Annotated in this window: 52 protein-coding genes and 3 pseudogenes (1 of these 55 cut by a window edge); 26 read left to right on the top strand and 29 right to left on the bottom strand. The window is 60.9% G+C overall.

Translation table 11 applies throughout. The features are described 5' to 3' along the window. The 6 genes and pseudogenes from AC07UK_RS18590 to AC07UK_RS18565 all read left to right on the top strand — a co-directional run. Positions 1–589: the 3' portion of a GGDEF domain-containing protein gene (locus tag AC07UK_RS18590; protein WP_494686106.1), read on the top strand. It extends 128 nt beyond the left edge of the window; the window shows 589 of its 717 coding nt (coding positions 129–717); its start codon lies beyond the left edge, outside the window; the stop codon is at positions 587–589. A 649-nt stretch (positions 590–1,238) separates the two neighbouring features. Next, on the top strand, positions 1,239–4,670 hold the full coding sequence (locus tag AC07UK_RS18585; RefSeq protein WP_494686105.1) for an adenylate/guanylate cyclase domain-containing protein: 3,432 nt from the start codon (positions 1,239–1,241) through the stop codon (positions 4,668–4,670). Between the two features lie 67 nt (positions 4,671–4,737). Continuing rightward, positions 4,738–4,845, top strand: a pseudogene (locus tag AC07UK_RS18580) (MFS transporter); the annotation flags it as partial. A 464-nt stretch (positions 4,846–5,309) separates the two neighbouring features. Further along, positions 5,310–6,314: a DnaJ C-terminal domain-containing protein gene (locus AC07UK_RS18575; protein ID WP_494686104.1), complete on the top strand. Its 1,005-nt coding sequence runs from the start codon at positions 5,310–5,312 to the stop codon at positions 6,312–6,314. Positions 6,315–6,395: 81 nt separating this feature from the next. Then, on the top strand, positions 6,396–6,833 hold the full coding sequence (locus tag AC07UK_RS18570; RefSeq protein ID WP_494686103.1) for an IS607 family transposase: 438 nt from the start codon (positions 6,396–6,398) through the stop codon (positions 6,831–6,833). Beyond that, positions 6,833–8,446, top strand: coding sequence for an IS200/IS605 family accessory protein TnpB-related protein (locus AC07UK_RS18565; protein ID WP_494686102.1), 1,614 nt, complete (start codon positions 6,833–6,835; stop codon positions 8,444–8,446). The genes AC07UK_RS18570 and AC07UK_RS18565 overlap by 1 nt, the downstream gene beginning before the upstream one ends. A 174-nt stretch (positions 8,447–8,620) precedes the next feature. On the opposite strand, the gene AC07UK_RS18560 is transcribed toward AC07UK_RS18565, so the two are convergent. Continuing rightward, positions 8,621–9,361: a GntR family transcriptional regulator gene (locus tag AC07UK_RS18560; RefSeq protein WP_494686101.1), complete on the bottom strand. Its 741-nt coding sequence runs from the start codon at positions 9,359–9,361 to the stop codon at positions 8,621–8,623. 151 nt (positions 9,362–9,512) lie between these two features. Here AC07UK_RS18560 and AC07UK_RS18555 point away from each other — a divergent pair, with 151 nt between their 5' ends. Further along, positions 9,513–11,054, top strand: a complete 1,542-nt coding sequence (locus AC07UK_RS18555; protein WP_494686100.1) for an SLC13 family permease — start codon at positions 9,513–9,515, stop codon at positions 11,052–11,054. Positions 11,055–11,112: 58 nt separating this feature from the next. Beyond that, entirely contained in the window at positions 11,113–13,542 is a 2,430-nt protein-coding gene (locus AC07UK_RS18550) for a hypothetical protein (protein ID WP_494686099.1), read from the top strand. Positions 13,543–13,634: 92 nt separating this feature from the next. On the opposite strand, the gene AC07UK_RS18545 is transcribed toward AC07UK_RS18550, so the two are convergent. The 8 genes from AC07UK_RS18545 to AC07UK_RS18510 form a co-directional block, all read right to left on the bottom strand. Continuing rightward, positions 13,635–13,865, bottom strand: a complete 231-nt coding sequence (locus AC07UK_RS18545) for a MerR family DNA-binding transcriptional regulator (protein ID WP_494686098.1) — start codon at positions 13,863–13,865, stop codon at positions 13,635–13,637. Positions 13,866–13,947: 82 nt separating this feature from the next. After that, positions 13,948–14,673: an alpha/beta fold hydrolase gene (locus AC07UK_RS18540; RefSeq protein ID WP_494686097.1), complete on the bottom strand. Its 726-nt coding sequence runs from the start codon at positions 14,671–14,673 to the stop codon at positions 13,948–13,950. A 184-nt stretch (positions 14,674–14,857) separates the two neighbouring features. Then, complete coding sequence (locus AC07UK_RS18535) at positions 14,858–15,874, bottom strand: carbon-nitrogen hydrolase family protein (RefSeq protein WP_494686096.1); 1,017 nt, start codon at positions 15,872–15,874, stop codon at positions 14,858–14,860. Positions 15,875–15,939: 65 nt separating this feature from the next. Continuing rightward, on the bottom strand, positions 15,940–16,950 hold the full coding sequence (locus AC07UK_RS18530; RefSeq protein ID WP_494686095.1) for a branched-chain amino acid ABC transporter permease: 1,011 nt from the start codon (positions 16,948–16,950) through the stop codon (positions 15,940–15,942). Positions 16,951–16,958: 8 nt separating this feature from the next. After that, complete coding sequence (locus tag AC07UK_RS18525) at positions 16,959–17,825, bottom strand: branched-chain amino acid ABC transporter permease (RefSeq protein ID WP_494686094.1); 867 nt, start codon at positions 17,823–17,825, stop codon at positions 16,959–16,961. A gap of 4 nt (positions 17,826–17,829) precedes the next feature. Then, positions 17,830–18,522 (bottom strand): ABC transporter ATP-binding protein, encoded by a 693-nt coding sequence (locus AC07UK_RS18520; RefSeq protein ID WP_494686093.1) that lies wholly within the window; start codon positions 18,520–18,522, stop codon positions 17,830–17,832. Next, positions 18,509–19,258: an ABC transporter ATP-binding protein gene (locus AC07UK_RS18515; RefSeq protein ID WP_494686092.1), complete on the bottom strand. Its 750-nt coding sequence runs from the start codon at positions 19,256–19,258 to the stop codon at positions 18,509–18,511. The genes AC07UK_RS18520 and AC07UK_RS18515 overlap by 14 nt, the downstream gene beginning before the upstream one ends. 14 nt (positions 19,259–19,272) lie before the next feature. Then, positions 19,273–19,410 carry a hypothetical protein gene (locus AC07UK_RS18510; protein WP_494686091.1) on the bottom strand — a complete coding sequence of 46 codons (138 nt, stop codon included), beginning with the start codon at positions 19,408–19,410 and terminating at the stop codon, positions 19,273–19,275. Between the two features lie 246 nt (positions 19,411–19,656). On the opposite strand from AC07UK_RS18510, the gene AC07UK_RS18505 reads away from it, so the two are divergent. After that, the gene (locus AC07UK_RS18505) at positions 19,657–20,685 is read left to right on the top strand and encodes an AraC-like ligand-binding domain-containing protein (protein WP_494686090.1); all 1,029 of its coding nucleotides are present in this window, start codon (positions 19,657–19,659) and stop codon (positions 20,683–20,685) included. Positions 20,686–20,872: 187 nt separating this feature from the next. On the opposite strand, the gene AC07UK_RS18500 is transcribed toward AC07UK_RS18505, so the two are convergent. The 5 genes from AC07UK_RS18500 to AC07UK_RS18480 form a co-directional block, all read right to left on the bottom strand. Next, a complete protein-coding gene (locus tag AC07UK_RS18500; RefSeq protein ID WP_494686089.1) occupies positions 20,873–21,925 on the bottom strand; it encodes a porin in 1,053 nt (350 codons plus the stop codon). Positions 21,926–22,250: 325 nt separating this feature from the next. Then, positions 22,251–23,411 (bottom strand): RNA-guided endonuclease InsQ/TnpB family protein, encoded by a 1,161-nt coding sequence (locus AC07UK_RS18495; RefSeq protein WP_494686088.1) that lies wholly within the window; start codon positions 23,409–23,411, stop codon positions 22,251–22,253. A 180-nt stretch (positions 23,412–23,591) separates the two neighbouring features. Next, positions 23,592–24,650, bottom strand: a complete 1,059-nt coding sequence (locus tag AC07UK_RS18490; RefSeq protein ID WP_494686087.1) for a phenylacetaldoxime dehydratase family protein — start codon at positions 24,648–24,650, stop codon at positions 23,592–23,594. Between the two features lie 38 nt (positions 24,651–24,688). Beyond that, positions 24,689–25,132 carry a GFA family protein gene (locus tag AC07UK_RS18485; protein ID WP_494686086.1) on the bottom strand — a complete coding sequence of 148 codons (444 nt, stop codon included), beginning with the start codon at positions 25,130–25,132 and terminating at the stop codon, positions 24,689–24,691. 19 nt (positions 25,133–25,151) lie between these two features. Further along, positions 25,152–25,937, bottom strand: coding sequence for an SDR family NAD(P)-dependent oxidoreductase (locus AC07UK_RS18480; protein ID WP_494686198.1), 786 nt, complete (start codon positions 25,935–25,937; stop codon positions 25,152–25,154). A 204-nt stretch (positions 25,938–26,141) separates the two neighbouring features. Between AC07UK_RS18480 and AC07UK_RS18475 the strand changes: the two genes are divergently transcribed. Next, positions 26,142–27,071, top strand: a complete 930-nt coding sequence (locus AC07UK_RS18475) for a ketopantoate reductase family protein (RefSeq protein ID WP_494686197.1) — start codon at positions 26,142–26,144, stop codon at positions 27,069–27,071. Between the two features lie 22 nt (positions 27,072–27,093). Here AC07UK_RS18475 and AC07UK_RS18470 read toward each other — a convergent pair whose 3' ends face one another. The 3 genes from AC07UK_RS18470 to AC07UK_RS18460 all read right to left on the bottom strand — a co-directional run bounded on the left by AC07UK_RS18470 (position 27,094) and on the right by AC07UK_RS18460 (position 30,494). Next, on the bottom strand, positions 27,094–28,401 hold the full coding sequence (locus tag AC07UK_RS18470; protein WP_494686085.1) for an ABC transporter substrate-binding protein: 1,308 nt from the start codon (positions 28,399–28,401) through the stop codon (positions 27,094–27,096). Positions 28,402–28,548: 147 nt separating this feature from the next. Further along, a complete protein-coding gene (locus tag AC07UK_RS18465; protein WP_494686084.1) occupies positions 28,549–30,162 on the bottom strand; it encodes a transposase in 1,614 nt (537 codons plus the stop codon). Continuing rightward, complete coding sequence (locus AC07UK_RS18460; RefSeq protein ID WP_494686083.1) at positions 30,162–30,494, bottom strand: MerR family DNA-binding transcriptional regulator; 333 nt, start codon at positions 30,492–30,494, stop codon at positions 30,162–30,164. Before AC07UK_RS18460 ends, AC07UK_RS18465 begins: the two co-directional genes overlap by 1 nt. Before the next feature lie 614 nt (positions 30,495–31,108). Here AC07UK_RS18460 and AC07UK_RS18455 point away from each other — a divergent pair. After that, positions 31,109–31,318, top strand: a complete 210-nt coding sequence (locus tag AC07UK_RS18455; protein ID WP_494686082.1) for a hypothetical protein — start codon at positions 31,109–31,111, stop codon at positions 31,316–31,318. A gap of 50 nt (positions 31,319–31,368) precedes the next feature. Here AC07UK_RS18455 and AC07UK_RS18450 read toward each other — a convergent pair. Then, positions 31,369–31,818, bottom strand: a pseudogene (locus AC07UK_RS18450) (IS607 family transposase); the annotation flags it as partial. 270 nt (positions 31,819–32,088) lie between these two features. Between AC07UK_RS18450 and AC07UK_RS18445 the strand changes: the two are divergent. The 4 genes from AC07UK_RS18445 (at position 32,089) to AC07UK_RS18430 (ending at position 34,830) form a co-directional block, all read left to right on the top strand. Next, entirely contained in the window at positions 32,089–32,949 is an 861-nt protein-coding gene (locus tag AC07UK_RS18445; RefSeq protein WP_494686081.1) for a DNA adenine methylase, read from the top strand. A 261-nt stretch (positions 32,950–33,210) separates the two neighbouring features. Further along, positions 33,211–33,921 (top strand): hypothetical protein, encoded by a 711-nt coding sequence (locus tag AC07UK_RS18440; protein ID WP_494686080.1) that lies wholly within the window; start codon positions 33,211–33,213, stop codon positions 33,919–33,921. A gap of 306 nt (positions 33,922–34,227) precedes the next feature. Then, on the top strand, positions 34,228–34,431 hold the full coding sequence (locus AC07UK_RS18435) for a hypothetical protein (protein ID WP_494686079.1): 204 nt from the start codon (positions 34,228–34,230) through the stop codon (positions 34,429–34,431). Between the two features lie 198 nt (positions 34,432–34,629). Further along, positions 34,630–34,830: a hypothetical protein gene (locus tag AC07UK_RS18430; protein WP_494686078.1), complete on the top strand. Its 201-nt coding sequence runs from the start codon at positions 34,630–34,632 to the stop codon at positions 34,828–34,830. A 458-nt stretch (positions 34,831–35,288) separates the two neighbouring features. Here AC07UK_RS18430 and pcaD read toward each other — a convergent pair whose 3' ends face one another. The 3 genes from pcaD to AC07UK_RS18415 form a co-directional block, all read right to left on the bottom strand. After that, positions 35,289–36,071: a 3-oxoadipate enol-lactonase gene (gene pcaD, locus AC07UK_RS18425; RefSeq protein WP_494686077.1), complete on the bottom strand. Its 783-nt coding sequence runs from the start codon at positions 36,069–36,071 to the stop codon at positions 35,289–35,291. A 206-nt stretch (positions 36,072–36,277) separates the two neighbouring features. Further along, positions 36,278–36,556, bottom strand: coding sequence for a muconolactone Delta-isomerase (gene catC, locus AC07UK_RS18420; RefSeq protein WP_494686076.1), 279 nt, complete (start codon positions 36,554–36,556; stop codon positions 36,278–36,280). 33 nt (positions 36,557–36,589) lie between these two features. Further along, positions 36,590–37,714 (bottom strand): muconate/chloromuconate family cycloisomerase, encoded by a 1,125-nt coding sequence (locus AC07UK_RS18415; protein ID WP_494686196.1) that lies wholly within the window; start codon positions 37,712–37,714, stop codon positions 36,590–36,592. Positions 37,715–37,831: 117 nt separating this feature from the next. On the opposite strand from AC07UK_RS18415, the gene AC07UK_RS18410 reads away from it, so the two are divergent. After that, positions 37,832–38,728, top strand: a complete 897-nt coding sequence (locus AC07UK_RS18410; RefSeq protein ID WP_494686075.1) for a LysR family transcriptional regulator — start codon at positions 37,832–37,834, stop codon at positions 38,726–38,728. Here the strand turns inward: AC07UK_RS18410 and AC07UK_RS18405 are convergent. Continuing rightward, positions 38,725–38,910: pseudogene (locus AC07UK_RS18405) on the bottom strand (LysR family transcriptional regulator); the annotation flags it as partial. The gene AC07UK_RS18410 and the pseudogene AC07UK_RS18405 overlap by 4 nt on opposite strands. Before the next feature lie 206 nt (positions 38,911–39,116). Then, positions 39,117–40,040: a LysR family transcriptional regulator gene (locus AC07UK_RS18400; protein ID WP_494686074.1), complete on the bottom strand. Its 924-nt coding sequence runs from the start codon at positions 40,038–40,040 to the stop codon at positions 39,117–39,119. A 175-nt stretch (positions 40,041–40,215) separates the two neighbouring features. Between AC07UK_RS18400 and catA the strand changes: the two genes are divergently transcribed. The 7 genes from catA to AC07UK_RS18365 all read left to right on the top strand — a co-directional run bounded on the left by catA (position 40,216) and on the right by AC07UK_RS18365 (position 47,141). Next, complete coding sequence (catA, locus tag AC07UK_RS18395) at positions 40,216–41,151, top strand: catechol 1,2-dioxygenase (RefSeq protein ID WP_494686073.1); 936 nt, start codon at positions 40,216–40,218, stop codon at positions 41,149–41,151. Between the two features lie 99 nt (positions 41,152–41,250). Then, entirely contained in the window at positions 41,251–42,606 is a 1,356-nt protein-coding gene (locus tag AC07UK_RS18390; RefSeq protein ID WP_494686072.1) for an SRPBCC family protein, read from the top strand. After that, positions 42,603–43,091 carry a benzoate 1,2-dioxygenase small subunit gene (gene benB, locus AC07UK_RS18385; RefSeq protein WP_494686071.1) on the top strand — a complete coding sequence of 163 codons (489 nt, stop codon included), beginning with the start codon at positions 42,603–42,605 and terminating at the stop codon, positions 43,089–43,091. The genes AC07UK_RS18390 and benB overlap by 4 nt, the downstream gene beginning before the upstream one ends. 38 nt (positions 43,092–43,129) lie before the next feature. Then, positions 43,130–44,152 (top strand): benzoate 1,2-dioxygenase electron transfer component BenC, encoded by a 1,023-nt coding sequence (gene benC / locus AC07UK_RS18380; protein ID WP_494686070.1) that lies wholly within the window; start codon positions 43,130–43,132, stop codon positions 44,150–44,152. Beyond that, positions 44,149–44,925, top strand: coding sequence for a benzoate diol dehydrogenase BenD (gene benD / locus AC07UK_RS18375; protein ID WP_494686069.1), 777 nt, complete (start codon positions 44,149–44,151; stop codon positions 44,923–44,925). Before benC ends, benD begins: the two co-directional genes overlap by 4 nt. A gap of 36 nt (positions 44,926–44,961) precedes the next feature. Beyond that, positions 44,962–45,360, top strand: coding sequence for a RidA family protein (locus tag AC07UK_RS18370; protein ID WP_494686068.1), 399 nt, complete (start codon positions 44,962–44,964; stop codon positions 45,358–45,360). Between the two features lie 395 nt (positions 45,361–45,755). Further along, on the top strand, positions 45,756–47,141 hold the full coding sequence (locus tag AC07UK_RS18365; protein WP_494686067.1) for an MFS transporter: 1,386 nt from the start codon (positions 45,756–45,758) through the stop codon (positions 47,139–47,141). 556 nt (positions 47,142–47,697) lie between these two features. On the opposite strand, the gene AC07UK_RS18360 is transcribed toward AC07UK_RS18365, so the two are convergent. From AC07UK_RS18360 to AC07UK_RS18350, 3 genes are read right to left on the bottom strand one after another with little or no spacing between them, the layout of a single operon-like run. After that, positions 47,698–48,213, bottom strand: coding sequence for a prolyl-tRNA synthetase associated domain-containing protein (locus AC07UK_RS18360; protein WP_494686066.1), 516 nt, complete (start codon positions 48,211–48,213; stop codon positions 47,698–47,700). A 29-nt stretch (positions 48,214–48,242) separates the two neighbouring features. Further along, positions 48,243–49,646: an aspartate ammonia-lyase gene (locus AC07UK_RS18355; RefSeq protein WP_494686065.1), complete on the bottom strand. Its 1,404-nt coding sequence runs from the start codon at positions 49,644–49,646 to the stop codon at positions 48,243–48,245. Beyond that, entirely contained in the window at positions 49,639–50,619 is a 981-nt protein-coding gene (locus AC07UK_RS18350; protein ID WP_494686064.1) for a LysR family transcriptional regulator, read from the bottom strand. The genes AC07UK_RS18355 and AC07UK_RS18350 overlap by 8 nt, the downstream gene beginning before the upstream one ends. 458 nt (positions 50,620–51,077) lie before the next feature. Between AC07UK_RS18350 and AC07UK_RS18345 the strand changes: the two genes are divergently transcribed. Further along, positions 51,078–52,166 carry a type II asparaginase gene (locus AC07UK_RS18345; RefSeq protein WP_494686063.1) on the top strand — a complete coding sequence of 363 codons (1,089 nt, stop codon included), beginning with the start codon at positions 51,078–51,080 and terminating at the stop codon, positions 52,164–52,166. A 212-nt stretch (positions 52,167–52,378) separates the two neighbouring features. On the opposite strand, the gene AC07UK_RS18340 is transcribed toward AC07UK_RS18345, so the two are convergent. Beyond that, positions 52,379–52,573, bottom strand: a complete 195-nt coding sequence (locus tag AC07UK_RS18340) for a zinc ribbon domain-containing protein (RefSeq protein WP_494686062.1) — start codon at positions 52,571–52,573, stop codon at positions 52,379–52,381. A 78-nt stretch (positions 52,574–52,651) separates the two neighbouring features. Further along, positions 52,652–53,563: a transcriptional regulator GcvA gene (gcvA, locus tag AC07UK_RS18335; protein WP_494686061.1), complete on the bottom strand. Its 912-nt coding sequence runs from the start codon at positions 53,561–53,563 to the stop codon at positions 52,652–52,654. A gap of 321 nt (positions 53,564–53,884) precedes the next feature. Here gcvA and AC07UK_RS18330 point away from each other — a divergent pair, with 321 nt between their 5' ends. Together AC07UK_RS18330 and AC07UK_RS18325 are read left to right on the top strand one after the other, a co-directional pair. Then, positions 53,885–54,658: an SDR family NAD(P)-dependent oxidoreductase gene (locus AC07UK_RS18330; protein WP_494686060.1), complete on the top strand. Its 774-nt coding sequence runs from the start codon at positions 53,885–53,887 to the stop codon at positions 54,656–54,658. A 264-nt stretch (positions 54,659–54,922) separates the two neighbouring features. Beyond that, a complete protein-coding gene (locus tag AC07UK_RS18325; RefSeq protein ID WP_494686059.1) occupies positions 54,923–56,239 on the top strand; it encodes an MFS transporter in 1,317 nt (438 codons plus the stop codon). A 533-nt stretch (positions 56,240–56,772) separates the two neighbouring features. Here AC07UK_RS18325 and AC07UK_RS18320 read toward each other — a convergent pair. Beyond that, positions 56,773–57,076, bottom strand: a 304-nt coding sequence (locus AC07UK_RS18320) for a hypothetical protein (protein WP_494686058.1), incomplete at its 5' end; no start/stop codon positions are given.

The following is a 57,076-nucleotide window of genomic DNA, read 5'->3' as shown; positions in this document are numbered from 1 at the left end:
ACGACTGATGCGCGAGACGCGCCGGCTTATCCAGCGCAGCGACCGGGAGGAGCTGGAAATGAACCGGCTCAACCATCGGCTAAAGGAACTGGCACAGGAACTTGAGTACCGAGCCACGCACGATACGCTGACCGGTGCATTAAATCGAGCAGCAGTGATCGACCGCGCCACGGAGGTGCTGGCACATGGCAACCTAGCGCTTATCGTCCTGGATATCGACCACTTCAAACATTTGAACGATGATTTCGGTCACCCTGTTGGTGACACTGTGATCTGCGAAGTCACCGCCTGCCTGAGCGACAGCGTCGGGACCGAAGGCACCATCGGTCGCTTGGGCGGCGAAGAGTTCGCAGCACTGGTACCAGGCCTCACGATCGACGACGCAATCGGCCTCGCTGAACGGATACGCTGCGCAATCGCCTGTCACTGCTTCCCCTCCCCCGTCAACCGCCAGGTCACAGCCAGCTTCGGGGTAAGCTGGTCACCACAGGGACGCACATTTGAGCATGCTTACGTTCATGCCGACGCTGCGCTGTACGAGGCGAAGCGTAGTGGGCGAAATCGAGTGCTGCATGCGCTCACAGGTTGACCGTCACTTTAAAGATGTGCAAATCTGGACATTCAGAATGGCGCAAGGCGGACGGTGGTCCTTGCTGGAGGGCGAAGCCAGAGGGCTTCGGCCAACGTTGCTGACGCTTAGCCGCGCAGACGCGCGACCGGCTGCGAGCCATGGCTCGCGCACCAGACTCCTGTACGCTGTGTGAACCTCTCCCCAGGCACCTTGTCGCGATCTGCGGTCTTTCCTCACACGTAACCGCAGGACTTCATAGCGCCCTCGCACCGGAACACGGACATCCGTGCCGGCGCGCGGCAATTACGCATGAGGACTGGATCAAGGCCGCTCGCAACTTGCTGGTAAACCGGAATGTGGACGCGGTACGGGGGAAATGCTGTCAAAGGACCTTGTCGTCACGCAGCAGCCTCGTTGCGCCGGACTCGAGCTTCCGGCGCAACAGGTCGTCGGAATCCTTGAAATACCAGTAGAGCCGCACCGCGCCTCTGCTTCTCGTAGGCATTCACAGCGACGTGGGCATCACTTTGCCCGCCACCGCCTGGCGACGTAGGCATCACTTCGTCCGCCGCAGGCTGGCGACGATCCCGCCCATCCGACGGCTCCTTCCCACACTGATATAAGATTTATTCGTTAGGTTTTGCAGGCCCTCAAAAGGTCTAGCGTTATGCGCTGCGCAAGCTGCGGCTTCGAGAATCCGGCAAGTGCCAAGTTCTGCGAGGAATGTGGCGCCGGGCTTTTGCGCATTTGCCCCGCATGCGGGCAAGAAGCTTGGCCGGGCGCCAAATTCTGCAGCGAATGCGGCGCGCCGTTGAGCGCGGCGCCGCCTGTCACGGCCTCTGCACCGACCGCCCCCGTTGACTACACCCCCCCATATCTTGCCGAGCGGATCCGCGCGGCACAGGCGGAGATGGAAGCCCGCGGCACGGTGGTCGGCGAGCGCAAGACGGTCACCGCACTGTTCGCCGACATGGCTGGCTCGACCGCGCTAATCCATGACCTCGATCCCGAAGACGCACGCCGCCTGATTGACCCGGTGCTAGCGCTGATGATGGAAGCCGTGCATCACTATGAAGGCTATGTGGCGAAGTCGATGGGCGATGGCATCCTGGCGCTGTTCGGCGCACCAATCGCGAATGAAGACCATCCACAGCGCGCTTTACTGGCGGCGCTGCGCATGCAGGAAGCGATGCGCCAGTACGCCGACACGGTGCGTCTCGCCCAAGGGATCGCACTGCCGATCCGCATCGGCATCAATACCGGCGAAGTGGTGGTGCGGATGATCCGTATCACTGATTTGCACACCGACTATGACCCCATTGGTAATACCATCCACATTGCTTCGCGCATGGAGAGCATCGCCATGCCTGGCTCGATCGTTGCAAGCGCACATACCTACAACCTGACCGAAGGCTATTTCGCGTTCAAGCCGCTCGGCGCGACGCCGATCAAGGGGGTACCTGAGCCGCTTGCAGTCTTCGAAGTCCTCGGTCTTGGCCCGCTGCGCACCCGTCTACAGGTGTCAGCCAGTCGCGGGCTGGCGCGCTTTGTGGGCCGCGACCGTGAGCTCGAGCAACTGCGCGAAGCGCGCGTGCGGGCGCACGCCGGACATGGCCAAATCGTCGGCGTGGTTGGCGATCCTGGAGTTGGCAAGTCGCGGCTTTTCCATGAATTCAAGCTGCTCGCGCCGCGCAATTGCCTAGTGCTGGAAACCTTCTCCGTTTCGCACGGCAAGGCCTATTCGTATCTGCCACTGATCGAGCTGCTGCGCAACTACTGCCAGATGACGGCGCACGACGATGAACGCAGGCGGCGCGAGAAGCTTACCGGCAAGGTCCTGACGTTGGACCGAGCGCTGGAAGACAGTCTGCCTTATCTGTTCCACCTCGTAGGGGCCGCTGAGCCGAACTCGGCGCTCGCGCAGATGGATGCTCAGATTCGCCAGCAGCGCACCTTCGATGCAATCACGCGGCTGCTGATACGCGAGAGCCAGGCCCAACCGCTGGAGCTGATCATCGAGGATCTGCAGTGGCTCGACAGTGAAACCGAGGCCTTCCTGGACTTTATTGGAAAGAGCATCGCCGGCACCCGGATACTGCTGCTGGTCAATTTCCGGCCCGAGTACCGGCTTGAACTGGGCCCCCAGAGCTACTATACGCAGCTGCGCCTGGACCCTCTTGGCACAGCCGAAGCCCGGGGACTGCTTCACTCGCTGCTGGGCGATGACGCCGGAGTTGCCCAGCTCGAGTACTTGATCCTTGAGCAGACCCAAGGCAATCCATTCTTCATCGAGGAGGTGGTACAGGCGCTCTTCGAGGGGCAGGTGCTGCGCGGGGAGCGCGGGCATTACCGTCTCGAGCAGGTCCCAAGCAAGCTGCATATCCCGACCACCGTGCAGGGAGTGCTCGCAGCCCGTATCGACCGCCTGCAGCCTGCAGAGAAAGCGCTGCTTCAGACCCTGTCGGTGATCGGCAAGGTATTCCCCTGGAGCCTGCTCATTCGCGTCGTCGAGCAGCCCGAGGACACGACAAAGATTCTGCTGGCGCGGCTGCAAGCCGGGGAATTCCTCTACGAGCAGCCGGCGTTTCCGGAGGTCGAGTACAGCTTCAAGCATGCGCTGACCCAGGAGGTAACCTACGGCTCGCTGCTAAGCGAGCGACGACGTGCGCTGCATGAGCGCACGGCCGAGGCAATTGAGGCGATGTTTGGCGCTCAGCGCGAGGAGCACTGCGGCGAGCTGGCGTACCACTTCAGCCGCAGCGGCAACACGCTGAAAGCGGTGGAATACCTGCACTGTGCCGGGCGCCAGGCCGTGCAACGCTCCGCCGATGCTGAAGCAGTGACCCATCTCACCATGGCCCTGTCCATGCTCGCAAAACTGCCTGACAGTCCCGAGCGGGCACGACAGGAACTTGACCTCCAAATTACTCTCGGTCCAGCGTTGATGGCAATCAAGGGCTTCGCTGCCACGGAAGTGGAGGCGACTTACGCACGCGCCATGGTGCTGTCTCGACAGCTCGGAGAGGCAGTCCAGCTCTTCCCCGCCCTGCTGGGACTGCACACGTTTTACATTGTCCGTGCCGAACTACCGCGCTCGCGCGAGTTGGCGGAGCAACTGCTTGCGCTGGCCGAAAAGGCAAAAGATCCCGCATTGCTTGTACAAGCACATCGGGCGCTAGGGAGCAGCTTGCTCAGCTGTGGCGAGCTGAACCCCTCCCGCGAGCAGTTAGAGCATGCCCTACTTCTCTATGACTCGCGGAAACACCAGTCGCATTCCTTCCTTTATGGCGTGGAACCCGGCGTGCATGGGTTGGCCCTCTTAGCCTTTGACATGTGGCTCCTCGGCTATCCTGATCAAGCCCGTGACCGCAGTCGCGAGGCGATAGCCTTGGCCCAGACACCGGCCAACCCCCCGGACTCGGCTGATGCCCTACTCTTCTCTGCCGTGCTCTGTCAGTTCCGCCGCGAAGTGCAGCAGGTAAGCGATCTGGCGCAAGCTCTCCTCGCCCTCGCAACCGAATATGGCTTACCGTTCGGGTTGACGAGTGGAACTATGCTCTCGGGCTGGGTCCTGACTGAGCAGGGACGCGTACCAGAGGGCATAGAGATGATTCAACGGGGTTTGAACGCCTACCACGCCACAGGGGCAGAACTTTGGCAGACCTATTTCTTGGCGCTGTTAGCTGATGCCTGCGCAAGAGCGGGGCAAGCTAAACGAGGGCTTGCAGCGCTGACTGAAGCATTCGCCGCAGCGGATCGGACCGAGGAGCGCTTTTACACAGCTGAATTGCACCGACTAAAGGGGAAACTGACGCTGCTGGAGCCGAGCGACGCGAGTGAGAGCGTTGGGGGGGATGCGGGGGACAACTGCCAGCACGAAGCAGAAGCCTCTTTCCTCCAGGCAATCACGATCGCTCGCCGCCAGGGCGCCCGGTCTCTGGAAATGCGCGCGGTGGTGGCTTTGAGCCGGCTCTGGCAGCACCATGGCAGGCATTCTGAGGCTCGCCAAATTCTAGCCGAAATCTATGGCTGGTTCAGCGAAGGCTTCGACACACTGGACCTGCAGGAAGCTAGGGCGCTGCTCGCCGAACTCGGCTGAAGAAACAGAGCCATTACGCAGCGTCTGCAGTTTATCGGTACGGCGCTAGTATTGTTCGCACTACCTCATCACGCTGCCTGGGTACAAAATGCCGACCGAAGCGCTGTTCTTCGTGGTCGCGCTCGCCGGAGCCTCCACTATCGGAACTCAAATTGTGACGTACCCATATGCTGGAGCTCTACCAGCTACTGTCCTCCGTCTTCGCTATAGGGACTTGCTGGATTATATATAAGGAAAGACTGAATTCTGAAAGTTTTCGCATCAGCGGGGATACAGTACGATCCAAGTCCTGGTTTAAAATCTTTCTTAATTTAAAGCAGCCAACGCCGTAAACCCTCAGATAGAGGTGTAAATTTGGATTCAAAGTGGTTCGTCTGCCAGGAAAATTTCGTCTCCCGAAAACAGAAAGAATAAGAGCGGCTGTGCATGACGCTGTCTTCTGGACCGGGATCGCCATAGGTGTCATTCTTCTGTCCGCTCTATATGAGTGGCTAGATAAAACGGGGATAATCTCCGGCCACCCAAGTATCCAGTACTCGGATGCGAGGCCTCCGTCACGGTGTACAGACTAGATGCGAGTTGGGGCATGCTCTAACAAGCAGGAAGTCGAATTCGTCAGAGTAAGACCACTGGACCGGGATGGATCGCGACTACTACCACGTACTCGGCCTTAGCAGCAGCGCGTCGCAGGCGGACATCCGGCACGCATATCGGCGCCTGGCCATGAAGTGGCATCCGGACCGCAATCTGGAAGCGGCCAGCCAAGCGGAGGAAGTATTTAAGTCCGTGCAGCAGGCATATGGGGTCCTTAAAGACCCTGTAACGCGGGCTGCCTATGATGCGGAGCGTGCTCAGCAAACCCAGGCTAACCGCAGCCACACGAGTACCGGCCGTCCTGCCCCAGATCCGGCACCGCGCACCGGTACGCGCGGTGCCGATTACGTCTGTGAAGCGACCGTCCCGCTTGAAACTGCGGTCCTGGGCGGCATTGCTGTGACAAGAGTCGACATGAAGCCACTCTGTGGGCGATGCGCTGGGGGCGGCCAGCTACGGGCAGTATGCGATAGCTGCCAGGGTCAGGGTACTCTTTCCCGTGGCTTCATTGGCAAGCAGAATTGCTGCGATCCATGCCATGGCATTGGCTGGCATTCGCACCGGTGCGACGCCTGCCGGGGGGCCGGGCATACCCGCGTGACCAAGATACTGCGTGTGAAAATTCCGCCTCACACTTTGGACGGCATCACCCTCCGCGGCACTGGCTTAGGCGGGAAATCCATCGACGGTGGTCCGCCGGGAGACCTACTTTGCAAGGTCGCGATTCGGGCAGACCGTGTGTTCAGCATCAGTGGACTAAATCTGGCGCGCGAGTTGAAGATCGATTTTGTGCTAGCAAGCTTGGGGGGAAAGACTACGATTACGTGCTTTCGTAAACCGGTAGTCGTAGAGATTCCACCGATGACCTATAGCGGCGCAGTCATTCGGATCCCGAAGCAGGGACTACACAATCCTTCCCAAGGTCGCACGGGGAATCTCGTACTGAAAGTTGCAATCGATCTACCGCCCAGAATGCGCATGCCGGACGAACGACAGCGTGAAGTACTGCGCGAGCTAGCGCGAGGCTATCGGGGCGACTCCGGCTCGTAAGACGGAGGGGTTTCCAGCAGTATGTGTTTAGGCTGCGCGAACCTGATCATGCGCGTTTAAAACGCGCGCCTATACCCGGTTATGAACAAACCGGGAACACAACTTCTATCCATCGGCGAAGCGGCAGCCGCACTTGGCGTGGCTGTCGCGACTTTGCGGCGCTGGCATCGCCAGGGCCGCCTGCTGCCGGCTCTCCGCACTTTGGGCGGTCATCGGCGCTATGCATCAGAGGCGATCCGGAGTGCATCGGGTGCGCAGAGACCTGCCGCCGGCAAGACCATCTACGCCCGGGTCTCTTCTCATGACCAGTGCGAGCAGCTACCGGCGCAAGCCGTCCACCTGGAGCGGCATTGTCATGAGGCAGGAATTGCCCCCGTCGAGGTCGTAGTGCTCGATGCAACTGCAGGGATTTCCCGCGAGCAGCAGCCCAACGAGCATCTGGTCGAGATTCTGACCGTCTTCTCGTCGCGGCTCTACGGCTCGCGCAGCCGGAAGAACCTCAAGGCGGTGGCGGGCTGATGCAGGCGACCACCCAGACCCGCCTGCGCCTGAGCGAAGAGGTGGAGACTATCCTCCAGCGCTACGGCGACCTCTACGGCACGCTCAAGCGCAAGCTGTACGCTCGCGTGGCCGCTGGCGGGGGCAAGGCAATAGCGTATAAGACCGAGTTCTGTCGCACGTACGCCATTCCCGCGCGGTTGTTTAATGCCTTAGCATGCGACGTTCAGGGGCAAATAGACGGGAGGCGGGAACTGCTCAAGGAGCGACGCAAGGACCTGAACAAGGCGCTGGCGCGCCAGAAGAAGCAACTGACCACGCGTCGGGAGCGGCTGGCAGAAGTCGCCAAAGATCGGCTCCGCCTGGCGCCGGCGCGTCTGCACAAGCTCAAACGGCAAGCTCACGCCAATACTGTCGCTCTCGCTCGCCTGGAGTCGAAGATCCGCGCAGTGGAAGCCCACCTTGCCGCGAAGGTGCCCGGCATCTGCTTTGGCACCGGCAAGCTGTTCCGGCAGCAGTTCCACCTGGAGTTGACCTCGCACGCCGACAAGCATGCTTGGCAGGCGGCGTGGCGCCACGCCCGCTCGCATCAGGTGTTCTTCCTGGGCTCCAAGGGCGAGACATCGGGCAACCAGCTCTGCCAACTACTGCAGGCCGAGAATGGTCAGTTTCGCCTCAAGATACGCTTGCCCGATTGCTTGCTCGCCGATGGCGGATCCAAGTATCTGGTCATCGAGAACGTGGACTTCGCCTATGACCGGCCGGCCATCGAGCGCGCGCTCGCCGAGAACGTTGCCCTGAGCTGGCGGCTGCACCGGGACGAGCGCGGCTGGCGGGCGTTTGTCGCCTTCAGCCACCCAGCGGCGGAGCGCTCCACGCTGGCGGTCGAGCACGGCGCCATCGGTGTCGACTTCAACGTCGATCACCTGGCCGTGACCGAGACCGACCTGTACGGCAACATGCTCCGAACCCTGCGCTTGCCGCTGCTGCGCGAGAATGCCACCTCGGGGCAACGCGAGGCCGCACTGTCTGATGCATTGAGTCAGGCCGTCCGTCTGGCCCGGGATGCCAGAAAACCGCTGGTGGCGGAGGACCTGGACTTCAGCGCCAAGAAGAAGGCACTGGGCCAGCTCAGCGCCAAGGGCGCCCGCATGCTCTCGGGCCTGCTTTATGCCAAATACCGACAACAGCTCGCCGCCAAGTGCCACCGGGCCGGCGTCGAACTGATTCTGATCAATCCAGCCTACACGTCGACCATCGGGGCAGTAAAGTACGCCGTGCGACGGGGCTGGAGCGTGCATGCTGCCGCAGCGGGCGTGATTGCCCGCCGCGGGCAGAAGTTGTCTGAACAATTGCCGCGCGCCGGCACGGATGTCCGTGTCCCGGTGCGAGGGCGCCATGAAGTCCTGCGGTTACCTGTAAGGAAAGACCGCAGATCGCGACAAGGTGCCTGGGGCGAGGTTCACACAGCGTACAGGAGTCTGGTGCGCGAGCAGTGGCTCGCAGCCGGTCGCGTGTCTGCGCGGCCAGGCGTCAGCACCGTTGGCCGAAGCCCTCCGGTTTCGCCCTCCAGCAAGGACCACCGTTCGCCTTGCGCCATTCTGAATGTTCAGATTTGCACATCTTTAAAGTAACGGTCTAGGCGGGAAATCTATTGACGGTGGTCCGCCGGGAGACCTGCTTTGCAAAGTCGCGATTCCGGCAGACCGGATGGCCATTCGCTAACAAAGCTACTCCCCCAAAGAATGGTACCCAACGAGATATTCTCTTATCGGGATACTTTGTGGATCTGTTTTTCCACAATACTCTTAATCCTCCGGCGTCCTCCGCACTCCGCTGTTCACCACAAACTCATATCGTTCCGGCCGAATATGGAACACTGTTCCCTCGCAGGTACGGCCGTCTTCGAGTCGTGAAGTGCGGCGCATCAGCAGCAGCGGTGTTCCCTCGCCCACGTCGAGCCACCGGGCAACGTTTGCCGGCGCGCCAACTGCAGTTACCGACAAATCGGCGTCGGCAATCCGCCATCCTGGCAACAACTCGATCATCTCGTAGGAAGGGAGCGTCGCCGCCTGCTCGCGCGAGATCATCCGTGCTTCGGGCAGCATCCACGTCTGCGCCAGCGCCACCGGCTCACCGTCGACGCGATGCAGCCGTTCGATATAGACACAGCTGACGACGTCAGGGGAGAACGCTTTGCGCAGCGATTGTGGCACCTCACTTTCGTCGAACCGCAGCAATTCCATCTGTACCGATACTCCCTGGCGCGTGAGCGAATCGTAAAAGCCACGCAGAACATCGAGCCGATGACGCATTCGGCGCCGCGTAGCAAACGTGCCCTTTCCTTGCTTACGCTCGACAAGCCCCTCCTCAGCCAAACAGCCGATTGCAAGGCGTACCGTCACACGACTCACGCTGAAACGCTCGCCGAGTTCGGATTCGGACGGCAGGCGCCCGGTTGGCTCATAGACGCCGCGTTCCATTTCGTCGCGCAGTTTCGCTGCGATCTGCACATACAACGATGTCGCATCTTCTCGAACCAAGGTCATCGGTAGGTCTGCTCCGTGTCGTCCATTTCAATTGAACCGATATCGATATGAAAAGTGATTCTATAGCCAGCTTGTATTGAAACGTATTATTCCAATCCGAGCGACCGGTTTTAGACCGGCGCATTACAGCGTGACAAACGGGAGAAAGCAAGTGGCTCACGACAGAATCGGGCTGGCGCTACAGGACGCGATGGCCGCGCCGTCCGCGCAGCCTAGCGGCCCTCATGCGGAAGCGGCCGTTCACGGCATGAACGTCCGCTCGCGGCTCGGCTTTGCGGCGGCTTGGATTGCATTCTTCGCGATTGGGTGGCTGATGTCGCCGCTGCCTGGCCTGTCAGCTAGCGGTCAAGCCACGCTCGCAGTCGTTGCATGGGTCGCGATCGTCTGGGTTGTCGAGGCAATTCCGGTCGGCATCACCGGCATCCTGCTGCCGATGCTGCTCGTGCTCTCGCACGCGGCACCAAATTTTTCGAAGGCGGCAAGCGGATTTGCGGCGCCCGTCGTGTTCCTGTGTGTTGCCGCGTTCCTATTCTCCGCGATCATGCAGGCCTGCGGGCTCGACCGCCGAATTGCGCTGCTGCTCCTCGACCGGCTACGCGTACGCACCGCGAACGGCGTAATCTGGGCGATGTTCGCCGTCAACTTCACGCTGTCGCTCGTCGTACCGGCCGCGAACGCGCGCGCGGCGACCCTGCTGCCGGTTGTGAACGGCATCGCCCGGTTATTCGGCGACTCGCCGCGTGAACGCGATGCGCGCAAGGCAATCGTGATCCAGACAATCGTCTATGGCGCCATGATCAGCGGGATGTGCATCCTGACCGCGCATCTGCCGAATATGGTCGTTTCTGGCCTACTCGAGAAGGAGCTTGGCATCCGCATCTCATATTTCACGTGGTTCAAGCTGCAGTGGCCGTACCTCGGAATGTTTGTACTCACGCAATGGTGGGTGCAGACGTATTTCCGGTCGCGGGCCGTGCCGATTCCTGGCGGTCGTGCGGCGCTCTTGGCAATGCGCGGAGCCCTGCCGCCCGCGAAGCTCCGTGACTGGCACGTGCTTGGGATGCTCGCGCTCGTCGCGATCGCGTGGGCGGCCGAACCGCTGCACCACCTGCCCTCCGAAATCGTCGCGCTGATCGCGCTCGCGCTGTTGTTTGCCCCGGGCGTGCTCGGCGGCATCGACTGGCACGACATCGAGCGGCGGACGATGTGGGGCACACTGTTCCTGCTTGGCGGCGCGCTGTCGCTGTCCTCGGCGATTAGCTCGTCTGGCCTCGCGGAATGGGCGGCCGCGCATCTCGGCTCCGCCGCGCACGGCTACGGCTGGTGGGTCGCGATTGGAATCGTGATGGTTGGCACGCACGTGATCCGAATCGGGATGCTCTCGAACGTCGCTGCCGTCACGATGATCGCTCCGATTGCTCTCGCACTCTCGACGCAGCTCGGTCTACATCCAGTCGCATTCACGCTGCTGGTCTGCGATACCGATAGCTTCGCTTACCTACTGCCAACACAGATTACCGCCGGCGTGATCGCGTACGGCAGCGGCGCATTCTCGACCGCGGACTACGCCAAAGTCGGCGCTGGCTCGGTGTTGATCGCAATCCTGTATGGGCTCTGTGTGATGGCGCCGTGGTACGCGTATCTCGGCATCCCCGTCTGGAATCCCACGGCGCCCTGGCCGTTCACGCATTGATTGCAGATTCCATATACCGCACACCCTACACCCCGACCAAACTGTTGACACGTTTCCGATGACCGATTTCCATCTCCCCTCCGACGATACCGTCGCCGACGACGGCATTGATGCGCGCGCCGCGGCATTGCGCGAACGCCTTGGACCGCACACTGCGCCGGCCGGCCTTTACGAACGCCACAAGCAGTTGCCATTCGCTGGCCGCGTGCGCTGCAATGTCGACCGTCTCGAAGCAGGTAGTTGGGGTGAGATCGTGCTCGACTACGAAGTCGGTTCGTCCGGCATCGCCGACGGCGGCTGGCTCAAAGCAACGTTCAAGTTCTATTCGGACTGGGCATTGTTCCAGACGACTGACCCGACCGCCGCGAACTACATAAGCGCAGAGTATCACGCGGCGCCGCTGGTGGGCGGCCAGAGCCCAGCGTCCGTGCAGTCCCTAAACGTCCGCTTCGACCAGAAGGGACACGAGCGGCCGTTCCAGAAGGCGGTGATCGTCGACATCGTCGACGGTTACGTGAATGCCGGCGACCGAATCGTGGTCCGGCTTGGCGACCGGCGGCAAGGGCCCGGCACCCGCGTGCAGACTTTCGTCGAGGATGATTTCCGGTTCCGGCTGTACGTGGACCCGCTCGGCACGTCGCGCTTCGTCGCGGTTCCGGGCGACATCTCGATCGACGTGCATGCGGGCGCGCCGGCGGCCGTGCAGCTGAACGGCCCGCGCTTCGTGCATCCAGGGCAGCCGGCAACTTTCCGGCTTTCGCTGCAGGACCGCTGGGGCAACGCGTGCCGCGACGTCGACGCGTCTGCGCGCGTGACCGCGTATGACGAACGCGACACGGTCGTCTACCGGCGCGACCATCCGCTGCCCGCGTCGGGCTGGGCAACCTGCGCGATCGACGGTCTGCCAGCGCGCACTGGTGCGCTGCGGATCGTCGCCGATGTGCCAGGCCGGCCCAACGTGCACGCCGCGCAGGCGCGACTGACCGTCGACGCAGCGCTGCCCGCGCCGCGCGCATGGTACGCGGACCTGCACGTGCATGCGCACGACACGGTCGGCACGAACAGCCCTAGCTACAACGCCGCGTATGCCCGCGACATCGGCGGAATCGACGTGCTCGGCTATACCGCGAACGATTTCCAGATCACCGATACGAACTGGCAGGCCGGCGTCGATGCCGTCGAGCGGTTCAACGAGCCGGGCCGCTTCGTGGTCTATCCGGTGCAGGAATGGTGCGGCAGCTCGACGGCGGGCGGGGACCACAACGTCGTTTTTCTCGGCGACGAACGCCCTGGTTTCCCGTACAACGCGCGCGGCGAGCATAACCGGACGCTTGTCTGGAACGAGGACATGAAGGGGAACGCTGTCGAAATCGGCCGCTGGCCGGTCGAGGAGCTGTGGGATGCATACGCGGGAGACGCCGCCCGGCATCTGGTGATGCCGCATGTCGGGGGCCGCCGCTATATTCCAGACTGGCATCATCCGGAACTGGAGCGCCTAGTCGAGATTGCATCGACTTGGGGGCATTTCGGCTGGCTGTATCAGGACGTGATCGAGCGCGGCTACCGGCTCGGCGTCGCGGCAAGCGGCGATGAGCATCGTGGCCGCCCCGGCGGCGGCGCCCCCGGCGTGCAGGTGTTCGGCGTGCGCGGCGGGCTAACTGGCGTGCTGTCGGATGGGCTCGATCGACACAGTATCGGCAAGGCGCTGCGTGCGCGGCATACGTGGGCGACCACCGGCGAGCATAGCGCAATTCTCGTCAATTGCGGCACGCACCGGCAAGGCGACGCGTTTCGCCATCGCGGCTCGGCAACACTCGACTATCGGTTGCTCGGCGAGACCGGCTGGGAATATGTCGCGGCCTACGACCATACCGGCAAAATTTGGGAGCGGGACCTGCACTCGGAACTCGGTTACGCAGATCGATTGATCCGCATCCGCTGGGGTGGTGCACGAATCCGCGACCGCTACCGTTGGGCCACGTGGCGCGGCGTTATCCGGGTCATCAACGGCACGATTCACAACTTCGGATCGAACGGCTTCGAGCACCTTGAAGAAGCTGCTTGGCGCACCGGTACGACCGATATCGAATTCCGCAGCGATACATACGGCGATGCGGATAGCGTCGATATCGACGTCAGCGGCCTTGCCGATGCCACTATCGTAATCGAGGGAACCATCGACGGCTTCAAAAAGGTCGGCGATTCGCTGCAGCGAAACCCGTTCGTGCATGCTCCGTCGTTCCGCTGGGAAATCCGCGGCGCGGACCTTCTCGCGAACGGCTCGGCCAAGTACACACTCGGTGGCACCGAGCTTTTCGTCGCAATCGAGAGACTGACCGACCGCGCGCTGCCTCACGACCTCTCCGGCAACATCGAAATTGCGCCGGGCAATGCCTCATTTGGCTTCCGACCGGTCTATTTCTTCGGGCGGCAACGCGACGACGCGAAGGTGTGGTCGTCGGCGCAGTTCATCACGTTCGAGGAATAACGAGAAGGCAGAGTATGGATGGTAGACCGACCAACATTGATGAATCCAGCCTCGTGACAATGTCGTTCAAGACGGGCGGCTTGCTTCAGTAGCTACTCGCGCTGGTCCTGAGAGGAGACGCGGGCGCAGCAGATGGTCTTGCCGGCTGCGGGCCTCTGCGCCCCCGATGCACTGCCGATGCCGCCTAATGTGCGCAATCCAGGCGGCAGATGGCCCTGGCGATTCCAGCGCCTCAAAGTCGCGACAGCCACGCCAAGCGCGACCGACGCTTCGCCGACGGATAGAAGGTGCGTTCCCGGTTTTTCATAACCGGCTATAGGCACGCGTCTTAAACTCGCAGGATTAGGATTGTTAAGGCTATCCGCATACGCTACATACCTACGAGGGATTGCAGAACGGCGCGCCTTATTGGCTGCTGACCAGGTCGTCGATTGCCTCAGCGAGTGCGCCCGGGCTTGAGAAGAATGGACAGTGATCTGTATCGAGGGTCACGACGGCGCGGCAGGGAAGATGCGATTGCATGCTTCTCTGCAGCGCAATCGGCACAGCGTTGTCGTGCAGACATTCGACATAGGCTCGCGGGACTTTGCCGAAGCGGTCTTCGGACAGTCGAAGTGGCGTCCCGAACACCACCATGGGCTCGGCACCCATGGCCGCCTCGGCCCGGCGAACGAGTTCCTCGGGTGTGGTGTTGTAGAGAACCTTGCCGATCGCTTCCTTGGTCACTGTCGTGGTCGTTCCATCAGACCCTGGGTCAAGAAACGACGACTTGGACTCCCCGGTGGCTTGTGCAATCGTGCCTCCCAGCGTCTCGCCATCACGCAACAGAAAAGCCGAAAGATAAATGAGGAGGCCAATCGAATTCGGGACGCGTTGAGCCACCTCGCTGACGACGATGCCGCCTCGGCTGTGTCCGAGCAGCGCCACTGGTTCGTCCTGCGTTTGCACGATCTCCGCGATTTGATCGGCCCAACGAGCAAGACTGACTTCGCTCAGCGGGGTTTTGTCGTCGCCCATGCCGAGCAGATCAGGCGCTATGACCTTGTGGCCTTTCCCCTCCAACAGCGGGACAAGTTCAGACCAGCACCAGCTTGCGTGCCACGCTCCAGAGACAAGTACGATTGTCGACAAGACTGTATCCTTTCTTTGACTAGAGCAGCACGCTCCAGCCTACGGTGTTCTCAATTGATTTCGGCTCACTGAGCCGGCGACACGCATTTGCACTGTCGCTTGCCAAAACCCGAGCTTGGGCAGCCGCGCCCGCGCCCACAACGCCGCCTGCCATCCGGCGACGTTGTGGGCGCCGGCCAATGGCTTACGCGGCTGCGCTGCCCTCCTGCGGCTGCGGCTCCACCATGTCCGCTGGCAAGGCGAAGTTCTCCACGCACCGCGTGGGCCGGTTATTCAGCAGCAGACGCGTCACGTCCGGGCGCGAATAATGGCCCACCGGGTCCATCGCATTCTTGGCGACACCAATCATGCCCAAATCCAGCTCCGCGATAAGCAGGCCCTCGGCGTCCTCGGCCATCTTTTCGGCCAACGGGCTACCGTCCGGACCGTAGATTACTGAGTGGCCACCTCCTGTGTGCGTGAGCGCGTGCTTCTCTGGCGTGTCGCACAGTTCGTCCACCATCTCCTGGGAGATCAAGGCGCACGGCGCGATGACGAAGCAGCTTCCCTCCACGGCGTAGACCTTGCTCACCGCGTTATTCACCTCCCAACCCAGAGCATGGGCGAACGGTTCATAGGTGGCGAAGCTCGGCCAGCACGCGACGTGCACCTGCTCGTGCTGCGAGTACATTGCGTACTTGTTGAGTGAGAGGATGTTTTCCCAGCAGCACAGCGCGCCCAGCCGACCGAGCGGGGTATCGTGTACGGCCAGATCGCTGCCATCGCCTTCGCCGAATACCGTGCGTTCCGCGTGCGTGGGACGCAGCTTGCGGCGCTTGCCGATCGTCTCGCCGTCCGGGCCGATGGTCCATTGCGCTATGTAAAGGCTACCGCCGCTGCGTTCGGACAAGCCGAGCACCGCCGTAATTCCGGCGCGCTTGACCGCCTGCCGCAGCTTTTCAGCTTGCGGGCTGTCATAGGAAAGCGAGTTGTCGAAGTAGCGCTGCACGAAGCCGCGCGCGATGGCCCAAGCGGGAGCCCCCAGCCAGATGTGCCAGGGATAGCCGGGAATGAAGGTTTCGGGAAAGGCAATCAACTCGCAGCCCTTCTCGCGCGCCTCCTCGATGAAGCGAATGCACTTGTCGACCGTCGCGTCGAGGTCGAGCCAGACTGGCGCCGCCTGTACGGCAGCGACCTTGTATTTTGGATGTGTGATACCCATGGAACTGCTCCTTCGTGGTTGATGCTCGGAAGTGGGATGGAATACGCGGTAGTCGGAGTGCAGTCTCACGGCATCGAACGGCGGATCCGGAAGGGATCCAGGCGGGGCCAGCGGCGCAACACGAGACTCCAGGTGCCGCCTGGGGCGGCCACCATAACGGTGATCGCCAACAGGCCCATGGCGATGAAGTACCAAGCTCCGAAGCCGGCTGCGAACTCACGCAGCGTGAAATAGATGAGCGCGCCGACAATCGGACCTTCGATGCGACCGATGCCGCCCAGTACCGCGATGAAGATCGCCGTGGCGGTCCAGGACATGCCGAAGCTCGCGTCCGGGCTAACCTGCAGGGTGTTCATGTAGGCGACCGCACCCGCAGCCCCGGTGATCGCGGCGGCGGCAGTCCACAGCGCGAGCTTGGCGCGCGCGACCGAGACGCCGCACGCCCGCGCCGCTGCTTCGCCGTCGCGCACGCTCGCCAACGCCAGGCCCAGGCGACTGCGCAGCAGCAGGCGGGCGGCAACCAGCGTCAACGCGCCGATGGCTAGCGCAGCCCAGTACACGCCGGCATTGCGCTCGACGCGTGAGAGCTCGCGCAGGCCCATCAAGGGCATGCCGCCGCCGGCTCCGAAGACTTCGCTGTTGAGCGCGATGATGCGCATCAGTTCCGCCAGCACCCAGGTGCCCACGGCGAAATGGGCACCGGCCAGCCGGAACATAGGCCATGCCGTCGCCAGGGCAAACAACACCGCTGCCGCAGTGGCGAGAGGCAATGTCCACCAGGGGCTCAGGCCGAAGGTGTTGGCAATGTAGAAGAGTGCGTAGGCTCCGACGCCAACGAACGCATGCTGTCCTACCACCACCATGCCGCCGAACCCCGCAAGTAGGTTCCAAGCCATGGCAATGGCGAACACGGTGAACACTTCCACCAGCAGGCGCTGAGTGGCGAAGCCGGCGAACCAGGGAATGGCAGCCAGCGCGGCGACGACCAGTGCGGCGACTGCCCAGCCGTATGGAAAGCTGAGTACGGGCCGGGCTTCTGACGGGGCCATTACGGCGGGCACTTTATTGGACGGCATGACTGTACTCATTCGGAGCGGACGCGCACCAGGCCTTGCGGGCGCACGAGCAATGCGAGGAGGAAAACGAGGTGGCCGAAGAAGGCGCCGAGGCCGGGGTGGATCTGAGCCCCCAGCACCTGAGCCAGTCCGATGACCAACCCACCGGCGAAGCTACCCCACAGGCTGCCTAGGCCGCCGAGGACGACAGCCTCGAAAGCAAAGAGCAGGCGTTCCGGCCCGGCCGAGGGCGCAAAGGGCGTACGGATGCCATAGAGCACCGCGGCCAGGCCGGTGATGGCCATGACGAAACCGGCCATCAGTGCAAAGAAACGTTTATCGTGCACGCCGACGAGCCGTGCCGTTGCCGGGTCATCCGCCACGGCGCGCGCCTGGCGCCCCCAGTGCGTACGCGCGACCACCGCATGCGTCAGGGCATACAGGCCCACGCTCACGGCGGTGATCAGCATCGGCAGCACGCCGATTGATAGGTCGCCAAGCTGTATGCCGAGCAGACCCAGCTGGCCCGAAGGCAGGCTGCGCGTGTCGGCAGTGAAGAGCTCCAGCAGCAGGTTCTGAATCACCACGGACAGGCCGAAGGTCACTAGCAGGGGTGACAACTCCTGCGCACCCACCACCCGGTTGAGCAATCCCGCTTGCAGCAACCAGCCGATTGCGAACATAGCTGGCAGGACAATCGCAAGGACGGCGAGAGCGGACCAGCCAGTCGCCGCCATCGTCGCGCCCGCAAGATAAGCGCCCAGGACGATCAGGTCGCCATGGGCCAGGTTGATCATGCGCATCACGCCCAGGCTCAGGCTCAACCCCAGTGCGAACAACGCGTACAAGGAACCGAGCATGAGCCCGTTGAGAACGATCTCGATCAGAGAGGCCATTCGTTCAGACTCCGAAATAGGCTTGCGCTACGGCATGCCGGTCCGCATTGGCGGAGATACCTTCGAAAACCACGCGCCCCTTCTGCAGGCAGATGAAACGGTCGGAGCCCACCAGCGCGCGCTGCACGTTCTGCTCGACCAGCAGGATGGCCATGCCGTCGCGGCGCGCCATGGCTAGCAATCGGTAGACCTCCTCCACGGCTAGCGGCGACAGGCCCAGCGATACCTCGTCGCACAGCAGGTAAGAAGGGTTGCACACCAGCGCCCGCGCAATCGCTACGAGCTGTTGCTGGCCGCCCGACAGCGCGGTAGCGGGGCGCCCCAACAACTCCCCCAGCACGGGCAAGCACTGCAGCACGCGCGCCATCGTCCACGGGCCGCTTCGTCCGTTGCGTGCCGCCAGTTGCAGGTTTTCCTCCACAGTAAGGCTGGGGAATAGGCGCCGGCCTTCGGGCACCAGTGCGATGCCGCGGGCGAGCTGGCGCCGCTCGGGATCCCCGCCGATTGGCTCGCCTTCGAGGCGCACGCTGGTCGGGCGCACGGCCTGCGCACCCGCCAGAGACCGCAGCAACGTTGTCTTGCCGGCGCCGTTAGCACCGATGAGAGCGACCGTTTCGCCCGGTGCCACGTCGAATGAAACACCGAACAATGCCTGGAACAGGCCATAGTGTGCATCCAGCGCCTCAATGTGAAGCATGGGACACCTCCGCTTCCATCTCGAGCTCGGCGCCCAAGTAGGTCTCACGCACAATGCGGCTGTTGATCACATCTCGAGGCGTGCCATCAGCAAGCACGGCTCCTTCGGCCAGGACGACCAGTCGGCGCGCAGCCGAAACGAGCGCGTGCACCTGGTGCTCGATCCACAAGACCGTGACACCCTGCGCATGAATCTCCCGCACTAGGTCCACCAGTTGGTGAACCTCCGCGTCGGTGAGTCCTCCACCCACTTCGTCCAGCAGCAGCAGGCGCGGCCCGGTGGCGAGCGCGCGTGCCAGTTCGAGGCGTTTGCGTTGTAGGAGCGAGAGTGACGCCGCCGACCGGTTGCCCACATCCGAGAGTCCACAGCGCCCCAATGCGACACAGGCGGCTGCATCCGCATGCCCGCCATGCAACCCGGCGCCGAATGTAGCGGCCACCAGCACGTTCTCATACACTGTGAGGCCGCCGAACGGCTGCGGGATCTGGAAGGTACGACCGATGCCAGCGCGGCAGCGCGCGTCGGCGCCCAGGGCGGTGACTTCGCTGCCGGCCAGCCACACACTGCCGGTGTCGCACGCCAAGTGACCCGCAATGAGCCCGAACGCCGTCGTCTTGCCGGCACCATTGGGTCCGATGACGCCGACGAATTCACCCTCGTCCACCGCGAGGTCGAGACCTCGGATGATCGGCGTCTTACCGTATGACTTGCGGACCTGCCGAAGCTCTAGTAGCACACGTGACTCCCGTCTCAAGCCTTGAGCAGTTCGAACTTGCACTGCACCACGGTCTGGAGCGCGGTGCAGCTGGACTTCAGCGCGGCCACGCCTGCCTCCGCGAACCGGCGGCAGGCCGAGGGTGCGGTTTGTCGTGATCGGGGACGGTGCATGAGCGCTCCTCTTCAGTGCGTACTAGGTAGAGGTAAGCGTATGTCGCGGTTCCTGGTCGAGCTTGGCTGCTGCCGACCTATCACTTGATCAGCGGCGTACTTTGGACTGGTTCCGACAACCGCCTTGTTTAGCGCCGACATGCGACGTTGGGGATTGACCCTAGGGCATTTTTGCGCCTTCCGACTATGCTTGATCGACCTGTCGGGCCCGGAATTTGCGTCGCGACCGCAGCCCTGGAGATACCGATGTCCGCACCCGTCTATCAGCCACTTGGCACGTTGCGCCCCACCGAGTTGTCACCGCACCGCAAACGCCTGAGCACCGGTGGGGTTCCAGCGGTCGAGCGCTTCTCGTACTGGGTCGACATGATCTGCGCGATATACGCGCAACTGGAATGCGAGCGCCCTACGGACGTCGATGTTTTCGGCGAAATCGAGTTTAGCCAGCTGGGGCCGCTCGACTTCACGCACCTGAGGTCCAATGTGCCCCGCGTCTGGCGTACGGACAGCATGATTCGCCACAACGAACAGGACCGCTGCCTGGTGCAGATTCAACGTGCCGGCCGCTCTGTCGTGTGCCAGGACGGCCGCGAAGCCATGCTGGTACCGGGGGACTTCGTCATCTATGACACGACACGCCCCTACACACTGCACTTCGAAGACGACTTCCACGATCTCGTCGTGGTGCGGCTGCCGCGCGCAGCGCTGGCGTCGCATGTAGCAAATCTGGAGGAGCTCACCGCAATGACGGTGCCCGGCACGTGCGCGGCCGGCAACCTGCTTCTGTCGATGGTGGACACGCTGCAGCGCGACCTCGACCGCTTGCACCCATCATCGGCAATAGGCGTCTCCGAAGGCATCACAAGCATCATCGCGGCCGGCCTGCGCAGCCTGCCGGGCGCCAACACGCGCCGTGCTTCGAGCCTGAGTTCCTATCATGTGACGCGCGTCAAAACCTACGTGATGGAGCAGCTGCGCGATCCGAACTTATCCATCGCCAGCATCGCCACCGCAATGCGGCTGTCGCCCGATCACCTCAGCAGGCTGTTCCGGGGCGAACCTGTTCCTCTGTCGCGCATGATCTGGCACCAGCGACTGGAAGCGTGCCGCAGGGAGCTGTCAGACCCGCGGCAGGCGCGACGCGGCGTGAGCGACATCGCTTTTTCCTGGGGCTTCAACGACGCAGCTCATTTCAGCCGAAGCTTCAAGGAGCAGTATGGGGCAACGCCGCGGGAGTGGCGCCAGCAGGTGCTTGGGCAGGATTGTGGGTGCTAGCGGGATGTAGGGCGGACGCCTGGAGGGCAAAGCCCGAGGGCTTCGGCCAACAGTGCGGGCGCCTAGCCGCGCAGACGCACGACCGGCTGCGAGTCCTTGCTCGCGCACCAGACTCCTGGACGCTGCATGAACCTCGCCCCAAGGCACCTTGTCGCCGTCTGCGCTCCTTGCCGCTCTCCCGGCGCGCTCAGAATTTGTGGCGCAGGCCCACGCCAAAGGTATTGCCGGGGTTCAAGTCGCTCACCTTGTCATAGCGCCAGGCGGCGTAGACGTCGGTGCGCTTGGAGAACGGGTAGTCATAGGCCATGGTGGTGGTATCGCGGCGCTTTGAGATGACCGCCTCATTGCCGCCCTGCCAGGTGCGTACTAACTCAACCATCAGCAAGCCTGGACCCAGCGGCGCGCTGGCGCCCACCTGCACGGTCTTGTCGCGCTGGCGGCTTAGGGAGCTGAAGCTGTTGTCGGACTGCGCATATTGCCCGAACAGTTTCACCACCTTGAAGTCATAGGAAACGCCTGCCAGGTAAGCCATCTGGTAGTTCGCACCGAAAGCTGCTAACTCGGGCGCGTTCACACCCACACGCTGCACGGCCAGCGTGGCGCCGAAGTTCCCGTTGAAGTAGGTCGCATTGCCACCAAAGTTCTGCTTGCCCTGATGGCCTGCCACCTCGCCGGTCGAATAGATGGCGTTGAAGCGCAAACCGCCGAAGCCGGGGCTCTGGTACAGCACCGAATTGTCCCACGCGGTGTCGCTGGCCACCGAACTGCTCACCGGCGAGCCGGGCGGCGTGCTGTAGGTGTGCAGGAACATGGGGGAGAACACGGCCGAATCCGCCAGCGGGTTGAACAGCGACATCGACACGAACAAAGGCGTGGTATTGCGGCCGAGCTTGACGGCACCGAAGCTGCCGTTCAGCCCCACGTAGGCATTGCGCCTGAACATGACGTCGCCGTCAAAGCGGCCGGCCTTCCCGGTATCGGTGCGGAAAAAGCTCTCGAGCGTGAATTCGGCGTTCAAGCCGTTGCCCAATGCTTCCTGGCCGCCGATACCCCAATAGGAGGTGGTCAGACCGGAGCTCTCTACTGCGGCCGTGCTATGAGCATTGCCGCTGGTGCGCACCGAGCCTACAAAGGCATCCACCGCGCCATACAGTTGCATATTGCTCTGGGCGCTGGCCGCGCCGGCGCCAAGGCTGCCTGCGACCGCCACGGCGGCCAGCATCTTGCGTTGAGACTTCATTGCTTTCCTCCTCTCTCTTGCGGATGTTGTCTGGTGTTCAGCCGGCCACTAGTGCGAACACGCGCGGCGGCTGCCCGAGCCGTTCTGGATCTTCAGCGGCACCGCCACGATCACCAACCCTGTCGGCGGCAACTGATCCCGGGTTCCTAAGCCACTGCAGTCCGTACCTGTTCGCCCCATTCATTAGCGTGCGGCACCGGGGAATCCGCTCATTCGCCATTTTTCGACCCGCCGGGAGGGCGCAGCCAGCATGCGTCCAGACGGCAGACGAGCTCAGGTAAAAATGATTGGCCCGGTAGCACCGGCCTCCTGTTTGATTTACGCATTACGCTACGCGACATCCTGCGCATGGGCCTATCGAGAATGGAAGAAGCTTTTTCCGCAGCGGCCGGTCAAGCCGCCGTGAATAAGGCCTCGTCAGAGGCCGGGGGCGGACGTGCCCCTCTTGCAGAAGGTTTCTTGCAGCATTGACGTCTCGGTCGTGTCTTGTTTGGCACACCGAACAGGTCCAGTCTCGCAGGCTTAATCCTGCGAGACCTAACGGACCGGTCCGCGACGTGCAGCACGAACAGGTCTGAGTGGAATAGCGTTCATCGACTTCCTCGAACCACACGCCCGCGCTATCGCACTTGTACTGGAGCATGGTGCGGAACTCACTCCAGCCCGCATCCAACACAGATTTGGCCATGTTGGTCTGGGCGAGCGCGGAGGCGTTCACATTGCCGATGAAGATGGCACCGTACTGCCGTACGAGTGCCGAGGATTGCTTGTGCAGAAAGTCATTTCTGCAGTTTCTGACTTTGGCATGAAGTGCCGCGACCCGCTTCTTCTTGCGCGCCCGCTGAGCGTTGCCGAGCGCCGCTTCATACCGACGGTAGAACCGTTTGGCTTCGATCACTTGTCCGTCGCTTGTTGCCGCGAAGTCCTTCAGTCCCAAGTCGATGCCGACCGACGCCCCACCTTCCGAGCGCGCCGCGACTGGCACCTTGACGGTCACGTTCAGATACCAGCGCCCGCGTGCGTCCTCACTGAAGTTGCCGGCCCGCAAGTCGTATCCCGCCAAGCCGTAACTATCCCAGAGGGACAACCACCGGCCATTAAAGCGCACCTGGCCGTGCCCGTACTTCAGGGCCCCGGTTTTGAACGGAACCCAGCCCAGGCTGCGGCGCGCGCCGCCGCTGGCGCGCCAACGCAGCTTGACCTTCTTGAATTGCTTTCGCCGGCGGCAATACTCCTGCCCGATCTCCTGCACCGTGTGACTATGCAGGGCCAGACCCGCCTTAGTCGCGCCGTCTGTGTACTTCTGCAACTCGTAGGCCCCGATAAAGCGCCGCTCACGCTCGAACACGCGCGTCGAGAGTTCATTGACGAAATTCCACACGAAGTTCACCTCCCGCGCCTGAGTACGAAGCCAGGCGGCGTGTTTGTCCTTGATGCGCAAACGCAGGACACGAGTGACGGTCGAAGTATGAGAGGTGCCTAACATACCGAGTCTAAGACTCGGTTTTAGCCTTCCTACAACACACCCCTGCGCCGCTTACCCCGCCCTGAAGAGACGGGGCTTGCGCGACGGTTCTATTGGGTCATTAATGTCAGATCGCGCCACAATGTAATTGCGCGCGACCTAATTCCGCTGCTGGGGGAAGCGAAGGCCTCCCAGCAGCCGTTAACCGGCCGCCGTCGCGAACCGCAGCAGGCCGGTGTCAGGGTGGCAGTTGATGTATTCGAAACGCTGATCCTCGGCGCGCAGTACCGTCACCTCGTGGTACAGCTGCAGTTCGAGGGAGAAGTTCATCTTGTTCACCATGCGCATGAAAGTGGCGAAGATCGCCACGTGGGTCGGGTGGCTCTCGGACCAACGCTCCATGAGCTCCAGGCTGCGCCACCAGCTGAGGCCGTAGCTTTGCTCCAGGGGATTGAAGGATTCGTCCACCAACGTAAGATAGCGGTTGGACAAGCAGCCCACTTCGCCGCCTTGGTCGCGCAGGAAGTCCATGCCCTCGCGAAACGTCGGTTCCACCTGCTGCAGGTACAGGTCCCGTTCACTGCCGCGCGTGCGTGACCAGTCCTGGCCGGAGCGGATGAGCGCCAGATTTTCCACGCCGGTGACGTGCACGCGGCGTCCCGACTGCGGCTGTGCCTGCGGCAAAGCCGGCGCGCCGCGCAAGGCGTCCGTCTGTCCGATGGCGAAGCGGTCGCGCATGCTGCCCCAGTACCCGTGCTCGATCACCTCACCGCTAGTTGCTTCGGCCAGCCGTGCCACGCCCTCCAACCCGTTTGGGGTGGAGAATAGGGTTTCAAAGCGCTCGACGCCCGGACTGGCGACCTCGCGGAACCATCCGCACTCTTCCTGCAGGCGCTCGTCACTCTTCCACCAAGCGTCAATCTCCGGCTCGGCGATCCAGCGGGCAAAGGCCTGAGGATCCCTCCAGTAGCCGACCCATACCAGCGTCTCGTAGCCAGCCTGGTCGACCATGAAGGAGGTGTCGTAGTGGCCGGGTGCGTCTGCGCCGTGTGCCGCCTGACGCAGCCGGCCAATACCCTCTCGAGCTGCCCTTCGGCCCCCTTCGGTACTGTACTGGACGCCGATGTAGGCCATGACGACCTGTTTCACGCCGGTACCCATACGCGCCACGTAGGCCGGGTTAGGCGGCGTATAGTCCGGCGAGGCCCGGGCATCGCGGGTCCGCGGGCAGCGCATGTGAGCAGGGATCGCTGATTCCATCGTAAATCTCCAGGGATAGGTAAGAGAAGGGCCGCCTCTCAGGAATTTTTGCTGGCAAGCGGAGGCACCGGGTTCCGCTCGAACAGTTCCGTCGATCGGTCGACATGAGCCCACGGCTGAGCCGAGACCGTCCATGCCGTGGCATCCACCTGGAGTCCACTTGCATCATCGAGCGTGCCCGCCTTGACAAGGCGAATGTCTGGCTCCAATTGCAGCGCCTCGAACATGGGCGTGCCACAGATTGAGCAGAACTGGCGCGTCACGTCGTTCCCGGAATCCGAGATGCTCTTGAAAGAACGGAGCGACTCTTCACCAGCCACTATTTCCAGACCCTCGCGTGGAACGACCAGCACGTGCGCCGGCGCGCCCCCGGAGGCATATTGACAATCCCGACAATGACAGACGACAAATGGCGTTGACGGCGCCGTCACCGTGAAGCGCACCGCACGGCAAAAACAACCGCCCGAGAATTCTCGAGTCATGGATACAGCCTCGCTTTCTTCAGTCGTGCTCGAAGATAATGGTGGGCAGGTCCACGGCGGCAGCGCCACCATCGACCATCAATGAACTGCCGGAGATCATCGCAGCGAGCGGCGAGGCGAGGAACAAGACGGCGTTCGCCACGTCCTCAGGGTTGGCAGCACGGCCGATCGGCACGTCGCGCGTGACGAGGTCGTAGGCCGCTGCATTGTCGGCCAGGTTGTACTTTTCGGCGAGCATCTGCATCTGCTCGTCGGCCATTTCGGTGCGCACCCACCCTGGGCAGACTGCGTTCACGCGCACGCCCTGCTTGCCATAGTCGCGCGCCAGCGAACGCACGAGGCCGATTAGGGCATGCTTCATCGTCACGTAGCCGACGACGCGCGGCGCCGCGAAGTAGCCTGCGATCGAGGAGACCACCACGATGTTTCCGCGCCGCTCGATCAATTCGGGCAGCAGTTCGCGTGCGCAGACGAAGGCGGTATTCAGGTTCAGGCGCGTGGCCTCAGCCCACGCGGCGTCGTCGGTGGAGAGCGCATCGCCAACGCCATGCCCCCCCGCATTGGCGACGAGCACGTCGATGCGACCGAACTTCTCGCGCGCCGCCGCGATTGCTCGCTGCACATCGTGAGTGCTTGCGGCGTCGCCCGCGACAGCCATCCCGCCGAGCCGGTCGGCCACTGCCTGGACACGATCAAGGCGCCGACCCATCAGCACCACGCTGCCACCTGCAGCAACAAACTGTTCGGCTACGGCCGAGCCAATGCCGGTGCCGCCCCCGGTGATGAATGCGACCTTGCCGGCCATGGAATGGGTAGAGCTCACTTGTCTTTTCTCCTCGTTGAAATGCACTGTAGGCATGGTGGCAACTGTGCTCTCTTGCGGTCGAAAGGACTGTGCTGGATCCGCTCGGAGATTTGTCTGAAGGGGGCTTTCTTCTGGGAAGCTGTTGCGGACCGGCGATGGGCAAGGCAATGTGCTGGTCATGAACATGGCAATGTGCAAGGCATGATGAATATAGCGATCCTTGGCGCGGGAGCGATGGGCTCCCTGTTTGGCGGTCTGCTCGCAGAAAGCGGACAAGTCGTGACCCTTCTCGACATCAACGATGTCCATATCCATGCCATTCGCGAGCATGGACTGCGACTGGAAACCGATGCGGGTGATCGCCGGGTCTCCGCGCTCACGGCCTGTCGCCCTGAGCAGGCAGCTGCACAGCCCGACCTTCTGGTTGTGTTTACCAAGAGCCTGCATACCGCATCTGCGCTCGATGGCATTGCCAGCCTGATCGGGCCGCAGACGCTTGTGCTAACGCTCCAAAACGGCCTCGGCAATGTGGAGACTATTTCCAGATTTGTGCCGGTGGAGAGGATCCTCGTCGGTATGACCACTTGGCCGGCGGATGTGGCCGGCCCTGGCCACGTGCGTTCGCATGGCCAAGGGGTCATCCGCGTCATGGGGGCTACCCGCCTCGAAGGTTCCGACATCGCACAAGTGTCGGACACTCTGTCCAAGGCGGGGCTGCACTGCACCATGGATCCTGCGGTATGGAAGGCCATCTGGGAAAAAGTCGCCTTCAACGCAGCCCTCAACGGGATCTGTGCGGTTACTGGATGCACGGTCGACCAGCTTGGCGCGACCCCGGAAGGCATGGCACTCGCCTCGGCGGTTATCGACGAAGTCGTTGCCGTCGCGCGAGCTGAAGGCGTAGAGGCTGATGCCGACCATTGCCGCGGGTCCGTTTCCCATGCCATCACTCACCACGTGGGCCACAAACCCTCGATGCTGCAGGACGTTCTGGCCGGCCGCCCCACCGAGGTCGGGGCCATCAATGGGGCGGTCGTGGAAAAAGGCGAGCGGAGCAGCATTGCCGTTCCGCACACCAAAACGTTGTTGCATCTAGTGCGTTTGATTGAGGCGCGCAGTAAGGCTGGCGGCTGAGAGGCACAGCCGCCAGCCCCGCTCAGGCGACCGTCAGCAGCTCGAACTTGCGCTGCACCGGAATCTCCGGCGCCGTTCGGTTGTGCGTGATAAAGAGCTCAGGCTTTCCCTGTGCGTTGAGGCGCCATTGCCCACCGACGATACGCATCTTCGAGACATTCTTGATGCCGCTGCCGCCGAAGTCTAGGCGACCAATAACGGTCTCATGCTTCAAGGTACGCAACGTGTCAGCCACCTTTGCAGGGTTCTTCGGGTGGCCGCTGGCCTTCAGCGCCGCAACGCCTGCCTCGAACAGTGCGTGCACTACGCCCAGAGGTTGGGTCCATTCCCTCTTCGTCGCGGCCTGGTAGGCCTCGGCCAATTGACCGGCGGTCTGGCCGGTCAGGCTAGAGCGGAACGGATAAGCAGGAGACCACCAGACCTCAGTGGACATGCCGTCAGCGCGCGCACCCAGAGCCGCTACGCCACTCGGGAACAGGAATGCCTTTGCCACGGTGGCAACCTTTGGCTTGAAGCCCATCTGCGCTGCCTGCTTCATGAAGGTCGCCCACTCGGGTGGCGGAAACACGCCGGTGACGATTTCGACCCCCTCTTTCTTGAAGGCTTGGATGTAGATCGAGAAATCATCCGTTCCCAGTGCGAATTTACCCACGTCCACGATCTTGTAGCCGCCCTTGGCGAACATCGCCGGCATGCCAGCCTTCAGATCGCCCATGGCGTTGCCCGGCAGCGTGTTCTCGAAAACTGTCCCTACCACCTTGCGGACCGGTAGGTCTTTCCAGATGTCGAGAAACACATCGCTGATGTCCTCGAGGCCCCAGAAGAAGTGGACGCAGTTCTTGAAACCCTTTGCCGGGTCGCTCTTCATAGGGAACATCCACGCTTGCCACGGCGACATCGTGGTGATACACGGGACACCGTTGCTCTCGCATTGCTGCGAGACCGGAACCACGCCCAGCGCGCCCTGCGCGAGCATCAAGTCCACGTTGTCCTTGTTGATCAACTCGGCTGCGAGGTTCGAAGCACGGTCGGGGCTGCTCTGGTCGTCGCGCACCAGAAACTCCACCGCGTACTTCTTGCCCCCGATGGTCAGGCCGCCCGCTAGCGCCTTTCTCGCTTGCTCCACGATGAAGTTGTCGCTTTCGGCGAAAGCCGAGAACGACCCGGTTCTGGGGCTAATGTAGCCGATGCGGATGACATCCTCAGCGGCCGATGTGGTGCCTGGCACGGCAAGCACGGCACCCGCGGCGAGGGCGGTCGATTGCTGAAGGAAGCGACGTCGAGTGATGGCTTGTTCCGGCGGGCTGGACTTGGAAGACTGATCGTTCATCGTGGATTCCTCTGTGGTGGTGATGTGGCGAGGCGAGCTTTCGCCGATGGAATGCGGCTTCTTACTCAATGAGAAGCTTAGGGACGATCCGAACCAAACTCTGTACTGCAACCGTCCAAGAATGTGGCTGGCGCCGACACTCCACCGTTACTTTAAAGATGTGCAAATCTGAACATTCAGAATGGCGCAAGGCGAACGGTGGTCCTTGCTGGAGGGTGAAGCCGGAGGGCTTCGACCAACGGTGCTGACGCCTGGCCGCGCGGACGCGCGACCGGCTGCGAGCCACTGCTCGCGCACCAGACTCCTGTACGCTGTATGAACCTCGCCCCAGGCGCCTTGTCGCGATCTACGGTCTTTCCTTACAGGTAACCGCAGGACTTCATGGCGCCCCCGCACCGGAACACGGACATCCGTGCCGGCGCGCGGCAAGCGTTCAGACAACTTCTGCCCGCGGCGGGCAATCACGCCCGCTGCCGCAGCATGCACGCTCCAGCCCCGTCGCGCGGCATACTTCACCGCCGCGATGGTCGACGTGTAGGCTGGATTGATCAGAATTAATTCGACACCGGCCCGGTGGCACTTGGCTGCGAGCTGTTGTCGGTAGTTGGCGTAAAGCAGGCCCGAGAGCATGCGGGCACCTTTGGGACTGGCCTGGCCCAGTGCCTTCTTCTTCGCGCTGAAGTCCAGGGCTTCGGCCACCAGCGGCTTTCTGGCGTCCCGGGCCAGACGGACGGCCTGACTCAAGGCTTCACATAGCGCGGCCTCGCGCTGCCCTGAGGTGGCGTCCTCGCGCAGTAGCGGCAGCCGCAAGGTTCGGAGCATGTTGCCGTACAGGTCGGTCTCGGTCACCGCAAGGTGGTCGACGTTGAAGTCGACGCCGATGGCGCCGTGCTGGGCGACCAGCGTGGAGCGCTCCGCCGGCGGGTGGCTGAACGCGACAAACGCCCGCCAGCCGCGCTCGTCCCGGTGCAGCCGCCAGCTAAAGGCAACGTTTTCGGCGAGTGCGCGCTCAATGGCGGGCCGGTCGTAAGCGAAGTCCACGTTGTCAATGAGCAGGCATTTGGCCTCGCCAGCGGCAAGCAAACAATCGGGCAGACGGATCTTGAGGCGGAACTGACCGTTTTCTGCCGGGAGCAGCTGGCAAAGCTGGTTGCCCGCCGTCTCGCCCATGGAGCCCAGGAAGAACACCTGATGCGAGCGGGCATGGTGCCACGCTTCCTGCCAGGTCTCCCGGTCAGCATGCGAAGTCAACTCCAGGTGGAACTGCTGCCGGAACAGCTTGCCGGTGCCAAAGCAGATGCCGGGCACGTTCGCCGCAAGGCGCGTTTCCACCGCCTTGAGCTTCGACTCCAGGCGCGCTAGCGCCACGGTATTGGCATAGGCTTGCCGCTTGAGCTTGTGCAAACGTGCCGGCGCCAGGCGGAGCCGGTCCCTGGCGACTTCCTGTAACCGCTCCCGACGCGTGGTCAATTGCTTCTTCTGGCGGTCCAGCGCCTTGTTCAGGTCCTTGCGTCGCTCCTTGAGCAGCTCCCGCGTTCCATCCATCAGCCCCTGCAGGTCGCAAGCCAGGGCGTTGAACAGGCGCGCGGGGATGGCGTGGGTGCGACAGAATTCGGTCTTGTACGCCATCGCCTTGCCGCCGCCGGCGGCGACGCAGGCGTACAGCTTGCGCTTGAGCGTGCCGTAGAGGTCGCCGTAGCGCTGGAGGATACTCTCCGACTCTTCGCTCAGGCGCAGGCGGGTCTGTGTGGTTGCCTGCATCACCCCGCCAACGCCTTCAGGTTCTTCCGGCTGCGCGAGCCGTAGAGGCGCGACGAGAAGACGGTGAGAATCTCGGTGAGTTGCTTGCGGGATATCCCTGGAGTCTTCTTCCGATAATTCAGGCCGCTGCCCAGGTCCGTCACAACTTCGACGTGGGAAAATCCTACCTCGTGGCGGATCGTCTCAGAGGCGCAGCGCCGATGACCGCCTGATGTGCGGAGAGCAGGCAGCAGACGGCCCTGGCGATGCCAGCGCCGCAAAGTCGCGACAGCCACGCCAAGCGCGGCTGCCGCTTCGCCGATGGATAGAAGGTGCATTCCCGGTTTGTTCATAACCGGGTATAGGCATGCTTTTTAAACGCGCATGATCAGGTTTGTGCAGCCTGTCTGCAAACAGCTACATACCCGCATAGCCGGGCCTCCGCGGGTTCACCGTCACTTTAAAGATGTGCAAATCTGAACATTCAGAATGGCGCAAGGTGGACGGTGTTCATTGCCGGAGGGCTTCGGCCAACGGTGCTGACACCTGGCCGCGCAGACCCGCGACGGGCTGCGAGCCACTGCTCGCGCACCAGGCTCCTGTACGCTGCATGAACCTCGCCCCAGCCACCTTGTCGCGATCTGCGGTCTTTCCGTACAGGTAACCGCAGGACTTCATGGTGCCCTCGCAAGGGACACGGACATCCGTGCCGGCGCGTGGCAAGCGTTCAGACAACTTCTGTCCGCGGCGGCAGCATGCACGCTCCAGCCCCGTCGCGCGGCGTACTTCACCGCCCCAATGGTCGACGTGTAGGCTGGATGGGTCAGAATCAGTTCGACGCCGCTACGGTGGCGCTTGGCCGCGAGCTGTTGTCGGTATTTGGCGTAGAGCAGGCGCTTGGAACCCAGGAAGAAGACTTGGTGCGAGCGGGCATGGCGCCACGCTTCCCGCCAGGCCTTCGGTCACCATGCGACGTCAACTCCCGGTGGAACTGCTGCCGGAAGAGCTTGGCGGTGCCAAAGCAGATGCCGGGCACGTTCGCCGCGAGACGGGCTTCGACCGCACGGAGCTTCGACTCCAGGCGAGCGAGAGCGACGGTATTGGCCTGGGCTTGCCGTATGAGCTTGTGCAGGCCTGCCGGCACCATGCCGAGCCGGTCCCTGGCGACTTCCTGTAGCCGCCACTGCCGCACGGCTCGCGGGATATCCCTGCAGTCGCATCGAGCACTACGACCTCAACGCCGAAGAACCGGCAAATCTGGAACAGCAACTCACTGCCAAAGCGCAGCAGCCGGTCCTTCGTCACGATGACGAGGCGGCTGACGCGCCGGCGCAGGGTGTCAAACAGAATGCGCTGCAGGCCATTCTTCCGATAGTTCAGGCCTCTGCCCAGGTAAGTCACGACCTCGACGTGGGCAAATCCAGCTTCATGACAATGCCGCTCCGGGCGGGCGGCTTGCGTCAGTAGTTGCTCGCGCTGGTCATGAGAGGAGACCCTGGCGTAGCAGGTGGTCTTGCCGGCTGCGGGGCTCTGCGCGCCCGATGCGACTCGGACTGCGTCTGATGCGTAGCGCCGATGGCTGCCTAAAGTGCGAAGAGCAGGCAGCAGACGGCCTTGGCGATGCCAGCGCCGTAACGTGGCGACAGCGACGCCAAGCGCCGCTGCCGCTTCGCCGATGGATAGAAGTGCGTTCCCGGTTTGTTCATAACTGGGTATAGGCTCGCGTTTTAAACGCGAAGGATCAGATTTCTATAGCCTATCCGCATACTGCTAGATACCCCATCTGGCCCAGCCGGCGGGTGCTCTTTTGCCTTTCGGAAGCGCCAACTCAGCTTGGCCTTCTTGAAATCCCGGCAGTGGCCACGGCCTCAGCGGCGCTTTTCCCTACCTTTTTATGATTCAAAAAAATATTTCTCCGGAGGAATAAAAAAAATTTCTACATGATGGATGAAAAAAAATCCATCAACCAAACTTTCAAGCCCCGCCCCCTTCTTAAAATGGATTGGCGGCAAATCTACCTTAATGGACCGTATCGAGCCGTTGCTACGCGCATTCGGCCCACGCACTCGTCTCGTCGAGCCATTCGTCGGCGGCGGCTCCGTCTTCCTCAGGGCCGTTTTCGACGAATATCTACTCGTGGATGCCAATCCGCACCTAGTTGAACTGTATCAGTCAATACAAAATGATGCAGAAACTTTCATCGGAAAGTCCAAACCACTGTTTTCAGCATCCGCCAATTGCGAAGAAATCTACTACGCAATCCGCGATGGTTTCAACGATGAATCCGACCCACTGAGTCGCGCCGCCTACTTCTTATATTTGAACAAGTTTGGCTACCGAGGGGTCGCCAGATATTCCGGCAAGGGCAAGTTCAACACGCCATTTGGGCACAATCGGCTACCCGGATTTCCAGAGCAAGAGATTCTCGCCTTTGCTGACAGGTCGGTCTCTGCCACGTTCCGACACGCCGATTTTACTGAGGCGTTCCGCGACCTGCGGCCTGGGGACATCGTCTATTGCGACCCTCCCTACCTCGATACTGAAAGCAAACCATCGTTCCGTGACTACGTGCCGGGCGGATTCAGCGCCGAGCGACGACGCGAACTAGCAGACCTTGCTCGAGCGACGGCGCAGAAAGGAATCCCGGTGATTGTTTCCAATCATCTAACGCCCGAATCCCGGGCACTTTACCATGGTTCAGTCGTCCACGAGGTTTCGGTCAAACGCAATCTAAACCCCAAATCCGGGCTGCAGCGGACAACCGAGGGCTTGTTTGTTTTCGAGCCATGTGGAGACAAGGAGGCATGACCCAGGCGTACTCCACTCGGTTAATCTTGCCTGGGCCACGCCCGCCCTTCCTCAGTCGTCACAGGAAACTACTATTTGCATTTGGCCCCATTTGAATGGCTTTGAGACCTGGAAATCCCGTTGCCCTGAACAATGAGCACGTATAAAGTCATCGTTATGGCACGAGATACTCAAAGATTTCTCGAATGATGACCCTGCGAATTTGGTTGTTGCGAAGCAGCTTAAATATTCAACATATAAAATCAGTCTCAAGGAGAATTCATGAACGAAACCAAGACTAACGACCCTAATACCTCGGGCGCCGACCCCACGAGCAGGTTACAGCCAAGCGTGAAAGTAATGCTTCCACATGGCTGTATGCAAGAATTTCAAGACGAAGCAAACTTTTTCTTCCAGAAATACGATAATCCGGTTGTCGGCTACGCCATTACAACGCCAGAGAAGCTTCGGCCAATCAAGGCTTACTGCAGGGCGAGGGCCGTTGCTTGCGTCGTTGTAAGGAGTGAGGAAGATTTCGACCTGTATGCAGCAACGTGGCATTTCCCATATGTCTGCAACATAGAAAGTCTTGACCTAACCGAGTGTATGACCGTGGTAGCTCTCACCGGAGGTGAGGCGCCTACAGATAACGCTCGCTCGATTATTCATATTCCTGACCATTTCATTTCCAAAGTAATCGATGATTCCATGAAGACGGGGCAAATCGCCGTAATCCTGTGCAGCCCGACACGGGCTCTGCTTTTTGCATTTCCATTTGATGATGCAGATATGGACGGGCTGCATGCCGCGGCCATGGTTTCAGGCCATTGGCGACCGTACTCTATTTACGATGATAATATTTTAGCCGAGGCTGCCGCGTCCTATGGCCACCTAAACAAGCGCCGCTCGGAGGGCTGGGGCGTGGAAATTCCCTCCTTTTTCAGCGAAGAAAAGGCGAAGGCACTCCGCGAAGAACTACTGCGCGAAATGTAAAGCCGAGGGCATGTTCCGAGCTGTGTGGCAGGTATCTCAATGGATGGGGCAATTTGGACGATGGCAGCAACCGTAGAGCTTGTGCAGTGGCCAACGATGCGGCGGCGGCCAGCGCGCAGCCGCGCACTATCCGTCGCACCGTGATTCATATCATTAACGACCAGTTCGACATGCCGCGCCTGCGCACCGGCCAGTTTTCGATCTCTCTCGCGCGGGTGGGCTGGTCTATGGTGGTTAAGCTCGTCTGCCGCGCACGCCCCGCGCAAGCACATCACGCTGGAACGCAACCTCGCGGACTATGCCCTGGTGATCGAAGCCGACCTCACGCGCATCGAGCAGATGGTGTGGACCCTGGTCGGCAATGCGCTCAAGTACACCGGCCTTGGCGGCAGCATCTCGGTCTCGCTGGCGCGATGGCGACCGCAGTGTGCTGGAAGTGCGCGATACCGGCGGTCGGCATCGATGCGCGGAGCCTGGTGCATCATGTACCGGCCGGGCACCGCGCACTAAGGCACTTCTGCTGCGTTGCCACACACAATTGGCTTGATGACGACGACAAAGGGGTCTATTGTGACCGCTCGGTGTACGCTCCCAGCGCTCCTCGCACCGACGCACCCACTGCCATTGCCCTCCCCGCCACTGGGGAATCGAGCTGGCGGCAGCAGTCGTAGTTCGTTTTTCCAAAACCGCGACAACGGAGGCCGACATATGCTAGGCCCGCATGAAATCGGCGCGCTACTGCTGCTTGGCGACAAGCAGGAGATCGACGACCTCGAACCTGAGCAATTGGATACCTTGTTGGTTCACAAGCTGGTTACGATGGAACATGGTCATGATAGCGGCAATGCCTATCCTCGCCTGACAAGTCATGGGCATTCCATGCTCGAAGAGGTGCGCCGAATTCGGTAAGAGCAAGTCCACCACAAGCCGGCAAAGCAAACGACTGTCGCCCTCCATAGCAACTGTGATATCCGGACGCCGTGATGGAGCCCTGCCGCCCTGCTCGGGCTCGGGCTCCTGTAGGGCGGTAGCTCCGACATCGCAAGGGGACGCGCCGTGGTTGCGCTATCGACAATGATAGGAGCGTTAAGCCGGTCACGGATCGTGACGGATTCTGACTTTTAGGACGCCATTCTTCTTGGATTCGTCTTCGATGAGGAGCTATCCCGGCACGGCCCCCAGAGGGTCCCGTTAGGGACCGGCCCGGACCACCCATGTCCATCTCATCATTGGCCTTTATCCCCGATGAAATTCGTCTCCGCCGACAGTTGCACAACTGCCTTAACAAATGCACGTAGGTGAAATGCGGCAGGTGTTCGTCGTGGAACCGGGACCATCCGGCGTGGGCTTACTAGCGCAGAATGGCCTCAACTGCGCAGCAGGAACGAAATCACCGCATTTGCAAACGGCTCGGGTATTTCCCAGTTGGAAAGATGCGCCGCATTGAGCGCGATGTAAGCCGCGCTCGGAATCGCATTCACCACGGCAAGTCCCTGCTCCGGCGTGGTCGCTGCATCCTGCGTGCCAGCAATCAGCAGAACCTCTGCCCGAATGTCCTGCAATAGTCCGCGGAGATCCGCATCCCGCACGGCAGCGCAGTTTTCGGTGTAGCCGACGGCATTGGTCTGCAGCAACATCTCGCGTACTGGGTCAATAAGCGCTGGATTTTGCGCCAGGTACGGGGAGGTGAACCAGCGCGCCAGGACACCGTCGGCAATGGCGACCATGCCGTCACGCTGTACGGTGTCTATGCGGCTGTTCCAGACGGACGCTGGGCCGATCAGCGCCGCCGTATTCGCCAGCACAAATCGACCGAAGCGATCGGGATGATGCCGCGCCAGCCACATGCCGGTCATACCTCCCATCGACAAGCCACAGAAGTGTGCGCGTTGCACGCCGGCGCTGTCCATCACCGCCAGCACATCGGCGGCAAGTTCTTCCATGCCGAACGGTGGACCGCTCACCGACGATTCTCCATGCCCACGCGTGTCATAGCGCAGCACGCGAAAGTGCCGGAGTAGCATCGGCATCTGCGGGTCCCACATTGCGTGCGTGGTGCCGAGAGAATTGGACATGACCAGCACCGGCGCGTCGGCCGGGCCTTCAAGTTGGTAGTGGAGGCGAAGGTCGCCGCGGATTGCCGTGCTCATGAAGCGGTAAGTACCTTACTAACAATGGTGAGGATGGGGGAACCGGGGGGCTTGGCGTCGATCAATCGGCGTGGATGCCACGCCCGCGGATCAGCTCGCCCCACTTGGCGGTCTCGCGGGCCAGGTGTCGTCGATGGCCGCAGGAACAGCCGTTGCAGCAGGGAGCATTTGTCTCCGGTCCTTTCTTTTAATGTCGAGCAGCGCGTTCAGCGTATCGACGACGGATGCTTCGCCAGCGGCGTGACCGCGAGCTTCATGTACGGGAACAGTGGCAGGCCGGCCAGCAGCGTGTGCAGTTCGTCGTTGGATTCGACCTCGAAGATGCTGTAGTTGGCGTATTCGCCCACCACGCGATAGAGCTGCTGCCACTTGCCCTGGCGCTGCAAGTCCTGCGCGTAGGCCTTCTCGCGCGCCTTGATCTCATCGGCCTGCGCCGCGGGCATGTCGTGCGGCAGGTTGACGTCCATCCGTACCAGATAAAGCATGAGGGTTTCTCCGATCGTGTTTGGGGTCGATATTCAGCCTTGCTTGCGGCGATAGTGCACCAGCTTGTCCTCGTCCAGCGCGAGCCCAAGGCCCGGCCCCTGCGGCAGGTGCAGCGCAAAATCCCGGTACTCCGGCCGCGCCGTGACGACATCGTCCTTGAGCAACAGCGGCCCGAACAGTTCCGTGCCCCATGCGAGCTGCGGCAGCGTGCAGAAGCCGTGGGCGGCGGCGATGGTGCCGACGCTGCCTTCCAGCATGGTGCCGCCATAGAGCGCGATGCCGGCCGCGTCGCCGACCGCGGCGGTGCGCAGCATGCCGAAGATGCCGCCGGACTTAGCGATCTTCAGGGCAAACACGTCGGCGCCGCCGATGCGTGCCAGCTCCATCGCGTCTTCCGGCCCGCACACTGCCTCGTCGGCCATGATCGGCACGACAAAGCGCGCGGCAAGCCGGGCCAGCGCGGCACGCTGTTCGCGCGGCGTGGGTTGTTCGATCAGGTCGATGCCGGCGGCTTCCAGCATGGCGATGCCGGTGGCGGCCTCGGCTTCGTTCCAGGCCTGGTTCACGTCCACGGTCACGCGGGCACGATCGCCCAGCGCGCGCTTGATCGCGGCCACGTGGGCCACGTCGTCGCGCACGGCACGGCGGCCGATCTTGAGCTTGAAGGTGTTGTGGCGGCGCGCTTCCAGCAGTTGCTCGGCCTCTGCGATATCGCGCCCGGTATCGCCGCTGGCCAGCGTCCACAGCGCCGGCAGCGTGTCGCGCACGGCGCCGCCCAGCAGCGTGGCCAGCGGCACGCCGAGGCGCTTGCCCTGCGCATCCAGCAATGCGGTTTCAAGGGCGCACTTGGCGAAGCGGTTGCCGCGCGCCACCTTGTTCAGGCGCGCCATGGCCGCATGCACGTTGGCGGCGTCCTGGCCGAGCAGCGCGGGCGTCAGGTAGGTGTCGATGGTGAGTTTGATGCCTTCTGGGCTTTCGTCGCCGTAGGACAGACCACCGATAGTAGTGGCCTCGCCGATACCTTCAATGCCGTCGCTGCACTGCAGCCGCACGATGACCAGCGTCTGCTGCTGCATGGTCGCCATGGCAAGCTGGTGCGCCCGGATGGTCGGTAGGTCGACCAGGATTGTTTCAACTGCCGTAATCGTTGCCTGGATCATTCGATACCTTTGCGGTGCAAATTGAGTTCTGACCGAGTATGCATCTTGACTGAATAGCTGTCCAAGACCGATCATGTCTGATGTCATACTGTACAGGTATCGCTGGGGAGGAATATGGAGCTTCGCCACCTACGCTATTTCCAGACCGTCGCTCAGGAGTTAAATGTGACACGGGCGGCTTCAATCTTGAATATGGCCCAGCCGCCGTTGTCGCGCCAGATCCGGCAGTTCGAGGATGAAATCGGCGTGGAGCTCTTTCACCGCGTCGGTCGCGGAATGCGCCTGACCGAGGCTGGGCGTTTCTTGTTGGAGCAATCGCTACAAATGACCCAGCGGCTGGAGGAAACTATCGAGGCTACGCGGCGTATTGGTCGCAACGAAAAGCGCTGGTTTGGCATTGGCTTCGTGCCGTCGGTACTGTATGGCTTCTTACCAGAGTTGATTCGCGAACTGCGAGGTGCCGATAGCCAGGTGGAAGTAGGGCTCAGCGAAATGATCACTGTGCAGCAAGCGACCGCACTCAAGGCCGGGCGCATTGACCTGGGATTTGGTCGCATTGCGTTGAACGATCCCGGCATCATGCAAACGGTTGTAATGGCCGAGCCGTTAATCGCGGCGTTGCCGGCTGCCGTCGCAGTTCGAGGTGATGACGCGCTCACGCCGGAAGAGTTGGCGCGGCGGCCGTTTGTGCTTTACCCTGCACGCCCAAGGCCCAGTTACGCGGATCATCTGCTTTCACTCTTTCGCGCCCACGGGCTTCAGTTGCGCGTGGTCCAGGAAGCGAATGAACTGCAAACCGCGCTGGGGCTAGTCGCGGCCGGTCTGGGCATCACCTTGGTGCCGGCCTCTGTACAACGCTTGCACCGCGACGACGTGCGTTATTGCCCCATTGACGCACCCGGCTTCGTCTCGCCCGTGATCATGAGCATGAGGGCCGGCGACACATCGCCCTTCCTGGCGCGCGCGGTGGAATGGGTGTTGCGGCAGGCGGAGCCACCCTCTCAAGCCTAGTGTCCTAGCTCTGGGTCGGCGGCAGATTGGAATGTCGCCTCATCATATAGCCGATAGATCATGTCTTGCATGGCCCGCAGGTCGGCGGATTCGTTGAGCAGGCGCGTGCTCAGGATGATGGGCGACACCAGGTTGAGATCGTCCAGTTCGACATATGTGACATCATCTCGTTTGAGGCCATGCCCGGGTGACTCGGGCCGGGACCGCGACACGGCGCTACCAGATTTTTCATATCTCTGCGAACGGCTGCGCTTTGTCCCGACCGAGAACCAGGTGTGGCTCGACGATCAGCGAGTTGTGTCATGAATTTTGAGGCCAATCGCGCCGGCAATACTCGGCTGCCCGAGCCCACCAACGTCTAGCGCCGTGCCTCCGAGGTATGGTCGTCTTACGGCCCCTTGTCCGTGCGAGGTACATGGGGAATCCCCTCTTCCTCGTACAGCCGATAGATCATTTCCAGCATCTCCTTGATGTCACGCGACTCATCCATCGCACGCATACTCATGATAATTGGTGACGTGAGTGTTGGATCATCCAGCTCCATGTAGCTCACGTCGTCGCGCTTCAGCCCATAGACGCTGCTCGGAACGACTGAAACCCCTTCTCCCGCCGCGACAAGCCCCAATGCAATCTGCAACTCGCGCACGTCATAGATGCGCCGAGGCGTGAGCGCTCGCTCCTGGAACGCCGACAGAACCTGGTCCGCGTAGCTTGGCCTCGGTGCCTTGGGGAACACAATGAGTGTTTCGTAAATGAGGTCTCGGAGCGCGAGCACCGACTTCGACATTGAGAGCGGATGACCGACGGGAAGTGCAACGATCATCTTCTCCTCGCGGAGAGTCACCCGGTGGATGTTCGCATCCTCGTGTCGAATCCGACCGAACCCCACGTCGATGCGTCCGTCCTTCAACGCGCGAATCTGGTCCATCGTCGACATCTCGTGGAGACTGAGCTCGACCGATTTGTTTTCGTCTCGGAATCGTCGAATGATCTTTGGTAGCATGCCGTAGAGCGTCGACCCCACAAAGCCGACGGACAGACTGCGCTCGATGTTGCCAACGCGCCTTGTCATCGATTCCAACTCGTTCGTCTGCGCAATGAGATGCACCGCGTGCGAGTAAAAAAATTTGCCCGTCTCGGTGAGCTTAAGCGGACGAGAGCTTCGTTCGAATAGCTGCACCCCCAGCGTTTCTTCTAGCTGCTGTATTTGGCGGCTTAACGGCGGCTGCGCGATATGTAGCCGCTTTGCTGCGCGCGTGAAGTTTCGCTCTTCGGCAACCGCTACAAAGTAGCGGAGATGTCGCAACTCCATACAATACCCCCGAGATATGGTCCGATACTAAAACGGTGTTGGACTGACCTGTTTGCCATCCACTATTCTGCGTCCAAGCTCTGTTTCAAGGCGTGATTATACCTTCTGAGTAAATTCAGAGCCGCCTGAGACTAGGGTTTACCCCCACCAAAACACAGAAAGTTTAGGAGAAGACATGAGTGTCAAAGTGTTCGACTCGAAGGAAGTGCAGGATCTGCTGAACGCCGCTGCTAATCTGGGAAGCCAGGATGGCAACGCTCGTACCAAGCAGATTACTCATCGTCTACTGAGCGACCTCTTCAAGGCTATCGACGACTTGGACATGACGCCCGATGAGATTTGGACCGGTGTGAATTACTTCAACAAGCTCGGACAAGATGGTGAAGCGGCCCTTTTGGCCGCTGGCCTTGGTCTCGAGAAGTATCTCGACATTCGCATGGATGCAGAGGACCGTGAAGCTGACATCCACGGTGGCACGCCGCGCACTATCGAAGGCCCGCTGTATGTTGCTGGCGCCCCGGTGCGTGATGGCGTCTCTAAGATTGATCTCAATGCCGACGAAGACGCGGGTCCGCTCATCCTCCACGGCACGGTGACCGGACCGGACGGCAAGCCCGTGGCCGATGCGGTCGTCGAATGCTGGCACGCCAACTCTAAGGGCTTTTACTCGCACTTTGACCCGACCGGCGCGCAAGACGATTTCAACCTTCGCGGCGCGGTGAAGACCGGGGCTGACGGCAAGTATGAGTTCCGCACGCTGATGCCCGTTGGCTACGGCTGCCCCCCGCAAGGCGCCACGCAACAACTGCTTAACGTGATTGCCCGCCACGGCAACCGACCGGCGCACGTGCACTTCTTCGTAACGAGTGACAAGACTCGCAAGCTCACTACGCAGATCAATATCGAAGGCGACCCGCTGATCTGGGACGACTTCGCTTATGCGACTCGCGAAGAGCTCGTGCCGCACGTTGTCGAGAAGACGGGCGGCGCTGCGCTCGGCCTCAAGGGCGACGCGTACAAGGAAATCGAATTCAACATCGAGTTGACGCCGCTGGTGCAAGGCAAGGACAACCAGCTTGTGAATCGCCCTCGCGCTTCCGCCACGGCATAACCGCTCACGCGGCGGCCTCTTTCGCAGGCCGCCAACTTCTTCGCACGACTTATCTGAACCGATGCGCTTGGCCACCAAGCCGGCATAGGGAGACGACTCATGTCCGCAACTATCGATAAAGCACGACAACTGGACGATTTGCTGAGCAATGCCGTTCAGGACGACAAGGAAAATGGCGTCTTCCGTTGCCGCCGTGACATTTTCACGAACGCCGATTTGTACGAACTCGAGATGAAGCACATCTTCGAGAGCAATTGGGTCTATCTCGCGCACGAAAGCCAGGTACCAAACAATAACGATTACTACACGACGTGGATTGGTCGTCAGCCGATTGTCATCACGCGTGACAAGGCCGGTGAGTTGCACGCGGTCATCAACGCGTGCGCACACAAGGGCGCCATGCTGTGCCGTCGCAAGCACGGCAACAAGGGCAGCTTCACTTGCCCGTTCCACGGCTGGACGTTCTCGAACTCCGGCAAGCTTCTGAAGGTAAAGGACGAGAAGACCACCGAGTATCCGGTGCAGTTCAACAAACAGGGTTCGCACGACCTGAAGAAAGTCGCGCGCTTCCAGAACTATCGCGGTTTCCTGTTTGGCAGCCTAAGCGAAGACGTGATGCCGCTCGAGGACTATCTCGGCGAGACGAAGGTCATCATTGACCAAATCGTCTCGCAAGCGCCGGAAGGTATCGAAGTGTTGCGAGGAAACTCTTCGTACGTCTACGACGGCAACTGGAAGATGCAGATGGAAAACGGTTGTGACGGCTATCACGTCAGCACCGTGCACTGGAACTATGCTGCAACGATGGGCCGCCGCAATGTCGAAGGCACCAAGGCCGTCGATGCAAACGGGTGGAGCAAGTCGGTTGCGGGCGTGTATGGCTTCGAGCATGGCCATATCCTGCTTTGGACCAACACGATGAATCCTGAAGTGCGTCCAGTCTATCAACATCGCGACGAAATCGCTGCTCGTGTTGGCGAAGACAAGGCGAAGTACATCGTAAATCAGACACGCAACCTGTGTCTGTATCCGAACGTGTTCCTGATGGATCAGTTCAGTACCCAGATTCGCGTGGTCCGTCCGATCAGTGTCGACAAGACGGAAGTCAGCATCTTCTGCTTCGCACCGAAGGGCGAAAGCGCAGAAAGCCGCGCGCTCCGCATTCGGCAATACGAAGACTTTTTCAATGTCTCTGGCATGGGCACCAGCGACGACCTCGAAGAGTTCCGTGCGTGCCAGGCGGGTTACGCCAGCACGACGTCCATGTGGAACGACATGTCGCGCGGCGCACCGTTGTGGATCCATGGGCCTGACGCGAACGCGAAGGGCATGGGCTTGAACCCGCTTATCTCGGGCGAGCGCAGCGAAGATGAGGGTCTCTTTGTGGTTCACCACGAATATTGGATGCAGGTGATGCGCGAAGCCCTGCGGAAAGAACAGGCGGAGGCCGTATGAGCATCGACTATCAAAAGATCTGTAGCGCGCTCTATCAAGAGGCACGCTTTCTGGATGACCGTCAGTGGGACGAGTGGCTGGCCTGCTACGCGGAAAACGTCATCTACTGGATGCCGGCGTGGGACGACGATGACAAGCTCACCGAAGACCCGCAAAGCGAGATCTCGCTGATGTACTACCCGGACCGCGGCGGCCTGGAAGACCGCGTGTTCCGCATCAGGACCGAGCGCAGCAGCGCGTCGATGCCGGAACCGCGCACCAGCCACAACGTTACCAATGTCGAAGTGCTGGCGGAGCGGGATAACGAAGTCGACGTTCGATACAACTTCAACACGTTGAGCCATCGTTACAAGGTCACGGACCAGTATTTCGGCACCGTCTACGTCACCTTCCGCAAAGTTGACGGTCGGTTGTTGATTTCGAGCAAGAAGATTGTGCTCAAGAACGACTATATCCGCCAGGTGCTGGACGTGTACCACGTCTGATGCCACTGGTTGGAACATGAAAGGACGCAGGAGGTAACATGTCCAGCTACAACATCGCACTGAACTTTGAAGACGGCGTGACCCGCTTTGTCGAATGTAAGGCCGGCGAAAAGGTTCTCGATGCCGCTTTCCGCGCCAAGATTAACCTGCCGATGGATTGCTCCGACGGCGTGTGTGGCACCTGCAAGTGCCGCGCCGAGAGTGGCAGTTACGACTTGGGCGACGACTACATTGAGGACGCGCTGAGCGACGACGAGAAGGCCGGCGGTCTCGTGCTCACATGCCAGATGGTTCCGCAGAGTGACTGCGTCATCGCAGTGCCGGCATCGTCGACGGTTTGCAAGACCGAGCAAAGCAAATTCACTGCGACGGTCACGAAAGTCGAACAGCACAATGATGCGGCCGTGGTCCTCGAGTTGAACGTGGACAGCATCCCGCCGGTCTTCCTCGCTGGCCAGTATGTGAACATCGACGTCCCCGGCAGCGGCAAGCATCGCTCGTACTCGTTTTCTTCCATACCGGGCGCATCGAAGATCAGCTTCCTGATCAAGAAAATCCCCGGTGGCGTGATGAGCACCTGGCTCGAATCGGCGCAGCCAGGCCACAAGGTGCAACTGACCGGTCCCCTCGGCAGCTTTTACCTTCGGGCAGTGGAGCGTCCCTTGTTGTTTCTGGCCGGCGGCACGGGCCTGGCGCCCTTCCTGTCGATGCTGGAAGTCCTGGTTCGCGCGAACTCGGAGCAGAAGGTGCATCTCATCTACGGCGTGACACGAGACCTCGACCTTGTCCAGGTTGAGGCTATCGAGGCGTACGTCGCGAAGTTGCCGAACTTTACGTTCAGCACCGTGGTCGCAGAAGCGGAATCGAGCCATCCCCGCAAGGGCTGGGTGACCCAGCATATGCCGGCTGAGCGTCTGAACGATGGTGATGTTGACGTGTACCTGTGCGGACCGCCGCCGATGGTCGACGCGGTGCGCAAGCATTTCGACGACAACGGCGTGAAGCCCAACAGCTTCCATTATGAGAAGTTCACGCCCAACGCAGCCCCGGTGACCGCATGAGTGCCAAGCGATTCGAAGGCAAGGTGATGGTGGTCACCGGTGCCGCCCAAGGTATCGGACGCGGCGTCGCGCTACGCGCAGCGGCTGAAGGTGCGAAGGTTCTGTTTGTCGACCGCGCCGACTTCATCTCCGAAGTCGCAGCGGAAGCAGTTGGGGCCGACACTGCGGGCTTCATTGCCGACCTCGAGACCTATGAAGGCGCAGCCTCCACGATGGCCTTCGCTGTGGAAAAGTTTGGTCGAATTGACATTCTGGTCAACGGCGTGGGCGGAGCCATTCGCATGCGGCCCTATGCCGAATTCGAACCGGCTCAGATTGACGCGGAGATTCGCCGTTCGCTCATGCCCACCCTGTACGCCTGCCACGCGGTCCTTCCGCACATGCTCGCGCAAGGTCGCGGAACGATCGTGAACGTTTCCTCGAATGCAACGCGCGGTATCCGCCGTGTGCCGTACTCGGCTGCGAAGGGTGGCGTCAACGCGATGACGCAGTCGCTGGCGATGGAGTATGGCGAGCACAACATCCGCGTGGTCGCTGCAGCGCCCGGCGGAACCGAGGCGCCTCCCCGGCGCGTGCCGCGCAACGCGGCTGGAGATAGCGAGCAAGAGAATGCCTGGATGAGGGAGGCGGTGACGCAGGTTACCGAGTCGACGTTCTTCAAGCGGTACGGAACTCTCGACGAACAGATCGCACCGATTCTCTTCCTCGCCTCTGACGAAGCTGGCTACATCACCGGCGCCGTGCTGCCGGTTGCAGGCGGCGACAACGGCTAAAACTGGTCGACAAAGCGACGAATAGGAGATGCCACAGTGAACGAACGTAAAGCCATTGTTCCTGCCGGGATGGAAGCGGTCTACAAAGAGATTCGGTACGCGCCTGCTGTGAAGGTCGGGAGCACTGTTTACGTCTCGGGCCAGATTGGTCGTGACGCTAACATGAACTTGGTGGCAGGCCGAGAAGCGCAGATTGTGCAAGCCTTCGAGAACCTGAAGACAGTGCTCGAGGCTGCGGGCGCAACGCTTCGCGACGTGGTCGACGTCACCACGTTCCACACCGACATGCGTGACCTTCCCTTGTTCATAGAGATACGTGACCGATACCTCAACACGCACCCGCTGCCAGCGTGGACAGCAATCGGGGCACACATGCTTGGTGGGGCGGCGGGCTATATCGTCGAAATCAAGGCTGTCGCCGTCTTGTCTGAGTAAAAAGCTGTTTCAAAAGAGTTGCTGGGTACTTGGAGATCGTGAGCAGGAGAAGACCTGGATGAGCCAGGCGGTGACGCCGGTTACTGAGTCGACCTTCCGTGGAGCCATTGTCCCTACCGGGATGGAGGCGGTTTGCGACAGCTTCGGTACGCGCCTGCTGTGAAGGTCGGGATCCCATGTATGTTTCTGGCCAGGTTGGTCGTGTCGCTAAGCCGAACTGAAGGCCTTCGTAAAGCGCCCCTCCTTGCAAGTATCCATCACATTCCTATCCGCCCTGCCCGAGACCGCGTCCCCCAAGACCCAACGCTTCAGAGAGCTTGAGGCCATGCCGGCGTGAACCGCAGATGCCGCGGAGAACGCCGCGATCATTCCAAAAACAACGGAGAAGACAAATCATGCGTCACATTGATGTTCACAAGCTCGCCGACGACGCGCGCTTCAACAGATTCCATGCTGGCCTGCTGTTCTGGTGCGCGCTCATCATCATCTTTGATGGCTACGACCTTGCCGTGGTGGGCATCGCCCTTCCTTCCATCATGAAAGACATGGACGTCGACGCGACCCGCGCCGGTTTTATGGTCAGCTCCGCGCTGTTCGGCATGATGTTCGGCGCAGTCATCATGGGAACCATTGCCGATCGCATTGGCCGCCCCAAAGCCATCGCTGTCTGTATTGCGCTCTTCAGCGTCTTTACTGCTGCGGCGGGAATGGCACACGATCCGGTCACGTTCAGCATTACACGCTTCCTTGCCGGACTGGGAATCGGCGGTGTGATGCCCAATGTCGTCGCTCAGATGACCGAGTTCTCCCCGCGCAAGATTCGCGGAACGATGGTCACGCTGATGTTCAGTGGGTATTCCGTAGGCGGGATGCTTGCGGCAATAATGGGCAAATCACTGATCGAGACGTACGGTTGGCAATCGGTATTCCTGGCGGCCAGCGTTCCCGTACTTATCATCCCTGCTGTGTTGAAGCTGATGCCTGAGTCACTGCCCTTCCTGATCCGGCGCAATCGCCTGGACAGTCTTAAGGCCGTACTGGGCCAGGTGGACCGCACCTACAGCCCGCAGTCGACAGACCGGTTTGATTTGCCCCAGGCCGAGAAAGGTACCAGCGCTCCTATCAGCATGCTATTCCGTGATGGCCGTGGATTCAGCACCGTGATGCTGTGGGTGGCTTTCTTCATGTGCCTGTTCATGGTCTACGCGTTGAGTTCCTGGCTCACGAAACTCATGGCTGGCGCAGGCTATAGCCTCGGCTCGGCACTGACTTTCGTCCTGGTCCTGAACTTCGGGGCGATGGCCGGCGCCATCGGCGGCGGTTGGCTGGCGGACAAGTTCAATATCAAATACGTGCTGGTTGGCATGTACGCACTCGCCGCGATATCGATCACGCTGCTCGGCTACAAGATGCCGACTGAGGCCTTGTTCTTCGTGGTCGCGCTGGCCGGAGCCTCCACGATCGGCACGCAAATTGTGACGTACGCCTATGCAGGGCAGTTCTACCCCGCTACCGTCCGAGGCACGGGGATTGGCTGGGCATCCGGGATCGGCAGAAGCGGCGCAATCCTGGCGCCCATTGTCATCGGCGCTCTGGTAAGCATGTCCCTGCCCCTCCAGCAGAATTTCGCCGCAATAGCAGTGCCTGCCGTCATCGCAGTACTGGCTGTGCTCCTGATCGACCATAAGCGGTCGGCATCGGTTATCGATAGCAACTCGGGCCACGGTGCATCGGACTCAGAAGCGACGGTCGTTCTGCGCGGCCAACACCGCGGCTCCTGACGTCGGGCGAGTCGCTACATCAGAGAGGTGCGAAACCCCTCTCTTCGTCGGTTCAGGATTCAAAAATTGGCAGGCTCTCACTGGAAGCGAAGAGCCTGCCACCAAAATTGACCCCGATGACCGCGCCGCGCAAGCCCCGCCTCGTCAGGTCGACGTAAGCGGCGCAACGCGATTCCTTCGTGAGGGCCAAAACCGCATCCTAGACGCGGGATGGCTCCCCCTTCAGTCCGTGCCGTCACTCGAGTCCTGCGCTTGCGCATCAAGGACAATCACGCCCCCTTGCTTGGCTCCCAAACGACGGAGGTGAACTCTGTCCGGAACTATTCCAACGAACTCTCGGTTCGTGAGCGGCACTTCATCGGCGCCTACGAGTTGCAGAAATTCACCGACGGAGCGACCAAGGCCGGGCTCAGCCTGCACAGTCACACGGTAAAGGAGGTAGGCAGGAATATTGCCGTCGACGGAAGCAGTTTGGCAAGGTCGTCGCGTGAGCGGGGAGCCGCGACGAAGCCTAGGGTAGGTGCCACTCAACACCGTCTAAACCAACTATCTCGACTTAGCTAACCTCGTTGGCGCGTCGAGGAACCGCCAGAAACTCTGGGGGATGGTCAATCGCCGCCAGAAAACGTGAAAGTTCTTCGCTGTAGATCGAGACTGTCGCCGTGTTGACCAGGGGGTGAAAGAGAAAGTGGGAAGCCGGCTTCAGCGCAAGATCCACAATCAATCGCACCTTCCTGGCCTCTCGGTCTGCCAGCAAAGCAAACGGGCTCATAGCACCTGGTTCCACCCCCAGAAGACTCATCATCTCCGAGGGAGAGCAGAACGACAAGCGGCCAACTCCCAGACTGCGACCGAGCGCGCCCAGATCCACCCTGGCGTCCGGTGGGGTGACAACCAGAAGGCAATCCAAGCCTTTCCTACTCTGAACAAGCAGGTTCTTGCAGCGGATACCTTCGAGGGATTGCGCAAGGCTCGCGGACTCGGCCATGGTGTAGACCGCCGCGTGCCTTGCTTCCTGATAGGTAATGCCCTGCGTGTCAAGGAATTGCAGCAGAGATTCGCGCGTGCGCATCTTATTCACCCAGGAGCTTGTTTTTGGGATCAGGCATCAACCACCGTCGACTGCCGGGTCAGTTGAATCGCTTCCTCGCGGCTGAGCAGATTGCGCTCTTCGAGCACATCGACCAAGCGCAAGCTCTGTGCCGCGGCCTCACGCACGATCTTGCTGACCTGGGCGTAGCCCAGCTTCGGAATGAGGGCCGTCGCGATGGCGGTCGAATCAATCAGATGCCGTTCATTGGCCGACACATTGGCTCGAATGCCGTCAATGCACTTCTCACGGAACAGCCGAATGCCGTTGCGCAACAGATGGATCGAGTCGTACAGGCGGTCAGCTACGACCGGCTCGAAATGGTTGATCTCAAGCTGGCCAGCCTGGTTAGCCTGCGCCACGCAAACATCGTTGCCCACGACGGCGAAACCGATTTGCACCATGCTCATTGGCACAACGGGGTTGATTTTACCGGGCATGATGGATGAGCCGGCCTGCACGGCTGGCAGCTCAAGCTCGGCGATCCCGCCATTCGGTCCGGACGACAACAGAATCAGGTCCGAAGCGATTTTGCCCAGTGAAGTGGCGCAGGTCCGCAGTTCGGCGGAGACGCGCGTAAAAGTGTCGAGGTTCTGCATCGCATCGAAGGCATTAGCCGCGGGACGAAAGGGCACGCCGGTGATCTCGGCCAAGTGCGCATAAACGCGGGCCTTGTATCCCTTTGGCGCGCCAAAACCAGTGCCGATGGCAGTGCCGCCCAGGGGCAGCGCCGTTAGGTCTCCGCGGACCCTCTCCAGTTCCGCACTCAGCCGTTCGGTCAGCGCGGCGTACCCTTCGAACAATTGGCCCAACATCATCGGCTGCGCGTCCTGCAGGCACGTGCGGCCTAGGTGCAGCACGTCCCGGAACTCGTTAGCCTTGCGCCGCAGGCTGGCCGCGAGTGCGTTCACTTCATCGATCAGCGGTACCAGAAGCGCATGGGCGGCAATCTTCATGGCTGCCGGATAGACGTCGTTGGTGGACTGTGAGCGATTGACATGGTCGTTCGGGTGCACGCGGTCGTACACGCCGGGCTGGCCACCCAGCAACTGCTGTGCACGGTTGGCCACGACCTCGTTGGCATTCATGTTCGAAGAGGTGCCGCCGGAACCCTCTAGGAAATCCACGATCATGAAGGCGTCATGCTGGCCATCCGCCAATTCGCGACAGGCCCCCACAATGGCCTGACACTGCGCGTCGTCGATCACGCCGACGTCGTGGTTTGCCAGCGCGGCGGCCCATTTACAGAACGCAAAGGCGCGCACGAACTCGCGCTCAGAGCCAATCGGGCGCTTGGATACAGTGAGGTTGTCCACCCCGCGAACCGCATTGACACCGTAGAGGGCCTCGCCGGGAATAGAGACGGTTCCGAGATAGTCCGATTCCGATCGTTGAAGGGCTTGCTGTTCAGGCATTTTCGCTCCAGGGATGTATTTGAATGAGACCGGGAAGTAAAGAGTTGATAGCCTTCAATTCACCGGAGATTTGGCTTTCCAGGATGGTGCAGACCGTTTCGAAGGTCTCCTTTCCCAGTGCTCCGTATTCGCCTTTTCGGGCGTGCAGATAGATCCTTCGCTCTGCGTTGAGTTCGGGCACGAAGTCGTGGCGTACGGAAGCCGCCGAACGTGCTCCTTGCAAGAGACATAGCGGGGTTGTGATGGCCCAGCCGATGCCCCCTGCCACCATGGAGGTCAAAGTATCGGCGGTATCCACCTCCAGCCGGCGTGGAAGATTGAGTCCCAATCGGCGCAACGCGCGTTCAACCTGTTCGCCCAAGTGGGACTGCTGGTTGAATCGCACGATAGGCAGTACCCGAGCCAGCTCCGTGATGTCCGCTATGGATTGGCATACCGGTGTACTGCCCTTAGGAGCGATGACGAAGAACCGCTCGGACATCAGCAAGTGGTTGGCCATTCCGTCCAGATCCAGCGACCGCGAGGAGATCACCAGGTCCAGCTCGCGTCGTGCCAGGGCCTCGCCCAGATTGGGTGTCAGTCCCGTGCGCACCGACAGTTGCGCGGTGTTTCGCAGAAGCTGCTGCACCAAGGGCGTCCCGCAGGTTGCCGCAAAGGAATCCACCAAGCCGATTCGGAGACTAGGCTTGATGCCCCGGCTGGCCTCGATAACCGCCCCTCGCAAGTTCAACGCTTCTTCCAGAAGCACTCTGCCCCGGTTGAACAGAGCGACGCCTGCCGGGGTAAGCGTCAGCGGGCGCGCTGAACGATTGAGCAACGGGGCGCCAAAGCTCTCTTCCAGCAGGCGGACGGATTGAGAGACGGCTGATTGTGAAATGCCCAAGCGTTCGGCTGCCTTGGACATGTTGCAATCCTGGGCAGTAGCGACGAAGACGCGGAGCGCTTGCATGTCGATGGGTCGGTTGTCTTGCATGTCTGGTTCCGGTGGAGCTTAGGACTTTTTAGAAACAAAACAAATAGTTACGCCACAACAATAAGCAACTCTAATACATATATGAACGGTTTGCGATAGCTGCAAGGCCGCCATAGGGGCCTCAGCGCAGTTCACCCGCTCGATGTCCGCAAAGTGCAGGCTGGTGCATGTGCGCGTGGAGGCAGGACAAGCGCTGCGGCCAAGGCCCGGCCCGGCCCGGCCCGGCCCGGCGTCAAATTGTGGCGAATAAATCTCAAAGAAGAGATGCTGTGCCCGCCTTATCAGAAGCTCTAATAGTGGGGACCGCGGCCACCTTTTGGCTCTTTCGCCTCATAGACTTCGTGACGCGTACGTGAAGCTCCCCGCCTCCGTCACGCTCGTCGGCATTCTCCCGAGCGACCAGCTCTACCTGCCTTCGCCTCGGGCCAACCACTCCGTCTAGCTTTCCTGGAATCACTATGCGCCCTATCCATCGTTCGCTACTTGCCGCCCTCTGCTTTTCGATCTCCGGCTGCTTGGGGTTACTGCAACCAGTTCACGCGCAGCCCGTGCAATCTGGGCAGTCGCAGCAGCTACCCCATGTGGTTGTACTGGCCACTGGCGGCACGATCGCTGGCACCGGGGCCTCGGACACCCAGACCGCCGCCTACCAATCCGGTGTGCTCACCGGGGCGGCGCTGATTCGTTCCGTTCCTTCGCTGGAGAAGATCGCTCGTGTGTCGGCCGAGCAGGTATCGAACGTCGGCAGCGACAACATTACCAATGAGATTCTTTTGAAGCTTGCCAAGAGGGTCAACGCGCTCCTAGCGCAACCGGACGTTGCAGGCATCGTTATCACTCACGGCACGGACACGCTGGAAGAAACGGCCTACTTTCTCAATTTGGTGGTCAAGAGCGATAAACCTGTGGTCATCACTGGCGCGATGCGTCCGTCGACCGCCATTAGTGCCGACGGCCCAAGCAATATCCTGCAAGCCGTGAAGCTCGCCGCAACTCCCGACGCCCGGGGCAGAGGCGTTATGATCGTCTTGAGCGACCGGATCGGGTCAGCGCGCTTCGCGACGAAAACCAATGCCAACACGCTTGACACCTTCCAAAGTCACGATGCCGGCTATCTCGGCACCCTAGTGGACCAGACCCCTTACTTCGAGACGAGCGTAACCAAGAAGCACACGACAGCTACGCCCTTCGACATTTCGAAACTGGAAACGCTGCCGGAAGTCGCCATCATCATGCACTACCAGAGCGACACGGGATTCATGTACGATGCCGCCACGGCAAAGGGCGCCAAGGGAATCATCGCTGCAGGTGTGGGAGCGGGCAGCACCTCGCAGCGCTCCATTCCGTCAATCAAGAAGGCCATTGAGCAGGGTGTTGTAGTCGTCCGCTCATCAAGGACTGGCAGCGGCTTCGTGCCAGTCGATCCTGCCTATCCGGGGCTGGTCGCAGACAGCCTCAATCCCCAAAAGGCCCGTATCCTTCTTATGCTCACCCTGACTATCACGCGAGATCCTGAGCGTATTCAGGCAATGTTCCGCCAGTTCTGAACTGGCCCATCACGCTTTTAGGAAAGCGGAAGCGCGCAGCCAAGTCCGCTCACCACGGCGAGTACAGTCTCGCAGCTCCGCTTCTGGGCCGGCTGCTGTCCCTCACGCCGTTGACGTCCTCTCCGCCCCAAAAGGACGGAGATTCCTTCCTCAAGCGGGCCACGTCCGGCACGGGCTCGCCTGACGACGGCGCCTTATGCGTTTCGGCTTTTTCAGCCGCAATAGAAAGCTTCTGCGCTATACCTGCCACGCCCCCAGCGCAAGATGTTCTTCGCTGCATTGACGTCGCGCTCGTGTGAGGCTTGGCACACTGAACAGGCCCACCCTCGTATCCCTGAGAGCCTGCTGCCCAGCGGGACCTGTTCGGGATGCGCAACAGGAACAGGTTTGCGTGGAATAGTGCTCATCAACTTCCTCGAACCACATGCCCGCGCTATCCGATTCGCAGCCTTTCGGCTAACTGCTTCCCGCTTCCCTTCCCTTCGCTACGTCGCCGCCTCCATGAGCAACCAATCCCGAAAGGCCACCAGCCTGGGCAGGCTGGAACACTCGGTGCGGTAAACAATGAAATAGGCCAATGGCGAAGCGAACGTTATTTCCGGGAACAACCGAACCAGGCGCCCGGTTGCAAGATCGTCGTGCGCCATGACACTGCGAGCGAGCGCGACACCGTGTCCATCGATCGCTGCCTGCAAGACGGCAGCAGAATTATTGATCTTCATGCCACGCGTGGTGGTGACATCGGTCACGCCCGCTGTCTGCAGCCACGCGTCCCAAGAGGGAAAACCCGCGTGCCCGTCTATCGACAAGTCGTGTATCAGGGTCTCCCGGCCCAGGTCTTTCGGCTTCTGCAGGCGCCGACGCTCGCGCAGCAGTTTGGGCGAGCACACCGGATAGACCTCCTCGTCCATCAGCTTGTCCGCGGTCAATCCTGGCCAGCTTCCCGTGCCGTAGCGCACGCCGATATCGACCCGTTGGGCAACGAAGTCCACCGGCTTGAGGCTGGTGTCCAAGCGCACATCCGTGTCGGGCCAACCGATCTGGAACCTGTCGATACGTGGCAGCAACCACTTGGCGGCAAAGGCCGGGCTGACCGTCACGGTGAGTACACCGCTCACCGATCCCTCCTTAAGCCGTTCAAGGCCCAGAGCCAGCCTATCGAAGCCCGCTCGGATGTCCGGCAATGCACGTTCGGCGGCCTCGGTGGCGACTAGCCGTGCCCGTCCACTGGTCCCACGGTGGAACAGCGGCGTGCCCAACCATTCCTCCAGTGTGCGCACGAGCTGGCCGACCGCAGCGGGGGTGACGAAGAGTTCACCCGCTGCCGCAGAAAAGCTCTGATGGCGGGCGCTGGCCTCGAATGCGCGCAATGCGTTCAAGTGAGCAGGCGATTTCACTTCGATAAAGTTTTTCTTTCAATGTCGAACACTTTATCTCATTTGTCTGCGGAAGGAAATCCGCCAAAAATACTACAAGTTGAGGATCAGATTTAGATGGTGCCACCGACATTGGGGCTTCCGATACCAGCCGGACAGAATAGATTTTCTTCCCATTTTCGCCGGGTTCTATTGTGACCCTTGATGCATTAAGAGAGGCCGAAGCCCGCCGCACGAGCGCAGACATTGGCTGTATCTGCACGATGGAGGCTTGCCCTTCCTCACTGTGACCCGCCCGTTTTTCCTCAACCCGAACCTTCCAATCAATCAGAGAGATTTCACATGAACAATCAATTCAAAGGTAAGAAGCTGCTGGTCGTCGGTGGCACCAGCGGGATGGGCCTGCAGACGGTCCGTATGGTGCTCGCCGAAGGCGGCAGCGCGGTAATCGTGGGCAACCGCGCGGACAAGACCGAAGAAGCACGCAAGGAAATGGCCGCGCTGGGCCAAGTTTGGGCGCTGAAGGCAGACTTGGCCAGCGACGAAGGGCTGGCTAACCTGCTCAAGACCATTGACGAGCAGCATTCGGACATCGATCTGCTCGTCAATGCGGCGGGCATCTTCTTCCCCAAGCCCTTCCTGGAGCATCAGGACGCGGACTACGACCAGTACATGAAGCTGAACAAGGCGTTTTTCTTCATCACTCAGAAGGTCGCCGACAACCTGGTCGCAAAGAACCGCCCGGGCGCGATCGTCAACATTGGTTCGATGTGGGCAAAGCAGGCCATCGCGGCCACGCCGTCGTCAGCGTACTCCATGGCTAAGGCCGGCCTACATTCGCTGACCCAGCACCTGGCCATGGAACTGGCACCGAAGCACATCCGCGTCAATGCGGTGTCGCCGGCGGTTGTGGAAACCCCGATCTACGAGGGCTTCATCCCGAAGGCCGAAGTACACAGCACTCTGCAGGGCTTCAACAGTCTCCACCCGATCGGCCGTGTCGGTACCCCGCAAGATGTCGGCGAAGTCGTCACCTTCCTGCTGTCGGACAAGGCGAGCTGGATCACCGGCGCGATATGGGACGTGGATGGTGGCGTGATGGCTGGTCGGAACTGATGCGCGGCGGGCAAACGCTTCGATACCGAGTTTAACGACTCACCTAGCAAGGAGAAACGCAAATGGTCGGGACGTACGCCGACGGCTCGACGAGTCAGCCTGAAGCCGGCCCGACCCGTACTGCTCCCATAATCCCAAGGCTTGAGTTGGAGTAAGCATAAGTGTTGCTAATACTATGACCTATACTATAGACATCTATTATTCCACCACCTACAGTTAGCTTCATAAACGTCTAAATTCGGTTACCCAATAGGAGACAACGACGTGAGTAAAGCGACTGCTATTAATCTGGTGCCATTTGAAAGCGTTCCCTTCAAGCGCTTTCACCTACATGTTGGATCGTCCGCTTGTGGTGGCCAGTTTGCTGATGGTTTCGAATTGGGCATTATTGGCCTTGCCATAGCACTCGCCGCGATTCCTCTCAAGCTTGACGCAATCTGGATGGGGTTATTGGGCGGTGCCGCTTTGGCAGGCCTGTTTCTCGGTAGCCTTGTGTCGGGCGTTATCGTAGATCGTATCGGGCGTAGGAAGATTTTCGCGTACGACATGTTGTTTGCCGCGGTCATATCCGCATCGCAATTCTTCGTAACTGACGCATGGCAGCTTTTGATCCTGCGCTTCGCATTGGGAATGGTGCTCGGATTTGATTATGTCGTGAGTAAGGCACTGCTCACGGAGCTGTCCCCCGTTCGATTCCGAGGGAGGCTGCTCAGCATTATGGCAATTGCATGGGTGGCCGGCTACGCCTTCTCTTATATCGTGGGATTTTTCCTGCGAGACGTCGGGCCCGACGCATGGCGCTACATGCTTGTTGTTAGCTGCCTGCCAGCCACGATGATTTTCATTTTCCGTTTGGGTATACCCGAGTCTCCGCTTTGGCTAATCAGGAAGGGACGTACTGACGAAGCCGAAAAGATTGTTCGAAGCAAGTTGGGTGATGGCATCCTGCTGCCCCCTGCAGGGCCGGAAGTTCGTAAAGCAGGTGGTGAATGGGCTGAGCTCTTCTCGAAGAAGTGGAGAAAGAACACTGCGATCGGCGGCATTTTTTACGCGTGCCAAGTCATTCCATATTTCGCACTCGGCACGTTCCTGCCGAAGATATTCGAAGCGCTTCACGTCTCTGATAAGTATCTGGGTGGTCTGGCCTACAATATTTTCCTGCTGATCGGCGCTGTGTTGGGGACTATCATTGTTGACCGGATTCTCAGAAGAACCTTCCTGATTGGTACCTTTGTAGTAGGGGCAGGCGTTCTCGCGGTGTTGGCTGCCGGTATCCTTGGATCGAGTGGCGTGATCGTCGCCTTCGCCCTGTTTGCTCTTATTTTGTCCGCTTCGGCGAATTTGGAGTTCATCTATCCGCCAGAACTGTTTCCCACGCATTTGCGCGGAACCGGTGTCGGCTTCGCTGTTGCGGCAAGCCGATTTGGCTCCGCGGCCAGTACATTTCTACTCCCCACTGTCGTACAGAATTTCGGGATTCAGGCGGCGCTCGGTGCATGCGTTGTCGTCATGCTGGTGGGGGCTATCACCTCGTACCTTTGGGCGCCTGAAACGTCGAAAATGAAGCTCGCAGAAGTTTAATCTAATTCCCGCTTGGTGCACTCATTTCCAGGCTGCCGGCAATCTGGTAAAGATTGCCCCCCAGAGGGATGAGCGTCCACTCGACCAGCGTGGTTTCTTGGACTGCCGCGCTGGCGGAACGTCTACAGCGCAGGGGGGCCTGGCCGGCTCCGCGCAGGACGCGAGTGACGGTCGGAGTATGAGACGTGGCTAACATACCGAGTCTAGGACTCGGTTTTAGCCTTCCTACAACAGACCCTTCGCCGCTTACCCCGCCCTGAGGAGACGGGGCTTGCGCGGCGGTTCTAATGGGGCAACAACCACTCCATAGCCAGCTCTGCGCCCTGCTACCGCCATTGCTTGCACGGACAGTATGATCATCCCACCTTGAAGACCGAAATAGCGTTCCGCAACTCGATGGCCTGCTCCTCAAGTGCACGGGCGGCTGCGGGCGTTTCCTCTACGAGGGCCGCGTTCTGCTGGGTCACATGTTGACGTCCTCTCCGCCCTAAAGGACGGAGAGGACGTCGACGTCATGACAACCTCCGTCGGCTTCAGAATTTCTCCCAGTTCGCAGTGTCTGCCGATGTGAAGGCGCGATGGCCGTCAGCGGCAACCAAGGCCTTGGCAGGCCTCGCGGGCTGACCGGCCTGGCGTGACCGGACCGCCGCTGCGCTTTGCTCCGCCTGCGTTGTTGTCTGCCGCATCGATCCGGCTACTGAGAACCGGGCCGGCTTGGCCGGCTCGACGCCAAGCGGAATTCGCGCCTCAGACACATCAGATCTGGCTCTTTTGAAAAATGAGTGGGTTATGCGGCATGCGGGTTGATCGAGGAGAAGTCGAGCTTTCCGGCGATCA

The organism is Cupriavidus sp. GW821-FHT07C08 (assembly GCF_059419025.1).
Note: the sequence above shows the minus strand (reverse complement) of the source record. Positions and strands in the feature narration are given on the sequence as shown.

Bases quoted from the DNA above. Each gene is read 5' to 3' on its own strand.
- AC07UK_RS18585 (WP_494686105.1), top strand. From the start codon at position 1,239: ATGCGCTGCGCAAGCTGCGGCTTCGAGAATCCGGCAAGTGCCAAGTTC.
- AC07UK_RS18575 (WP_494686104.1), top strand. From the start codon at position 5,310: ATGGATCGCGACTACTACCACGTACTCGGCCTTAGCAGCAGCGCGTCG.
- AC07UK_RS18570 (WP_494686103.1), top strand. From the start codon at position 6,396: ATGAACAAACCGGGAACACAACTTCTATCCATCGGCGAAGCGGCAGCC.
- AC07UK_RS18565 (WP_494686102.1), top strand. From the start codon at position 6,833: ATGCAGGCGACCACCCAGACCCGCCTGCGCCTGAGCGAAGAGGTGGAG.
- AC07UK_RS18560 (WP_494686101.1), bottom strand. From the start codon at position 9,361: ATGACCTTGGTTCGAGAAGATGCGACATCGTTGTATGTGCAGATCGCA.
- AC07UK_RS18550 (WP_494686099.1), top strand. From the start codon at position 11,113: ATGACCGATTTCCATCTCCCCTCCGACGATACCGTCGCCGACGACGGC.
- AC07UK_RS18535 (WP_494686096.1), bottom strand. From the start codon at position 15,874: ATGGGTATCACACATCCAAAATACAAGGTCGCTGCCGTACAGGCGGCG.
- AC07UK_RS18530 (WP_494686095.1), bottom strand. From the start codon at position 16,950: ATGCCGTCCAATAAAGTGCCCGCCGTAATGGCCCCGTCAGAAGCCCGG.
- AC07UK_RS18525 (WP_494686094.1), bottom strand. From the start codon at position 17,825: ATGGCCTCTCTGATCGAGATCGTTCTCAACGGGCTCATGCTCGGTTCC.
- AC07UK_RS18520 (WP_494686093.1), bottom strand. From the start codon at position 18,522: ATGCTTCACATTGAGGCGCTGGATGCACACTATGGCCTGTTCCAGGCA.
- AC07UK_RS18510 (WP_494686091.1), bottom strand. From the start codon at position 19,410: ATGCACCGTCCCCGATCACGACAAACCGCACCCTCGGCCTGCCGCCGG.
- AC07UK_RS18505 (WP_494686090.1), top strand. From the start codon at position 19,657: ATGTCCGCACCCGTCTATCAGCCACTTGGCACGTTGCGCCCCACCGAG.
- AC07UK_RS18500 (WP_494686089.1), bottom strand. From the start codon at position 21,925: ATGAAGTCTCAACGCAAGATGCTGGCCGCCGTGGCGGTCGCAGGCAGC.
- AC07UK_RS18495 (WP_494686088.1), bottom strand. From the start codon at position 23,411: ATGTTAGGCACCTCTCATACTTCGACCGTCACTCGTGTCCTGCGTTTG.
- AC07UK_RS18490 (WP_494686087.1), bottom strand. From the start codon at position 24,650: ATGGAATCAGCGATCCCTGCTCACATGCGCTGCCCGCGGACCCGCGAT.
- AC07UK_RS18485 (WP_494686086.1), bottom strand. From the start codon at position 25,132: ATGACTCGAGAATTCTCGGGCGGTTGTTTTTGCCGTGCGGTGCGCTTC.
- AC07UK_RS18480 (WP_494686198.1), bottom strand. From the start codon at position 25,937: ATGGCCGGCAAGGTCGCATTCATCACCGGGGGCGGCACCGGCATTGGC.
- AC07UK_RS18475 (WP_494686197.1), top strand. From the start codon at position 26,142: ATGAATATAGCGATCCTTGGCGCGGGAGCGATGGGCTCCCTGTTTGGC.
- AC07UK_RS18470 (WP_494686085.1), bottom strand. From the start codon at position 28,401: ATGAACGATCAGTCTTCCAAGTCCAGCCCGCCGGAACAAGCCATCACT.
- AC07UK_RS18465 (WP_494686084.1), bottom strand. From the start codon at position 30,162: ATGCAGGCAACCACACAGACCCGCCTGCGCCTGAGCGAAGAGTCGGAG.
- AC07UK_RS18460 (WP_494686083.1), bottom strand. From the start codon at position 30,494: ATGAACAAACCGGGAATGCACCTTCTATCCATCGGCGAAGCGGCAGCC.
- AC07UK_RS18455 (WP_494686082.1), top strand. From the start codon at position 31,109: ATGCGACGTCAACTCCCGGTGGAACTGCTGCCGGAAGAGCTTGGCGGT.
- AC07UK_RS18445 (WP_494686081.1), top strand. From the start codon at position 32,089: ATGAAAAAAAATCCATCAACCAAACTTTCAAGCCCCGCCCCCTTCTTA.
- AC07UK_RS18440 (WP_494686080.1), top strand. From the start codon at position 33,211: ATGAACGAAACCAAGACTAACGACCCTAATACCTCGGGCGCCGACCCC.
- AC07UK_RS18430 (WP_494686078.1), top strand. From the start codon at position 34,630: ATGCTAGGCCCGCATGAAATCGGCGCGCTACTGCTGCTTGGCGACAAG.
- pcaD (WP_494686077.1), bottom strand. From the start codon at position 36,071: ATGAGCACGGCAATCCGCGGCGACCTTCGCCTCCACTACCAACTTGAA.
- catC (WP_494686076.1), bottom strand. From the start codon at position 36,556: ATGCTTTATCTGGTACGGATGGACGTCAACCTGCCGCACGACATGCCC.
- AC07UK_RS18410 (WP_494686075.1), top strand. From the start codon at position 37,832: ATGGAGCTTCGCCACCTACGCTATTTCCAGACCGTCGCTCAGGAGTTA.
- AC07UK_RS18400 (WP_494686074.1), bottom strand. From the start codon at position 40,040: ATGGAGTTGCGACATCTCCGCTACTTTGTAGCGGTTGCCGAAGAGCGA.
- catA (WP_494686073.1), top strand. From the start codon at position 40,216: ATGAGTGTCAAAGTGTTCGACTCGAAGGAAGTGCAGGATCTGCTGAAC.
- AC07UK_RS18390 (WP_494686072.1), top strand. From the start codon at position 41,251: ATGTCCGCAACTATCGATAAAGCACGACAACTGGACGATTTGCTGAGC.
- benB (WP_494686071.1), top strand. From the start codon at position 42,603: ATGAGCATCGACTATCAAAAGATCTGTAGCGCGCTCTATCAAGAGGCA.
- benC (WP_494686070.1), top strand. From the start codon at position 43,130: ATGTCCAGCTACAACATCGCACTGAACTTTGAAGACGGCGTGACCCGC.
- benD (WP_494686069.1), top strand. From the start codon at position 44,149: ATGAGTGCCAAGCGATTCGAAGGCAAGGTGATGGTGGTCACCGGTGCC.
- AC07UK_RS18365 (WP_494686067.1), top strand. From the start codon at position 45,756: ATGCGTCACATTGATGTTCACAAGCTCGCCGACGACGCGCGCTTCAAC.
- AC07UK_RS18360 (WP_494686066.1), bottom strand. From the start codon at position 48,213: ATGCGCACGCGCGAATCTCTGCTGCAATTCCTTGACACGCAGGGCATT.
- AC07UK_RS18355 (WP_494686065.1), bottom strand. From the start codon at position 49,646: ATGCCTGAACAGCAAGCCCTTCAACGATCGGAATCGGACTATCTCGGA.
- AC07UK_RS18350 (WP_494686064.1), bottom strand. From the start codon at position 50,619: ATGCAAGACAACCGACCCATCGACATGCAAGCGCTCCGCGTCTTCGTC.
- AC07UK_RS18345 (WP_494686063.1), top strand. From the start codon at position 51,078: ATGCGCCCTATCCATCGTTCGCTACTTGCCGCCCTCTGCTTTTCGATC.
- AC07UK_RS18340 (WP_494686062.1), bottom strand. From the start codon at position 52,573: ATGAGCACTATTCCACGCAAACCTGTTCCTGTTGCGCATCCCGAACAG.
- AC07UK_RS18330 (WP_494686060.1), top strand. From the start codon at position 53,885: ATGAACAATCAATTCAAAGGTAAGAAGCTGCTGGTCGTCGGTGGCACC.